General features: G+C 69.8%; 57 protein-coding genes and 1 pseudogene (2 of these 58 cut by a window edge). 26 read left to right on the top strand and 32 right to left on the bottom strand.

The window, feature by feature from the left end; genetic code table 11:
* Nucleotides 1–5622: the 5' portion of an isopeptide-forming domain-containing fimbrial protein gene (locus ACH4SP_RS02105; RefSeq protein WP_398408255.1), read on the bottom strand. It extends 5001 nt beyond the left edge of the window; 5622 of the gene's 10623 nt are visible here — the first part of the coding sequence; it begins with the start codon at nt 5620–5622; the stop codon falls past the left edge of the window.
* 203 nt (nt 5623–5825) lie between these two features.
* On the opposite strand from ACH4SP_RS02105, the gene ACH4SP_RS02100 reads away from it, so the two are divergent.
* Entirely contained in the window at nt 5826–6056 is a 231-nt protein-coding gene (locus tag ACH4SP_RS02100; RefSeq protein WP_398408254.1) for a LapA family protein, read from the top strand.
* An 18-nt stretch (nt 6057–6074) separates the two neighbouring features.
* Here the strand turns inward: ACH4SP_RS02100 and ACH4SP_RS02095 are convergent, their stop codons facing one another.
* The 5 genes from ACH4SP_RS02095 to ACH4SP_RS02075 all read right to left on the bottom strand — a co-directional run bounded on the left by ACH4SP_RS02095 (nt 6075) and on the right by ACH4SP_RS02075 (nt 9616).
* Complete coding sequence (locus ACH4SP_RS02095) at nt 6075–7193, bottom strand: PP2C family protein-serine/threonine phosphatase (protein WP_398408253.1); 1119 nt, start codon at nt 7191–7193, stop codon at nt 6075–6077.
* A 114-nt stretch (nt 7194–7307) separates the two neighbouring features.
* Complete coding sequence (locus tag ACH4SP_RS02090) at nt 7308–7880, bottom strand: transcriptional regulator (protein WP_398408252.1); 573 nt, start codon at nt 7878–7880, stop codon at nt 7308–7310.
* Between the two features lie 127 nt (nt 7881–8007).
* Nucleotides 8008–8340 (bottom strand): thioredoxin, encoded by a 333-nt coding sequence (gene trxA, locus ACH4SP_RS02085; RefSeq protein WP_398409502.1) that lies wholly within the window; start codon nt 8338–8340, stop codon nt 8008–8010.
* 71 nt (nt 8341–8411) lie between these two features.
* The gene (locus ACH4SP_RS02080) at nt 8412–8807 is read right to left on the bottom strand and encodes a MerR family transcriptional regulator (RefSeq protein WP_398408251.1); all 396 of its coding nucleotides are present in this window, start codon (nt 8805–8807) and stop codon (nt 8412–8414) included.
* 86 nt (nt 8808–8893) lie between these two features.
* Nucleotides 8894–9616 carry a GrpB family protein gene (locus ACH4SP_RS02075; RefSeq protein WP_398408250.1) on the bottom strand — a complete coding sequence of 241 codons (723 nt, stop codon included), beginning with the start codon at nt 9614–9616 and terminating at the stop codon, nt 8894–8896.
* A gap of 64 nt (nt 9617–9680) precedes the next feature.
* On the opposite strand from ACH4SP_RS02075, the gene ACH4SP_RS02070 reads away from it, so the two are divergent.
* A complete protein-coding gene (locus ACH4SP_RS02070) occupies nt 9681–10208 on the top strand; it encodes a GNAT family N-acetyltransferase (RefSeq protein WP_398408249.1) in 528 nt (175 codons plus the stop codon).
* 27 nt (nt 10209–10235) lie between these two features.
* On the top strand, nt 10236–10973 hold the full coding sequence (gene leuE / locus ACH4SP_RS02065) for a leucine efflux protein LeuE (protein ID WP_398408248.1): 738 nt from the start codon (nt 10236–10238) through the stop codon (nt 10971–10973).
* 9 nt (nt 10974–10982) lie between these two features.
* On the opposite strand, the gene ACH4SP_RS02060 is transcribed toward leuE, so the two are convergent.
* The gene (locus ACH4SP_RS02060; protein WP_398408247.1) at nt 10983–11945 is read right to left on the bottom strand and encodes a class I SAM-dependent methyltransferase; all 963 of its coding nucleotides are present in this window, start codon (nt 11943–11945) and stop codon (nt 10983–10985) included.
* Nucleotides 11946–11992: 47 nt separating this feature from the next.
* Here ACH4SP_RS02060 and ACH4SP_RS02055 point away from each other — a divergent pair, with 47 nt between their 5' ends.
* Nucleotides 11993–12571, top strand: a complete 579-nt coding sequence (locus ACH4SP_RS02055) for a helix-turn-helix domain-containing protein (RefSeq protein ID WP_398408246.1) — start codon at nt 11993–11995, stop codon at nt 12569–12571.
* A gap of 62 nt (nt 12572–12633) precedes the next feature.
* Nucleotides 12634–13068 carry a hypothetical protein gene (locus ACH4SP_RS02050; protein WP_398408245.1) on the top strand — a complete coding sequence of 145 codons (435 nt, stop codon included), beginning with the start codon at nt 12634–12636 and terminating at the stop codon, nt 13066–13068.
* On the opposite strand, the gene ACH4SP_RS02045 is transcribed toward ACH4SP_RS02050, so the two are convergent.
* Nucleotides 13002–13853, bottom strand: coding sequence for an N-acetyltransferase (locus ACH4SP_RS02045; RefSeq protein WP_398408244.1), 852 nt, complete (start codon nt 13851–13853; stop codon nt 13002–13004). The genes ACH4SP_RS02050 and ACH4SP_RS02045 overlap by 67 nt on opposite strands.
* Before the next feature lie 156 nt (nt 13854–14009).
* On the opposite strand from ACH4SP_RS02045, the gene ACH4SP_RS02040 reads away from it, so the two are divergent.
* Both ACH4SP_RS02040 and ACH4SP_RS02035 read left to right on the top strand, forming a co-directional pair.
* Nucleotides 14010–15251, top strand: a complete 1242-nt coding sequence (locus tag ACH4SP_RS02040; RefSeq protein ID WP_398409500.1) for a DUF1266 domain-containing protein — start codon at nt 14010–14012, stop codon at nt 15249–15251.
* Nucleotides 15248–16426 (top strand): DUF1266 domain-containing protein, encoded by a 1179-nt coding sequence (locus ACH4SP_RS02035; protein WP_398408243.1) that lies wholly within the window; start codon nt 15248–15250, stop codon nt 16424–16426. Before ACH4SP_RS02040 ends, ACH4SP_RS02035 begins: the two co-directional genes overlap by 4 nt.
* A 102-nt stretch (nt 16427–16528) precedes the next feature.
* Here the strand turns inward: ACH4SP_RS02035 and ACH4SP_RS02030 are convergent, their stop codons facing one another.
* Together ACH4SP_RS02030 and ACH4SP_RS02025 are read right to left on the bottom strand one after the other, a co-directional pair.
* A complete protein-coding gene (locus ACH4SP_RS02030; protein ID WP_398408242.1) occupies nt 16529–16933 on the bottom strand; it encodes a DUF4440 domain-containing protein in 405 nt (134 codons plus the stop codon).
* Nucleotides 16934–16977: 44 nt separating this feature from the next.
* Nucleotides 16978–18135 carry an FAD-dependent monooxygenase gene (locus tag ACH4SP_RS02025; RefSeq protein WP_398408241.1) on the bottom strand — a complete coding sequence of 386 codons (1158 nt, stop codon included), beginning with the start codon at nt 18133–18135 and terminating at the stop codon, nt 16978–16980.
* A 71-nt stretch (nt 18136–18206) separates the two neighbouring features.
* Here ACH4SP_RS02025 and ACH4SP_RS02020 point away from each other — a divergent pair, with 71 nt between their 5' ends.
* Nucleotides 18207–18770, top strand: a complete 564-nt coding sequence (locus ACH4SP_RS02020) for a TetR/AcrR family transcriptional regulator (RefSeq protein ID WP_398408240.1) — start codon at nt 18207–18209, stop codon at nt 18768–18770.
* 147 nt (nt 18771–18917) lie between these two features.
* Here ACH4SP_RS02020 and ACH4SP_RS02015 read toward each other — a convergent pair whose 3' ends face one another.
* Nucleotides 18918–19457 carry a MarR family winged helix-turn-helix transcriptional regulator gene (locus tag ACH4SP_RS02015; RefSeq protein ID WP_398408238.1) on the bottom strand — a complete coding sequence of 180 codons (540 nt, stop codon included), beginning with the start codon at nt 19455–19457 and terminating at the stop codon, nt 18918–18920.
* Between the two features lie 164 nt (nt 19458–19621).
* On the opposite strand from ACH4SP_RS02015, the gene ACH4SP_RS02010 reads away from it, so the two are divergent.
* Nucleotides 19622–20869 (top strand): MFS transporter, encoded by a 1248-nt coding sequence (locus tag ACH4SP_RS02010; RefSeq protein ID WP_398408237.1) that lies wholly within the window; start codon nt 19622–19624, stop codon nt 20867–20869.
* Nucleotides 20870–20883: 14 nt separating this feature from the next.
* Here the strand turns inward: ACH4SP_RS02010 and ACH4SP_RS02005 are convergent, their stop codons facing one another.
* Entirely contained in the window at nt 20884–21684 is an 801-nt protein-coding gene (locus tag ACH4SP_RS02005; RefSeq protein WP_398408236.1) for an alpha/beta fold hydrolase, read from the bottom strand.
* Nucleotides 21685–21760: 76 nt separating this feature from the next.
* Here ACH4SP_RS02005 and ACH4SP_RS02000 point away from each other — a divergent pair, with 76 nt between their 5' ends.
* On the top strand, nt 21761–22408 hold the full coding sequence (locus ACH4SP_RS02000; protein ID WP_398408235.1) for a TetR/AcrR family transcriptional regulator: 648 nt from the start codon (nt 21761–21763) through the stop codon (nt 22406–22408).
* A 16-nt stretch (nt 22409–22424) separates the two neighbouring features.
* Here the strand turns inward: ACH4SP_RS02000 and ACH4SP_RS01995 are convergent, their stop codons facing one another.
* From ACH4SP_RS01995 to ACH4SP_RS01970, 6 genes are all read right to left on the bottom strand, one after another.
* On the bottom strand, nt 22425–22709 hold the full coding sequence (locus tag ACH4SP_RS01995; protein WP_398408234.1) for a hypothetical protein: 285 nt from the start codon (nt 22707–22709) through the stop codon (nt 22425–22427).
* 101 nt (nt 22710–22810) lie between these two features.
* Nucleotides 22811–23194 carry a DUF6009 family protein gene (locus ACH4SP_RS01990; RefSeq protein WP_189823634.1) on the bottom strand — a complete coding sequence of 128 codons (384 nt, stop codon included), beginning with the start codon at nt 23192–23194 and terminating at the stop codon, nt 22811–22813.
* A 157-nt stretch (nt 23195–23351) separates the two neighbouring features.
* Nucleotides 23352–24989 (bottom strand): phage/plasmid primase, P4 family, encoded by a 1638-nt coding sequence (locus ACH4SP_RS01985; protein ID WP_398408233.1) that lies wholly within the window; start codon nt 24987–24989, stop codon nt 23352–23354.
* Nucleotides 24986–26125, bottom strand: coding sequence for a bifunctional DNA primase/polymerase (locus ACH4SP_RS01980; protein WP_398408232.1), 1140 nt, complete (start codon nt 26123–26125; stop codon nt 24986–24988). Before ACH4SP_RS01980 ends, ACH4SP_RS01985 begins: the two co-directional genes overlap by 4 nt.
* Before the next feature lie 793 nt (nt 26126–26918).
* A complete protein-coding gene (locus ACH4SP_RS01975; protein WP_398408231.1) occupies nt 26919–27740 on the bottom strand; it encodes an ATP-grasp domain-containing protein in 822 nt (273 codons plus the stop codon).
* A gap of 188 nt (nt 27741–27928) precedes the next feature.
* On the bottom strand, nt 27929–28276 hold the full coding sequence (locus tag ACH4SP_RS01970) for a MerR family transcriptional regulator (protein WP_398409498.1): 348 nt from the start codon (nt 28274–28276) through the stop codon (nt 27929–27931).
* Between the two features lie 567 nt (nt 28277–28843).
* Between ACH4SP_RS01970 and ACH4SP_RS01965 the strand changes: the two genes are divergently transcribed.
* Nucleotides 28844–29494 (top strand): ATP-binding protein, encoded by a 651-nt coding sequence (locus ACH4SP_RS01965; protein ID WP_398408230.1) that lies wholly within the window; start codon nt 28844–28846, stop codon nt 29492–29494.
* Nucleotides 29495–29626: 132 nt separating this feature from the next.
* Nucleotides 29627–30058 carry a protein phosphatase gene (locus ACH4SP_RS01960; RefSeq protein ID WP_398408229.1) on the top strand — a complete coding sequence of 144 codons (432 nt, stop codon included), beginning with the start codon at nt 29627–29629 and terminating at the stop codon, nt 30056–30058.
* Nucleotides 30059–30144: 86 nt separating this feature from the next.
* On the opposite strand, the gene ACH4SP_RS01955 is transcribed toward ACH4SP_RS01960, so the two are convergent.
* Complete coding sequence (locus ACH4SP_RS01955; RefSeq protein WP_398408228.1) at nt 30145–31068, bottom strand: LysR family transcriptional regulator ArgP; 924 nt, start codon at nt 31066–31068, stop codon at nt 30145–30147.
* Nucleotides 31069–31137: 69 nt separating this feature from the next.
* On the opposite strand from ACH4SP_RS01955, the gene ACH4SP_RS01950 reads away from it, so the two are divergent.
* The 5 genes from ACH4SP_RS01950 to ACH4SP_RS01930 all read left to right on the top strand — a co-directional run bounded on the left by ACH4SP_RS01950 (nt 31138) and on the right by ACH4SP_RS01930 (nt 36085).
* Nucleotides 31138–31770 carry a LysE/ArgO family amino acid transporter gene (locus ACH4SP_RS01950; protein WP_398408227.1) on the top strand — a complete coding sequence of 211 codons (633 nt, stop codon included), beginning with the start codon at nt 31138–31140 and terminating at the stop codon, nt 31768–31770.
* A gap of 159 nt (nt 31771–31929) precedes the next feature.
* Nucleotides 31930–33084 carry a ParA family protein gene (locus tag ACH4SP_RS01945; protein WP_398408226.1) on the top strand — a complete coding sequence of 385 codons (1155 nt, stop codon included), beginning with the start codon at nt 31930–31932 and terminating at the stop codon, nt 33082–33084.
* Nucleotides 33081–34397 carry a ParB/RepB/Spo0J family partition protein gene (locus ACH4SP_RS01940; protein ID WP_398408224.1) on the top strand — a complete coding sequence of 439 codons (1317 nt, stop codon included), beginning with the start codon at nt 33081–33083 and terminating at the stop codon, nt 34395–34397. Before ACH4SP_RS01945 ends, ACH4SP_RS01940 begins: the two co-directional genes overlap by 4 nt.
* Nucleotides 34398–34562: 165 nt before the next feature.
* Entirely contained in the window at nt 34563–35339 is a 777-nt protein-coding gene (locus ACH4SP_RS01935; RefSeq protein WP_398408222.1) for an ATP-grasp domain-containing protein, read from the top strand.
* The gene (locus tag ACH4SP_RS01930; RefSeq protein ID WP_398408221.1) at nt 35330–36085 is read left to right on the top strand and encodes a phosphotransferase; all 756 of its coding nucleotides are present in this window, start codon (nt 35330–35332) and stop codon (nt 36083–36085) included. The genes ACH4SP_RS01935 and ACH4SP_RS01930 overlap by 10 nt, the downstream gene beginning before the upstream one ends.
* Before the next feature lie 183 nt (nt 36086–36268).
* Here ACH4SP_RS01930 and ACH4SP_RS01925 read toward each other — a convergent pair whose 3' ends face one another.
* Complete coding sequence (locus tag ACH4SP_RS01925; RefSeq protein ID WP_398408220.1) at nt 36269–37231, bottom strand: SDR family NAD(P)-dependent oxidoreductase; 963 nt, start codon at nt 37229–37231, stop codon at nt 36269–36271.
* 53 nt (nt 37232–37284) lie between these two features.
* On the opposite strand from ACH4SP_RS01925, the gene ACH4SP_RS01920 reads away from it, so the two are divergent.
* Nucleotides 37285–37752 carry a MerR family transcriptional regulator gene (locus tag ACH4SP_RS01920; protein ID WP_398408219.1) on the top strand — a complete coding sequence of 156 codons (468 nt, stop codon included), beginning with the start codon at nt 37285–37287 and terminating at the stop codon, nt 37750–37752.
* 334 nt (nt 37753–38086) lie between these two features.
* Here the strand turns inward: ACH4SP_RS01920 and ACH4SP_RS01915 are convergent, their stop codons facing one another.
* Complete coding sequence (locus tag ACH4SP_RS01915) at nt 38087–38656, bottom strand: MarR family winged helix-turn-helix transcriptional regulator (protein WP_398409496.1); 570 nt, start codon at nt 38654–38656, stop codon at nt 38087–38089.
* 82 nt (nt 38657–38738) lie between these two features.
* Between ACH4SP_RS01915 and ACH4SP_RS01910 the strand changes: the two genes are divergently transcribed.
* Complete coding sequence (locus tag ACH4SP_RS01910) at nt 38739–39461, top strand: SDR family NAD(P)-dependent oxidoreductase (RefSeq protein WP_398409494.1); 723 nt, start codon at nt 38739–38741, stop codon at nt 39459–39461.
* Nucleotides 39462–39642: 181 nt separating this feature from the next.
* On the opposite strand, the gene ACH4SP_RS01905 is transcribed toward ACH4SP_RS01910, so the two are convergent.
* The 3 genes and pseudogenes from ACH4SP_RS01905 to ACH4SP_RS01895 form a co-directional block, all read right to left on the bottom strand.
* Complete coding sequence (locus ACH4SP_RS01905) at nt 39643–41046, bottom strand: phenylacetate--CoA ligase family protein (RefSeq protein WP_398408218.1); 1404 nt, start codon at nt 41044–41046, stop codon at nt 39643–39645.
* Complete coding sequence (locus ACH4SP_RS01900) at nt 41043–41480, bottom strand: TetR-like C-terminal domain-containing protein (protein ID WP_398409492.1); 438 nt, start codon at nt 41478–41480, stop codon at nt 41043–41045. The genes ACH4SP_RS01905 and ACH4SP_RS01900 overlap by 4 nt, the downstream gene beginning before the upstream one ends.
* Nucleotides 41481–41489: 9 nt before the next feature.
* A pseudogene (locus ACH4SP_RS01895) lies at nt 41490–41684 on the bottom strand (helix-turn-helix domain-containing protein); the annotation flags it as partial.
* A 366-nt stretch (nt 41685–42050) separates the two neighbouring features.
* Here ACH4SP_RS01895 and ACH4SP_RS01890 point away from each other — a divergent pair.
* Together ACH4SP_RS01890 and ACH4SP_RS01885 are read left to right on the top strand one after the other, a co-directional pair.
* A complete protein-coding gene (locus tag ACH4SP_RS01890) occupies nt 42051–43043 on the top strand; it encodes a hypothetical protein (protein WP_398408217.1) in 993 nt (330 codons plus the stop codon).
* A gap of 53 nt (nt 43044–43096) precedes the next feature.
* Nucleotides 43097–43708, top strand: coding sequence for a DinB family protein (locus ACH4SP_RS01885; protein WP_398408216.1), 612 nt, complete (start codon nt 43097–43099; stop codon nt 43706–43708).
* Nucleotides 43709–43747: 39 nt separating this feature from the next.
* On the opposite strand, the gene ACH4SP_RS01880 is transcribed toward ACH4SP_RS01885, so the two are convergent.
* Entirely contained in the window at nt 43748–44512 is a 765-nt protein-coding gene (locus ACH4SP_RS01880; RefSeq protein ID WP_398408215.1) for a 2-phosphosulfolactate phosphatase, read from the bottom strand.
* Between the two features lie 60 nt (nt 44513–44572).
* On the opposite strand from ACH4SP_RS01880, the gene ACH4SP_RS01875 reads away from it, so the two are divergent.
* Nucleotides 44573–45127, top strand: coding sequence for a GNAT family N-acetyltransferase (locus ACH4SP_RS01875; RefSeq protein WP_398408214.1), 555 nt, complete (start codon nt 44573–44575; stop codon nt 45125–45127).
* 47 nt (nt 45128–45174) lie between these two features.
* On the opposite strand, the gene ACH4SP_RS01870 is transcribed toward ACH4SP_RS01875, so the two are convergent.
* A complete protein-coding gene (locus ACH4SP_RS01870; RefSeq protein WP_398408213.1) occupies nt 45175–46161 on the bottom strand; it encodes an aldo/keto reductase in 987 nt (328 codons plus the stop codon).
* A 295-nt stretch (nt 46162–46456) separates the two neighbouring features.
* Between ACH4SP_RS01870 and ACH4SP_RS01865 the strand changes: the two genes are divergently transcribed.
* Nucleotides 46457–47494, top strand: a complete 1038-nt coding sequence (locus ACH4SP_RS01865) for an alpha/beta fold hydrolase (protein ID WP_398408212.1) — start codon at nt 46457–46459, stop codon at nt 47492–47494.
* Nucleotides 47495–47597: 103 nt separating this feature from the next.
* Here the strand turns inward: ACH4SP_RS01865 and ACH4SP_RS01860 are convergent, their stop codons facing one another.
* The 3 genes from ACH4SP_RS01860 to ACH4SP_RS01850 all read right to left on the bottom strand — a co-directional run bounded on the left by ACH4SP_RS01860 (nt 47598) and on the right by ACH4SP_RS01850 (nt 50263).
* A complete protein-coding gene (locus ACH4SP_RS01860; protein ID WP_398408211.1) occupies nt 47598–47825 on the bottom strand; it encodes a ferredoxin in 228 nt (75 codons plus the stop codon).
* Nucleotides 47826–47829: 4 nt separating this feature from the next.
* Nucleotides 47830–49134, bottom strand: a complete 1305-nt coding sequence (locus ACH4SP_RS01855) for a cytochrome P450 (RefSeq protein ID WP_398408210.1) — start codon at nt 49132–49134, stop codon at nt 47830–47832.
* Between the two features lie 214 nt (nt 49135–49348).
* Nucleotides 49349–50263, bottom strand: coding sequence for an alpha/beta fold hydrolase (locus ACH4SP_RS01850; protein WP_398408209.1), 915 nt, complete (start codon nt 50261–50263; stop codon nt 49349–49351).
* A 101-nt stretch (nt 50264–50364) separates the two neighbouring features.
* On the opposite strand from ACH4SP_RS01850, the gene ACH4SP_RS01845 reads away from it, so the two are divergent.
* A complete protein-coding gene (locus ACH4SP_RS01845; protein ID WP_398408208.1) occupies nt 50365–50925 on the top strand; it encodes a helix-turn-helix domain-containing protein in 561 nt (186 codons plus the stop codon).
* Nucleotides 50926–50934: 9 nt separating this feature from the next.
* Here the strand turns inward: ACH4SP_RS01845 and ACH4SP_RS01840 are convergent, their stop codons facing one another.
* Nucleotides 50935–51531: a TetR/AcrR family transcriptional regulator gene (locus tag ACH4SP_RS01840; protein ID WP_398408207.1), complete on the bottom strand. Its 597-nt coding sequence runs from the start codon at nt 51529–51531 to the stop codon at nt 50935–50937.
* A gap of 142 nt (nt 51532–51673) precedes the next feature.
* On the opposite strand from ACH4SP_RS01840, the gene ACH4SP_RS01835 reads away from it, so the two are divergent.
* On the top strand, nt 51674–52618 hold the full coding sequence (locus tag ACH4SP_RS01835; protein ID WP_398408206.1) for a TIGR03620 family F420-dependent LLM class oxidoreductase: 945 nt from the start codon (nt 51674–51676) through the stop codon (nt 52616–52618).
* A 23-nt stretch (nt 52619–52641) separates the two neighbouring features.
* On the opposite strand, the gene ACH4SP_RS01830 is transcribed toward ACH4SP_RS01835, so the two are convergent.
* Entirely contained in the window at nt 52642–53655 is a 1014-nt protein-coding gene (locus ACH4SP_RS01830) for a zinc-binding dehydrogenase (RefSeq protein ID WP_398408205.1), read from the bottom strand.
* Nucleotides 53656–53776: 121 nt separating this feature from the next.
* A complete protein-coding gene (locus ACH4SP_RS01825) occupies nt 53777–54112 on the bottom strand; it encodes an ArsR/SmtB family transcription factor (RefSeq protein WP_398408204.1) in 336 nt (111 codons plus the stop codon).
* Between the two features lie 140 nt (nt 54113–54252).
* Here ACH4SP_RS01825 and ACH4SP_RS01820 point away from each other — a divergent pair, with 140 nt between their 5' ends.
* A protein-coding gene (locus tag ACH4SP_RS01820) for an MFS transporter (protein WP_398408203.1) crosses the window boundary here: on the top strand, nt 54253–54284 show its start. 1168 nt of this gene lie beyond the right edge of the window; 32 of the gene's 1200 nt are visible here — the first part of the coding sequence; its start codon is at nt 54253–54255; its stop codon lies off the right edge, out of view.

Here is a 54284-nt window from a genome sequence, read left to right as displayed (position 1 = left end):
GTTGCCGAGCGTCCCGTTGCCGGTCAACGGCTTGTTGATCGTCACCGAGTACGTGATCGTCACCGTCTCACCGGCCTTGACGTCACCGGTCCAGGACAGCTTCGGCTGTACGTACCTGACGTTGCCGCTCGTGGCAGCTGCGTCCTCGTTGTACTTCGCGTCGTCCAGCACGTCCGACAGGTCGTCCTCGAACGAAGCGCCCGGGTAGTCGGCCTTGCCGGTGTTCGACACCGTCACGGTGAACGTCGCCTTCTCACCCGGCTTCAGCGCACCGGCCTTGTCCAACGACTTCTTGAGCTTCAGCTCCGCGACCTCCCCGCCGGGGCTCGTGCAGTCCTCGTCGGTCGAGCCGGGCTCACAGTTCGAACCCTCCGGGCCCGCGACCGCGTTCTTGAGCTGCTTGTCCCCCGTCAACGGCTTGTCGACCGTCACCGAGTACGTGACCGTCACCGTGCCACCGGCCGGAACATCACCGGTCCACGACAGCTTCGGCTGTACGTACCTGACGTTGCCGCTCGTGGCCGCAGCGTCCTCGTTGTACTTGGCGTCGTCGAGGACGCCGCTCAGGTCGTCCTCGAACGACGCACCCTCGTACGCGGCCTTGCCCGCGTTCGTGACCGTCACCGTGTAGGTGACCTTGTCGCCCGGCTTCACCGGCGACTTCGCGTCCGAGGTCTTCTTGAAGGCGAGCTGGGCGGTGTTGCCCTCACCCGAGTTGCACTCGGGGTCCGTCGAACCCGGCTCGCAGTTGGAACCCTCAGGACCCGTGATCGCGTTCTTCAACTGACCGTCGCCCGACAGCGGCTTGTTCACCGTGACCGAGTACGTCACGGTCACGGTCTGGCCAGCCGGGACATCGCCCGTCCAGGTCAGCCTCGGCGCCGTGTACTCAACGTTGCCCGAGGTCGCCGCTGCGTCCTCGTTGTACTTCGCGTCGTCCAGCACACCCGTCAGGTCGTCCTCGAAGCGGGCACCCGGGTAGTCGGTGTCACTGGTGTTGGTGATGGTGACGGTGTAGGTGACCTTCTGGCCGGGCTTGATCGCGCCGGTCGCGTCCGATGCCTTCTTGAGCTTCAGCTCGGCGATCTCACCGCCGGGGCTGGTGCACTTCGGGTCGGTCGAACCCTCAGGACAGTTCGAGTCCTCCGGGCCGACGACCGCGTTGGACAGCTTGCCGTCTCCGGTGGTCGGCTTGTTGACCGTCACCGAGTACGTGAGGGTGACTGTGGTCTTGGCGGGGATGTCGCCCGTCCAGGTCAGCTTCGGCGCCGTGTACGACGGCGTGCCGACCGTGGCCGTCGCGTCGTCGTTGTACTTCGCGTCGTCCAGCACCCCGGTCAGATCGTCCTCGAACCGGGCACCGGGGTAGGTGGCCGGGTTGGGGTTGGTGACCGTGACGGTGTAGGTGACCTTCTCGCCGGGCTTCACCGGGGACTTCGCGTCCGACACCTTCTTGAGGGCCAGGGGACGGCTGAGCGGGTCGATGTCGACGCGCTCGGTGCAGCCGACGTCCGTACTCCCGGCCGGGCAGTTGCCCTTGTTGGTGACGACCCGGTTGTTCATGACGTGGTCGCCGCCGACGGAGTCCTTGACGGTGACCGAGTAGGTGAGGGTGACCGTGGTCTTGGCTGGCAGGGTGCCGTTCCAGGTCAGTTTGCCGTTCGCGAAGACCGGTGCGGTGCCGTGGCTGGAGGCCAGGTCCGCGGGCCCGTCGGCGTCGTCGAGGACGTCGGCCAGGTCGTCGCTGAGGGTGAAGCCGTTGATGGGGACGTCGGCCGGGTTCTCCAGGGTGATGGTGTAGGCGACCTTGTCGCCCGGGGCCGCCTCGACGGTGTCGGCGAGCTTCTGCACCATGGGGGCGAGGACGGTGGTCGTGGTGGAGCAGACCTGGCGGCGGGCGATGGAGTCGGGGGCGCAGTTGCCGCCGCCGGTAATGGTGTTGATGATCTCCCGGTCGCCGCTGGGCGGGTCGTTGACGGTGACCGTATAGGTGATGACGGCTTCCTGGCCGGGGTCGAGGTCACCGGTCCAAGTGAGTCTGTCGCCGGTGACGGTGGCCGATCCCGGACCGCTGACCGTAGGACCCGCGGTGAGCTTCGCGTCGTCGAGGACGTCGTCGAGGTTGTCGGTGAAGGTGCCCTTCTCGATGCGGAAGGTGCCGGGGTTCTTCACTCGGACCGTGTAGGTGACGGTCTCTCCGGGCTCGACGGTGGTCTTGTCCGCGGACTTGTCGATGTCCAGTACGCCGATACGGACGCGGGTGGCGCAGCGTGCGTCGGGCGAGCCGAGGCGGCAGTTGCCCTCGCTGGCGAGGATGCGGTTGTCGAGGATGCCGTCGGCGCCCTCCGGCTGAGGGTTCTTGACCTTCACCCGGTAGGTGACGGTGATCTTCTCGTGCGGACCGACCCTCGGGTTGGTCCAGGTGATCTTGTCGCCGGTGCGGGTGGCGGTGCCGCTGGAGGCGGTGAGGCTGCCCTCGACGAAGTCCGCGTCGTCCAGGATCTTGCTCAGGTCGTCCTCGATGCGGACGTCGGTCTTCGGGTCGGCGGCCAGGTTCTCGATGGTCCACGTGTAGGTGAGGGTGTCGCCCGGGGTCGCGGTCGCCTGGCTCACCGTCTTCGTCGACAGCAACGGCGGCGGCACACAGCCGGCCGCGTCGGAACCGGGGCCGCTGTAGTTGCCGATCTGGCCGATCTTCTCGGCCGTGGTCGCGCCCACGACCGCGAGACCTGTCGCGGGGTCGGTCTTCGTCAGGTCGATGCGGACGACGCTGCCGCCGCTGCTGCCGTAGACGTACAGCCAGCCGTCCTCGTCGAACCAGGCGCCTTCGATGAAACTGCCGGAGGTACCGAGGCTCACGGTGGGCAGGGTGCTCTGCTCACCGGTCTCGGGATTGACCCGGTAGATCTTGCCCTTGTTGTCCACCTGGTAGATGTGGTTGTCCTCCGGGTGGAAGGCGATGTCGTGGCTGTGCGCGATGACCTTGGGGATGTTCTTGACGAACTTCGGGCGGGTCGGATCGGAGATGTCGATGACGTTGACCGTGTTCGCCTGGAACCCACCCCCCGGGCTGTGCGTGAGCACGTACATGCTCTGCCCGTCCGGGGACACGACGCCGGCTTCGTAGGCGGTGGCGAAGAGCGCCTTACCCTCGGCGTTCGGGGCGACCGGGAAGCGCTCGGAGGCACCGGTGGCCGGGTCGATGCGTACGATCTGACCCTTATTGGCTGAATAGGACATGCCGTAGAGGTGGCCGTCCATCACGTTGTAGCCGATGGCGTCGGTCGTGTCGGAGCCGGAACCCTTCAGGTGCAGGTTGACACCGCCCTCGGGCGTCCAGGTGTAGAGGTCCTTCTTCTTGTTGTTCACGATCCAGACGTCGTTCGGGCAGCTGCCCGGCTTCGACATCCATGTCTGGTGGTCTTCCACTTCGCCGCCGTCGGCGTCTCCCGTGGGGGCGGGGTCGGTGACCTCGCCGTCGTACAGGCGCAGGCGCAGGGTGAGGTATCCGGAACGGAACGAAGGCACGGTCCAGTTCAGCCGGACGGTGCCGGAGGCGGTGGCCTTGGCAGTGGTGCGCTCGGCGGCCTCGAAGGTGCCGTTGGCATTGAAGTCGACCCAGCCGGCCAGCGTCGCGGTGCGGCCGGTGGTGTTGGTGACGGCGACTTCCCCGGTGTAGGTGTCACCGGTGACGGTCGTGGGCCATGTTCCCGCGAGGCCGTCCTCGTCCGCCGTGCCGGTGGTGTCGTCCAGCTTCGTGTCGAGCTTCGCGGTGTCGACGCCCCGCTCCGCGTCCCACTCCGTACCCAGGGTCAGGCCGGGAGTGCGCAGGTGGCGCGGCCCGTCGGAGGCGTCGGTGGTCTTGTACGAGTCGGGAGCGTCGCCCCGGTCACGGGCGATCAGGCAGCCCGCGCCGTCGGCATTCGAACCCGCTGTCGTCTTCCCGGACTGGTGCGAGGCACCGCGCACGGCCGAACCGCCCGTGACCTCGGTCAGTTCGGTCTGGGTGACCGTCCCGTCCCTGGCGATGGAGTAGAGGTTCCCGAGCTCGTCGAAGGCGACGCTCTCCAGGTAGGTTCCGGTCTTCGGCACCGAGCCGAGGCCGGTGTTGGTGCCGGTCGCCGGGTCGATGACGTACAGCGTGCCCGACGAGTTGTAGCCGTAGAGCTTGCCGTCGACCGGGTGGACGGCGAAGTCACCGAGATCGGTGGACACCCGCACGCTGGTGACGGTGTTGCCCGCGGTGAGCGCGACGGAGTAAAGGAGGCCACTGCCCGCGCGCAGGTAGTAGACGGACCCGTCGGGGCTGATCGCACCCTGCGTGTAGTTCGCGGACGGCAGCCCCGTCACCGGGACCTCGGTGGCCGCGCCGGTGGCGGGGTCGATCTTCAGGATGGTGTCGGCCTTGGACTTGGGAGCCGCGTAGAGCCCGCCGCTCCGGCTGTCGTACGCCAGGGCGTTGTACGCGACGTCCGCGGTGCCGCGTTCCTGCACGGCGCCGGTGACCAGGTCGACGGCCTGAAGCGCCGTCTTCGCGGACGTGTTGACCGACCGGTAGAACACGTCGTCGCAGTTCGGCCCGGCCCGACCGGCCTTCCGGCGGGCCCGCTGAGCGGGCACCGACGACTCGCTCTTCGCGGTGCGGTGGGCGCCGTCGGACGGGACGCTCCGGGTCGGAGTCCTCGGAGACTTCTCCCCGCTGTTCCCTGCCGCACCTTCCCCGTCGGCCGCCACCGGGGCCCTGTCCTCGTCGGCCAGGCAGCCCGCGCCGTCCAGGAGCCGGGAGGGGGCAGTGGCGACCGTGACGGCGCGCCGGGCCCGGTCCGTCAGGCCGCTCGTACCGGCCCCGTCGAGACCGTTGAGGTCGACCTGTACGGTCCTGTCGCCCGCCGCGTAGAAGCGGCCGCCGTGGTCCAGGAACGTCGCACCCACGCCGGTCACGCCCAGTCGCCCGTGCCGGCTCACCGCACCCGACTCGGCGTCCACGCGCACCAGTCGGCCCGCTTCGTCCACTCCGTACAGCGCCCCGTCGCCCGGGTGGTAGGAGAAGTCCGCGAGCCCGGCGACCGGGCCGGAGAGCGGCACGGTCGCGGTACGGCGGAGGTAGTGGGGGCTGTCGGGGTTGATGTCGACGACGACCAGGTTGCCGTCGGCGCGCACGATCAGCCGTCCGTCGTCCGTGGCGTCGCCCGCGGTGTAACCGGTGCCGGTCAGCGACAGGCGCACCGCCTTCGGTGTTCCGGTGGCCGGGTCGAGGGCGACGACCTCGGAGTTGAGGCCGTCCGGCGCGGGGCGCACTCCGTACAGAAGTCCGTCGCGGCGGTTGAAGCCCATCGCGTCGAGACCCTCGGTGCGGGCGAGTGCCGTGTGCCCGCCTTCGTCGAGGGCGAGCGTGCCCAGGTTCCGGCGCTTGCCGTCCTTGGAGTCCCGCAGCACGTAGGCGGTGTCGTCACAGCGGTCGCGGCCGGCGGCAGCCGCGGCGAGCGAAGCGGCCCCCGCCGACTGGACCCCGGCGACCATCGCCATCGCCACCACCACGCGGACGGCCCGTTGCAGCCGTTCCGCCGCGGAGTACCGACCGCGTCCGTGCCTGCGTCCACAGGGGACCTTCGCTCGCAACATCTGTACCTCCGGGCGGGGTATCGGCCGAGGTGAGAATGTCGTAAAGGCTCCCCATATCAGGCGTTTACGTATTTCGCATCCGAAGATCAACTCGAATGGCGTACGTAACCCTCCGCCCCGCCCGAAGCGACGGAGGTGCGGAAGCCCTCGCCGTACGTGAGGCTTGATCAAGGTTTGATGTCTTTGGCCGGAAAGGTCACGAAATGTCGCAGAACAAGACCACTCGCCCCAAGTCAGGCTTCAGCCTGTCCCCGCGCATCGTCATCGGGGTCGTCCTGGCCGCGCTCGCCCTGTGGTTCGTCCTCATCAACACCCGTACCGCGCGCATCCACTTCTGGATCCCGTGGGCCGAAGCCCCCATGTGGTTCGTCCTGGCCGCCACGTTCGCCGCGGGGGCCGCCACCACACTGCTCCTCGGCCGCCGGAAGAAGTAGCCGCGTGGATCCGTGGTGTCACTCCTGCACGGGGTCTTGTACGGGGTCTTGTGCGGGGGCTTTCACGGGAGGCCCGGCGGTTCTCTCGATCAGGAGCACCGCCACGTCGTCGGCCCCCTTGTTCCGGTACTCCCCCAGGTCCGCAGCGAGGCGATCCAGGGCGTCGCCCGCCGCCAGCGAGGCCCACTTCGGCGCACGCGCGGCCAGCGGATAGAACACACCGGCCGCGTCGCGGGCCTCGCTGACGCCGTCCGTGTAGAGCACGAGCCTGTCCCCGACGGCGAACGGATACTCCTTCCACCGGTACGGGCCGTCCAGGAGGCTCGCGAGCGCCACCGGCGGCAGCCTTTCGTCGGGTTCGAGGAACCGGGTGATCTCGCCGCGCTGCCACAGCGGCTCCGGGTGCCCGCAGTTCACGATCCGCACCACCGGGCTCTCCTCGGGGAACTCGGCCAGTACGACGGTGGCGAACCGTTCGGCCGTCTCCGATTCCGGGTGGCGTTCGCTGTGGCGCAGCATGCTGGTCTCCAGCCGGGCCGCGAGCGCCGCGAGGTCGGGTGCGTCGTAGGCGGCCTCCCGGAAGGAGGCGAGCAGCACGGCGGCGTTCTCCACCGCGGGAAGTCCCTTGCCCTGGACGTCGCCGAGGATGACGCGTACGCCGTGGGCGGTGTTGAGGGCTTCGTAGAAGTCCCCTCCGACTCGGGCCTCGCTGGCCACGGCCTCGTAGTGGACGAAGAGGGTCATCGGGCCGATGGCGGGTGGCAGCGGTCGCAGCACGATGCCCTGGATGGTGTGGGCGACCGACCGGGTGTTCTCCAGGCTCTCCTCCCGCAGGAGCCGGACGCGGCTGGCGTAGGCGGCGGCAAGAGTGACGGCCAGAATCGCGACGAGTGGGAGGACGAGGTAGCTGCCGAGCCGGTCGTTGACCAAGGCCAGCACGACTTCCACCGCGATGGCGGCAGCCCCGAAACCGAGGGTGGCACCCACGGTGCAGGACGCCGCGGCAAGGGCGGGAACCGCCGCCAGGAGCCAGTCGAAGCGCTGGTCGAGCGGGGTGGCGGCGTCGAGCGCCACGCACGCCACCAGCAGGAGCAGCGGGGGCCAGGGCACCGGAAAGGCCGTCAGCTTTCGTACCACCTGAGCTCCGTCCTCGCGCCCTGACCTGCCGGCCGGCAGTCCCGCTCCCGGCCGGTAGATCTTCTCCGGCGGAGGCCGAACGGTGTGAAGGGCTCGCCGAACGCGTGCTCGGACCTACGCCGCGAAACCCACGTTCGTGACGTACTCGTACTGGCCCCACTGGCTGCCGAGGTCGACGATCGTGTCCGTCCAGGCGTCGTCCAGGCCCTGCTGGTCTCCCGTCGACCACGATTCGACGATGCGCTCCCAGCGGCGGACGTTCATCGTGCGGTGCTCGATGACGCGGCTGAGGCGCTGCTCGACGCGGGACTGGTTGAGGGGGTGGATCTCGACGCGGGTGCCACGGCCTTCGCGGTTCAGGCGCTTGAGGAGGTGCTGGGCGACGTTCTGCCGACGGACCACGCGGTAGACGGCATCGATGCGTTCGAGGTTGGCACGGGTGGGGGTGCGCTTGCCGTCGAGCCAGGCCTTGAGGGTGCGGTCGGTGACGGTGAGGCCGGCCTCCCGGGCGGAGCGGCGGGCGTGCGGGGTCCTGGTGAGGTAGTGCAGACGGGCCATCAGACCGCGCTTGGCGGTGACGGGGGTGACGATTCCGCCCGCGAGCACGTCGAGTTGGCGCGCCACGGCGTCGGTGCCCTTGATGCCGCTGGCACCGAACTTCCCGAACTCGATATTCCGTTCAGGCATGCGCCACCTCTTCCTCCCTGGCCGTGTCGGCCCACCTTACTCGCGGCACGACGTGAGACGACGCCCGCGACATCGACGGAGCGCGCGGCCGTGCGGGAGCCGCATGGCCGCGCGCCCCGTCGGGACGTCACCGCACGTCGGCGAGCTCCTGCAGCAGCCGCCGCTTGGGCCTGGTGCCCACCATCGACTTCACCGGCTCGCCGCCCCGGAAGACCATGAGCGTCGGCGCCGACAGCACTCCGTACGCCGCTGCCGTCGCCGGGCTGGTGTCCACGTCCAGCTGTACGACCTTGAGCCGGTCGCGCTCCTCCTCGGCGACCGCGCTGAGCACCGGGGCCAACTGCCGGCACGGGCCGCACCAGTCGGCGGTGAACTCCACCAACACCGGCAGGTCCGCCCGCAGCACCTCGTCCGCGAAGTTCGCGTCCGTGACCTCGTCCACCCCTGCTGCCTTGATCATCTTCATCCATCCCCTCGGTCGGTTCAGTCGTGGGCCGGTTCAGCCGTGGGCCCGATCAGCCGTGGGCCCGATCAGTCGTGGGTCAGTTCGCAGCGCGGTTCGGGACCGTCCGGAAGCTCGGCCTCCGCACGTACCAGCTGGGCCCCCACCTGCTCGCGCACCGTCCGCAGCTCTTCGATCAGCACGTCGAGCTCGGCGAGCTTGCGCCGGTAGACGTCGAGCGAGGCGGGGCAGGAGTCCCCGGCCGGGTGCCCGGCCTGCAGGCACTCCACGAACGGCCGGGTCTCCTCCAGGCCGAATCCGACGTCCTGGAGCGTGCGGATCTGTGCCACGAGCCGCAGGTCGTCGTCGCCGTACACGCGGTATCCATTGACCGCGCGCCGGGCGGGCAGCAGCCCACGGGACTCGTAGTACCGCAGGGTCCGGGTGCTGACCCCCGCCTGTTCCGCCAGTTCGCCGATGCGCATGGGAACGACGCTAGACGTTGACGCCGACGTCAAGGCAACGGGTCGATCCAACGGGTCAGGGCAGGGAGGAAGTCAGAAGGAGGGACTCAGGCCGAGGAAGGGCCGTCGGACGGGTCCGGGGCCGTCCCGCGCTCGGCCCTCGCCATGATCTCGGCGACGACCTCGGTCTTCGCGTCGGAGTAGTTCTGCATGAACCGCCATTCCTGCGCGGCGAGCCGGAGCTTCGTACTGCCGTAGAGATCGCGGTCGGCGGCGTGGCCGCGCAGGTGGTCGCGGAAGCGGAGCATGCGGGCGGTCTCGGCGCAGTCGGGCGGAAAGACGTGCAGGTTGGCCTTCGGAAGGGCGGCGCTGAGCCCGGACTTCTTCAGGACCCGGTGCTCGTACCAGTCGGGCTCCCGGATGGCGAGGACGTAACCCAGCCGCTGGAGGCGCGGTACGTAGGAGTCCTCGTCGGCGGGGTCGGGGACGACGAGCACCAGGTCGAGGACGGGCTTGGCGGGCAGCCCCGGCACGGAGGTCGACCCGGCGTGGAAGAGGCCGACGGCGTCGGGCAGTTCGCTGCGGATCCGGCCGGCCTCCGCCTCGTACACGAGGGGCCAGGCGGGATCGTACGGATCGATCCGGATCCGGGTGTCGAGGATCTCGGGGGCGCCGACGTTGGCGGCACGGATGGCCTCCTCGGACATGGGCATGGCAGCCGGGTCGCCGGACTGGCCGGGCTGCTGCTGGCCGGGCTGCTGCTGGTTGGGCTGCTTCTGCTGGTTGGGCATGAGCGTCTCCCACTGGACGGTGTGCTGGACGACACCCACGCTACGAGGCCGCCGACACCCGGATTCACCTCCCCGAAACACCCGCCGGGCAGAATCCCGCCGCATGAAGAACGGCCTGAGGATCGAAGAAGTCGCCTGGCAGGACCCTGACGCGGCCGCGCTCCGCGCACAGCAGCGGGCCGAGATCGCCGTACGGTACGGGACCCCGGACAGCGAGCCGGGACCGGCGCCGTCCGCGGCGGACATCGCGGTGTTCGTCGTGGCACGCACCGACGACGGAACCGCCGTCGGCTGCGGAGGACTCCGCGAACTGGGCTCCGGCATCGGCGAACTCAAGCGGATGTACGTGGCCCCGGCCCACCGGGGAGCGGGTGCCGCGCCACGGATCCTGACCGCACTGGAGGAGTGGGCACGGGAGCGGGGCTGGACCCGGCTGCGGCTGGAAACGGGCCTCGCCCAGCCCGACGCCGTCCGCTTCTACACGCGCTCCGGGTACCGCCGCATCCCCAACTTCGGTTCGTACGAGGGCCTGCCCACCTCCCTCTGTTTCGAGCGCGAGCTGTCGCCCGTACCGGGTGGACGGTGGGACTCCGACCGTGGTGTCCCGGTATTCGAAATGCGGAAGCAATAAATCGTTCACACGTGTGAGACTCCGCGCATGTTGGGTGTAACCGATCTTCCGACCTACCTCATAGGTCTCATCCTGATAGTGCTGCTGCCGGGACCGAATTCGTTGTACGTACTGTCCGTCGCGGCCCGCCGGGGCGTCCGCTCCGGGTATACGGCGGCGGCCGGTGTCTGGTGCGGGGACACCGTGCTGATGGTGCTCTCCGCCGCGGGGGTCGCCTCCCTGCTCCAGGCGAACGCGCTGCTGTTCGGCATCGTGAAGTACGCGGGCGCGGGCTATCTGACCTGGCTCGCGATCGGCATGATGCGGGCCGCGTGGTCGATGTGGCGCACGCGGCGCGAGACGGAGCAGGACCTGGCAGCCGGGTCTGCCGGAACCGCCGGAGCTGCTGGCGCTGCCGGAGCTGCCGGCGCTGCCAGCGCTGCCCGGGCCGCCGGGAGCGCGGAACCCACTGCGGCGGCCAAGCAGGAACGCCCGTACCGCCGTGCCCTGGTGATCAGCCTTCTCAATCCCAAGGCGATCCTCTTCTTCATCTCCTTCTTCGTGCAGTTCGTCGATCCGGCCTACGCCTACCCCGCCCTCTCCTTCGTCCTGCTCGGCGCCCTCGCCCAGCTGGCGAGCTTCCTCTACCTCACCGCGCTGATCTTCAGCGGCACCCGGCTCGCCACGGCCTTCCGCCGCCGCAAGAGGCTTTCGGCGGGGGCGACTTCGGCGGCCGGGGTGCTGTTCCTGGGGTTCGCGGCGAAGCTGACGCTGGCGAGCGCGTAACGCCGCCGGTCAAGGACGCCTGGCCACCCACAGCAGCCGCGTCGTACGGACCGTGAGGTCGTCGCGCCGCAGGATGCTCTCGGGTCCTTCGCCGTCGAGGAGGACGGTGAGCGCGGCGAGGTCGTCGGCGCCCAGCCGGTCTTCGAGGTGGTCGCGCAGGCGGCCCAGGGTCGCCCGCGCGTAGCGGCCGGTGGCGGCGGGCAGCGGGGCGGTCAGCCGGATGTCGAAGCGGCGTTCGGCCTCGACCGTGAATCCGGCGGCGGCCAGCCGGGTGCCCCAGTCGTCGCCCAGGTGCGGTACGGCCTCGGCGTGCTGGTCGGCGAGCGCGGCGTGGCAGCGCTCTTCGAGCCCTGGTCGGCCGAGTTCCGCTTCGAGCTCCGCGGACAGGAAGCGCGGGAACGGCGACGCCTCCATCTCCGCGACGGCCAGCAGCCCGCCGGGCCGCAGCGTCGCGAAGACGTCGGCGAGGGCCCGGTCCGGGTCCGCCATGTGATGGAGCGAGGCCGAGGCCCACATGAGGTCGACGGGGCCGAGGCCGTCCGGCCAGTCCGCGTCCAGGTCCGCCTCGACGGTACGGATCCGGCTCGCGTCCATGCCCGCGTCACGCACCTTGGCGGTGACGCGGTGCAGCATCTCCTCGGAAACGTCCACGGCGACGGCGTCGGCCCCGTCGAAGCGGCGGAGCAGGGCGAGGGTTCCGGTGCCGGTGCCGCTCCCCAGGTCGAGGATCCGGCGCGGGGGCGCGTCGGCGGTCAGCTCGCCGAGCAGGTCGGTCACCTCGGTGAGGTACGAGTGGAGGACCTCGGCATCGAGGTCCAGCATCTCTGCCAGGCCTGACTGGTCGGCCTGGCCGGGCTCGGCGGCATGGTCGGAGTGAGCGGTGTGGGAGTGAGCGGTGTGGGAGTGACCCCCGTGGCTGTGACCCCCGCCGTGGCTGTGGTTCTGGCTCTGCTTCTCGTGGTGATTTCCCATGAATCGACCATACGTCGCACTTGCGCGCCTGGCATACAATCTTGCGTATGACGCAAGACGGCGATCTCGACAACCTCGTACGCAAGCGGATCCGTGGCCTCCGTGTGGCCAAGGGCTGGTCGCTCGACGACCTCGCCGCCCGCTGCTACCTGAGCCCCTCCACCCTCAGCCGCATCGAGACGGGCCACCGCCGGATCGCCCTCGACCAGCTGACCCCGATCGCCCGCGCCCTCGGCACCTCCCTCGACCAGCTGGTGGAGACGGTCGCCGACGAGGACGTGGTGATCCGGCCGCAGCGCGACGAGGTGCACGGCGTGACCAGCTGGCTGCTGAGCAGGGAAGCGGGGCCGCAGGGCGCGACCGTGGCCAAGATCCGCGTCACCCAGCCGGCGGCCAGGCGCCCGCCGGAGACCATGGGCGTGCACCCCGGCAAGGACTGGTTCACGGTCCTGTCCGGCACGGTCGAACTGATCCTGGGAGACCGGACGATCCTGGTCGAGGCGGGCGAGGCGGCGGAGTTCTCCACGATGATTCCGCACGCCTTCGGAGCCCACGGCGGCCCGGCCGAGCTCCTCTGCATCCTCGACCACGACGGACAGCGCACCCACCTGCGGCCGAAGCCGTGACGACCCCGCCCCGCCCTGCTCCGACCCACCCCTCTCCCCCACCGTTCCAAGGAGAAGCCGCCTTGACCTCGCGCCCGGCGCACCCCCGGAAGAAGCAGCTCCTCGTCACGCTGCTCCTTCTCGGGTTCGCCCTCTGGATCACGGGAATCTGCGTGTCCATCGCCCACGAACCGCCGGAGGGCTCCCCTTCGACGAGCACCCTGCGCGACGACGTCGCCGCTTCCGTGCGGGAGCAGGACGCGGACCGGCTGCAGAACCTCTTCCTCAAGGACAGGGCCGCGGACGAGTACGCCCAGGGCCTGCTCGACCGGATGGAGGAATCCCGCCTCGACGGCGCACCCGTCACGCTGGAGTCGGCCCACGGCCGGCAGTTCCTCCGCATCAAGGGCTCCGCTCCCGATGGCCCCGTGTGCGTGGCGTGGCAGGTCACTCAGCAGGACGACCGCTGGTACGTGGACGGCATCCCGCCGGTGACCGGAACCGGCGCCCTCTGCTGAGGCGCCGGCATCGGCGCCCGGTGACGTACCCACACATTCGGTTCGACGTACACGGCGCGGTCGTGGACGAGAGAGCACTGCACCGGGGCGAGCGCGCCGGGCACCTCGACCTCCCCGTCCCGGTCGAAGGGCAGACCGGTCCACCGCCGCCACTCGGCGAGGGAGCCGCTGACCGTCATCGACGCGGGCGCGACCTTCTCGACGGTGCCGCCCGCCTTGACGTGGACACGCACCCACGGGTCGGCCGGCAGCCCGTCCTCCCGTAGGTCTTCGAGGTACGCGGCCAGGGGAACGCGGGGCCGGAGGTGCTTGGCGTTGGGACGCACCGGGGCGAGGAGCGTGTCGTGGCCCTGGTTTCCGACGGCCTCGCGCATCGCGGCGAGCATGCGGTACGACAGGCCGCGGCCGAGGTGGCCGGCGTCCACAGTGATCTCCAACGCGCTGGCGACCGTGGGCGGATTCCCGCGCCGCCGGTCCTCGAACGCCCACAGCAGCACCTGGTCCCAGCCCCGGTCCGGCGTCTCCTCGCGGCCTTCGAGCACCGCGTTGAAGGGCACGCTGAACCCGCGCGCAACGACGCGGTCGCCGTCGGTGGCCACCACGCAGTACTCAGGGAACTCCTCGACCACCCGGCCCAGCAGCGCCCCGACGACCGGCTCGTGGGAGGTGAACTCCGGCCAGGTGTCGGCGATTTCGTAGGCCCGGTCGATGAGTGCCGGACGCTCGGAGAACGGGGTGATGCGGATGCTGCTGGTGCTGTTGCCGCTGCTGTCGTTGCTGGTCACAGCGGGGAGCCTGCCACAGCGCGACCGCTGTGACCACGAGGTTTCCGGCCCGCCGTGCCCTGCGCACGTACCGCTCCGTCGCCGCCTCGGCATCGCTCCGCAGGCTCGTGCACCGGCTCCGCACCGGTTCCGTAGGATCGGCGGGTGATCACGGGGATGGGGACAGGACCGGAAGCAGGGCCGGGGCCGGGGACGGGACCGGAAACGGGACCGACGGCGGACGTCGGCGGGGCGATACCGCCCACAGAGATCGAGCGCGGGCTGCACGTGGCGTACGAGCCGGGCCACGGGACCGGAACCGGAAGCCCCCGCACGGACGAAGTCCTGGACATCCTCTCCTGCACCCGGCTCTACCTCCTCCTCCCCCGCCTCCACGCCGACACCCCCGGCTACGCCCCGCCCCTCCCCACCCACCGCGACCCCGCCACCGGCCGTACCGTCATCCCCGTCCTGACCCCCGGCATGCTGCCGCCCTGGCATCCGGAATGGGTGTTCCGGCAGATCACGCTCGCCGAACTCGCCCGCGTCTGGCCGGACAACAGGCGGCTGCTCGCGGTCAACCACGGCACCCCGTTCGCGCTGACGCTCGACGCACGCCCCAAGCACCGCAGGGCCTGGGAGCAGGCCTGCGCACGCACCGGCGGCCAGCCGAACGGCCGGCTCCTCACCCACAGCGGCGGCCCCCTCCACGGCCCCCTCGCACACGGTCTCGCCCTCGGCGCCCAACTGGCCGTCCACAACGGTCTCGTCTGGAATCAGCTCGGCGCCGCCTACGAGGACTACGCCACCGACATCGACCGCCTCCGCAACCCCTGGCGCGTCCGCAACCGCGCCGACTTCCGGGAGAAGCTCGACGACCTGCTGGCCACCCGGTTCATGGGCCGCGTCCAGGAGTCCGTACTGCACACCAGGCGGACGCTCGTACGGCGGCTGGAGCGTACGCCGTCGTACGAGGAGTGGTCGGCCGCCGTCACCGGCACGCTGCGCACGCACGACGCGTCCACGGCCGACCTGGCCGAGGCGGCCATCACCGTGCGAGCCGTCGTCCGGTACGAGGAGAAGTTCCGGGCGGACGGCGCCCTCGCGCCCGACGGACGGATCGACTCCTTCGCCGCCTTCGACTTCGGGCGTGCGGTCAATGTCGTACGACTGGCGCTGGGCGCCCGCTACATCTCACCGCCGGAAGCCGAACAGGCCGTGCTCACCATCGACGAGGCGGCCCGCCGCGCGTACCCCTCCTGGGCCGACTTCTCCCTGGGCTACGCGCTTCGCCGACTGCTGTCCTTCGACGAGGACGGGGTCGAAATCGCCGACCGGAAGTACCAGGAGTCCCTCATCCAGCACCGCATCCTCACCCAGGACCCCACCAGCCCCTACCGGAACATCCCGTGGTCATGATTCCCCACTCACCCCAACCGCCCCATCAGCCCATCGCCTGGACGCCTCCCTCCGAGACCGAGCGCCTGCTCCACGACGCGGGACTGCGCGGCGACGTCGAGGCCCAGATACGCGTCCTCGCGGGTGCGGAGCTCTACATTCCGGCCGCCAGGGCCGAGGTCGACGCGGACCCCGACTGGGTGTACTGGCGCTCGCACCCGGATCCGGCGGGCCGCAACTGCAGACCCGTACTCACGCGCGGAATGCTGCCGCCGTGGCACCCTGACGTGGTGTTCCACGGGGTGTCCCTCAAGTGGATCGCCGAGTTCGACTGGACCGACCCGCACCAGCTCTTCGCCGTCAACATCGGCACCCCGGCCCAGCTCCTGCTCCCCTCGACACCCCCGCACCGTGCGTACTGGCTGCGCTGTTTCGCCGAGAACGACACCCCCTCCCGCAACCGCCTCCTCGCCATCCGGCACGGCGCGCTGCACGGCCCGCTCGCCTACGGCCTGGCCTGCGGCGTGCACCTGGCGGTGGGCAACGGCGTGCCGTGGAACGAGGTGGGCTCCGTCTGCCGCGACTACCTCAAGGAGCGCGACCAGCTCCGCGAATCCTGGGGCGTCACCGACCATCCCACCTGGCGGCGGCAGTTGGACGCCCTCCTGGAGGCCCGCAACAGCCCGTTCGAGCCCGACTTCGCCCTGCGCGTCCGCGAAAGCCTGCGCCTTTCGCTCGGCGGCGAGCTCCCCTCCCCCGACCTGTGGCGCGAAACCGCCGCCGGACACCTGCACGACAACGGCGACGGCCACGACGCGATCAAGTCCATGGAGGAACTGGTCCGCCGCATCCTGCGCTACGAGGCCCGCTTCCGCGCCGACGGACTGCTGCCCCCTGACGGCCGGGTCTCGACGACGGTCGCCTACGACTACGGCCGCGCGGTGAACCTGGCCCGCTGGGGGCTGTCGGCCCGCTACTGCGCCCCGCCCGAGGCGGAACAGGCCATCGTGCACGCGGGTGCCCTGAGCAAGTCCTCGTACCGCTCCTGGGAATCCTTCTCGGCGGGGTACGCGCTGGGCAGGGTGCTGCGCTTCGACGGGGAGGAGTACGGCACGTTCTACGAGCAGAACGTCACCGCCCACCGCCTCCTGACGGAGCACGAGGGGAGTCCTTGGCGGAACATCTCCTGGCGCTGAGCGGGGCGTGCACCACGGATGCGCCCGTCACCGGACCCCGGCGTCAGGAACGACCTGGCAGGAACGACCTGGCAGGAACGACTCGGCAGGAGCCGACTCCGCCTACAGGTCGTCCCACGCCATGGAACTCATCCGCCAGCCCTCCGGCGTCCGCACGAACTGAGTCGTCTTCCGCCCCGCTCCCTCGAACCACTCACCGTCGAGGAACCCCGACTTGCCGTACTCGCTGAACCGGTGCGCGATCGACCCGAAGATCTCGGTCCGCTCGGCGACCTCCCACTCGGAGAACTCCGTCAGCGTCCCGTCGGCAAGAAGCTTCTCCCGCGGCCCGATGAACCCCTCAAGGTCGTACACGACGGGCTCGCCACCGACGTTCTTGATGATCATCCCCTGTGGAATGAACACCTCCCGAACGACGCCGACATCGGCCCTGGAGCCGCCCGTATTGGCGAACGCCCCGAGAAAGACCCTCATCAACCGGTCGAGCTCACCCTTGACCTCCGACACAACTACCCCCTCCGCACCCGGAATCGACCAACCGCCCGATCCTCTCAGCCCAGCCGGGGCGGCGCCCAGTCGTGGTGCCGAAGGATCATGCGCATCGCCGCGCGGGAGGGCGTCAGCCGCATCGCCGTGTTGCGCAGGGCGACGGCCAGTGGGGCGGAGAGCTGCTGGCCCATCCGGCCGGCCTGCCGGGCGGCCCGCGCGACGGCCTGACTGCGCGGGCGGCGTTCGGCGTCGTACCGGGCGAGCGCGGCCTCGACCGTGGGCTCGATGGCGAGGGCGGCGGCCAGAGTGACCGCGTCCTCCAGCGCCTGGCAGGCACCCTGTCCGAGGTGGGGGGTCATCGCGTGTGCCGCGTCACCGAGCAGCGCGATGCGGCCGACCGCGTACGAGGGGAGCGGCGTGCGGAGTTCGTTGACGTCGTGGTGCAGCACCGCGCCGGGCCGGGTCGCCCGGAGCAGGGCGGGGATCGGGTCGTGCCAGCCGTCGAACCGTCGGCGCAGCTCGGCCAGTGGATCGTCGAACCGTGTCCCGGCGGGCAGATTGAGCACGGCGTGCCACTCGACCCGCCCGTCCTGGAAGGCGATGTGCCCGAACTCGGCGCCCTGCCCCCAGGTCAGCTCGAAGTCGGTGCGCAGCGCGACCGCCTGGTCGGTGATCGCGCGCAGCACCGTCGAGCCGCTGTAGTCCGGACCGGGGTAGGCCGGGAAGAGAAGGCTGCGCGCCCTGCTGCCGATGCCGTCGGCCGCCACCACCAGGTCGGCGTCAAGGACCGTGTCGCCGCAGTCGACCCGGACCGTCCCTGGGCCGGTCTGCTGGACCGGGCCTGCCTCCACGCCGGTCAGCAGTGTCCCTGCGGGCAGGAAGTCGCGCAGCAGCTGGTGCAGCGTGGAGCGGGGGATGCCCATGATCGGCGTGCCCACCGCCCGCTCCAGCACCGCGCCGTCCAGTCGGGCCAACCAGCCACCCTCCGGTGTGCGGGTGCCACCGTTGTACTGGCCCCGCGCGGCCCCCCGTACAAGGTCGCCCACTCCGAGCTCGTCCAGTGCCCGCAGACCGTTCGCGGCCAACGAGATGCCCGCCCCCGCATCGTCGAGGACGGACGCGCGCTCGACGACCGTCACCTCCCAGCCGATGCGGCGCAGGCCGATCGCGGCGGCCAGCCCGCCGATGCCCCCTCCGACGACCACTGCCGTGCTGCCCATGCGAACCCCCTGAGTTTCTACACCTGTAGAAGAGGACTGTACTTGAGGCTCTACAGGTGTAGAAAGGACCCATGGCTACGGACCGGCGCACCCTCCTCGCGGACGCGGCTCTCGGCGTACTCGCCGACGAAGGGATCCGCGGCCTGACCCACCGCGCGGTCGACCGCAAGGCGGCCTTGCCGACCGGCACCACCTCTGCGTACTTCCGCACCCGGGCCGCACTGCTCACCGCGCTCGTCACACGTCTGGTCCAGCTCGACCAGGCGGAACTGCACACAACGGCCGAGCGGTTGCCGCACCCGCGCACCTCCGGGGAACTGGTGGACGGGATGGTGCTGCTCACCCGACAACGGCTCACGGGCGAGGGCAGGCGCCGCTCGCTCGCCCGCTACGCCTGCGCCGTCGAGAGCGTGCGCGACCCGGAGCTGCGCGAGATCCTCCTGCCCCGCGAGAACGCGGGCCGCGAGAAGGTCCGGCTGTTCCTCGCCGAGCACGGCGTACCTCAGACGGAGCTGGAGAGCCGCAGTCACACCCTGCTGGCCTGCATCGACGGGCTGGTCTTCGACCGACTGGTGAGCGGCGGCGAAGTACCGCGCGAGGCCCTCGATCTCCTGGTCGCCGCCGCCCTGCGATAGGCCCGCCGCTCTGCGATAGGCCCGCGTCTCTGCGATAGGCCCGCCGCTCTGCGACAGGCCCCGGCGGCTTGCGGTTGGGCCTCGGCGGCTTGCGTTTAGGCCTCGGCGCCTTGCGGTTGGGCCCCGCCACCCCGTCCGAGGACGGCGCTACTTGATCGTGGTGTCGCCGAGCGAAATCAGCAGGCCGCGCAGCTTTCGCGCCAGGTCCTCGCACTCCTCCCGGTCGAAGGAGTCGAGCATGCGGGCCTCGGCGGCCAGGTGGTCGGCCATGTAAGCACGAGTGATCTCGTGCCCGCGCTCGGTGAGACGAATCTTCACGGAGCGCCGGTCCTCGGTGCCCCGGACCCGCTCGACCAGCCCCTTGGCCTCCATCCGGTCGATGCGGTTCGTGATCGCTCCGGACGTGACCATGGCCGCCTTGCGGAAGGCTCCGGCGGTCAGTTCGTACGGGGGTCCCGAGCGCTGCAGGGTGCTCAGGACGTCGAACTCGCCGAGCTCCAGATCCCGTTCGGCCGCGAAGGCCCGGAACTCCTTCTCCAGCGCGACACCGAGGCGCTGGAGCCTGCCGAGCACCTGCACGGGCCACAGCGCGTCGGCCAGGTCGGGGCGCTCCTTCGTCCACTGCCCGACGATGTCGTCCACGGCATCGGTGTCCGCCGCGCCTGCCCCGCCGTTCGCTTCGTCCATGGCCTGTCTCCTCCGTGCGTCGAATCCCCACAGGGTATCTCAACGTTGAATCACTTGACGTTGAACTAATCGCGATGCTTTTATCTCAACGTTGAAATTCTCAGCGTTGAACGGATGGAGTTTCGCCGTCCGCCGCTGCCGGCACGGCCGAACCGGGGGTCTTCGTGTCCACCGCAGTCTCCGCACCACGTCTCGCCGCTCCGGCGCCGCCCCGCCGGCCGTCGGCCCTGTGGCTGGCGCTCCTGGCCGCACCTGTCGCCACCGGAGCCAACGCACCCGTCCTCATCCTTCCCGACATGGCCCGTTCCCTGGGCGTCTCTACCGCCCAGGCGACCTGGCTGGTCACCGCCTTCGCCTGGGCCATGACAGTCGGAACACCCCTGTTCGCGGCGCTCGTTCGACACCGTGGCCTACGGACGACCCTGCTCACGGGCGCGGTCACCGCGCTGGCCGGTACCGTGCTCGTCGCGGTCGCGCCGTGGTTTCCCCTGACCCTCCTCGGCAGAGCCGCACAGGCGGCGGGCGGTGCGGGACTGGTCGCCGTGGCGATGAACCTCGCAGGCTCGACCCGTCGCATGGGGGCGATCACCGCCGGGTTCGGGGTACTGGGCGCCGTCGGGCCGCTCCTCGGCTCCGTTCTCGCGGGCCTGCTCCACTGGCGTGTCCCGCTCGCCCTTTCCGCCCTCGCGCTCCTCGCGGTGCCTGCCGTCTGGCGCCACCTCACCAGCGCAGCTCCGGAACGAGCCACGCACGCCGCGCCGGAACGAGCCACGCACGCCGCACCGTTCGACACCGTCGGGGCCGGGCTCGTCGCGGCACTGGCGTCCGCCCTGGTGCTGATCCCCATGGCTCCCTCGACGGGCGCGCTGGTCGCCGCGGCCGTGGCCCTCCCGCTGGCCCTCCACGTGCGGCGCCGTCCGGACGGTTTCGTACCGGCCGCGGTGGTGCGTTCACGCGCGTTCGTCAGTTCCGCCCTGCTCGCCTTCGTGTTCTCCACCTCGTACTTCATCCTGCTGTTCGCCCTCCCCGAGCTCGCCCGGCGGCGGACGGAGTGGAGCACCGGGACCATCGGCACGGGCCAGCTGATCGCGCTCCTCACCGGCTCCGTGCTCTCCTGGCTCCTCGCCGCCGCGGCAGCTCGACTGGGCCACCGCAAGGTCGTCACCGTCCTCGTCGCCCTGGGCACGGCCGCACCCCTCGCGGCCGCCTTCGTCCCTTGGGGTCCCGCGCTGCTCATCGCCGCGGCGGCAGCCGTGCTCGTCGCCACCGGCAGCAACGCCGTCCTGTCCGTGCACGTGGGCCGGTCCGCCCCGGCAGCTCAACGACCGGCGGCGATCGGCCTTTTCGTCCTCTGCTACCAACTCGGCGGAGCACTCGGCCCGGCCCTCGCCACACTTCTCGTCCTGGCCTGACGGAGCCGTCCGGCTCAGGTGCCGATCGCCTGCCCGGCCGTCGCGTCCACGTCTTCCGCGACCGTCGCCGCATCGAGCACCGTACGGGCGAGCGCCTGCGGGTCGGCCAGGGGTGTGAGGTGGCCGAGGCCCGGCCAGACGGAGAGGCGGCCGTCGCGGCAGGCGGCGAGGAAGGCGCGTTCGTCGCTGCGGAAGGGATCGCGAGCGCCGTTGGCCAGCCAGACCGGACCGGGGTAGGCGCCGAGCGCGACGATCGGGTCCATGCCGGTAACGGCGTCCGCGACGTCGGCCATGACCTCGCAGGACAGGCCGCCCGCACTCATGGCCTCCGCCGCGGGCGCGGGGAGCATCCGGCGGAAGCCGCGGACGCTGAGGCGCTCGGCAGTCCCGGCGTACCTGGCCGCCAGCCGGAACTGCCGCCGCAGGAGAGTCGCGTACGGTCCGCGGGGCGCGGCCGTGCAGCCGATGGCGAGCAGGCCCGCCACCCGGTCGGGGTGCCGGGCGGCGGTGGCGATGGAGACGTATCCGCCGAGGGAGAGACCCACGAGCAGGGCCTTCCCGCCGAGTTCGTCGACCGCGTCGGCCACCGCCTCGACGGCGGCGTCCATGGTGAAGGGCTCACCGCGCCGCCGACCGTGCCCCGGCAGATCGGGAGCAGCCGTCCGACGACGGGCTTCCGTACGGGATGCGTTGCGGGAATCGGCATGCGCTTCGGCGCGGGCATCGACGGCCGCCATGACGGGGTGCCACATCGTGCCGCTGACACGGGTGCCGTGCACGAAGACAAGGGGCAGCGCTGAGTCTCGGAGGTCCATGACCGGCACGCTAACACCAAATGCAACGCAACGTTGCGTTGTTTTCTATTTCTCTCCCTTGCTATTCTCGGCGACCATGGACGACGAACAGCGAGACTCCTCACCCGAGTCGGCCGAGCCCGGGGCCCAGCAAGGAGCACGGCCCCCACGCAAGCGGATCAACGCCCCCCGCAAGTCCCAGGAGATCTTCGACGCCACGCTCGACCTCCTCCGCGAGAAGGGGTACGAAGGCCTGACCGTCGAGGGCGTGGCCGACCGCGCCGGAGTCAACAAGACCACCCTCTACCGCTGGTGGCCCTCCAAGGGCGCGCTGCTCGGAGCCGCACTCGTCAACGGCACCCAGCTCGGCTTCCCGCTCCCCGACACGGGCTCCCTCCAGGGCGATCTGGAGGCTCTCCTGGGCTCCGTCGTCACTCTGCTCACCGTCCCGCCCTCCTCCGACATCGCGATCGCCGCACTCGGGGCAGCCACCCACAGCCCCGAACTGGCCTCCCACGCGCGGACCTTCTTCGCCGGCCGCCTCGCCCAGGAGCAACTGGTGTTCACCCGTGCCGTCGCCCGTGGTGAACTCGCCCCCGACACCGACCCGGCCCACCTGATGGACCTGCTCGCGGGGGCCGCCTGGCTGCGGATCGTCTTCCGTCAGCTCCCCCTGGAAGCCGACTTCGTCACCCGTACGGTCCGCACGGTCCTGCACGGCGCCGCCGCGCGGCAGACCCCCTGACAGCCGGCTCTGCACCTCACCCCAACGCCGCCCGCAGCATCGCCACCGTCGCGCCGGCCGCCGCGCGCTCGGTCTCGTCGTCGCTGATCCGGGCCCGTTCGTCCAGGAGTACGATCGCGGCCTCCAGCACCCCTGCGTGCACGGGAACCGTCCGTACCCCTGCCAGTGCCGCCCGCGCCCGGTCCGCAGCGGAATCCGGGGCCGGGCCACCGGGCCCGGACGGAATGAGGGTGGAAACACCGCGCCCGAGAGCTGGACGGTCGCGGTCACGGTACGGCGGCTGGGCCGGAGCGGTGGTCACCGCCCCAGTTTCCCCCGCCCGGCCGGCCGCACACAGCCCACCGCCACCGGCAGCCCGCCGTGCGTGGCAGAAGTGAACCCGACAGGGTTGCTCTCAGAACCTCACGGCATCGCTATGGCCGCCGCCGAAGCCCCCTGCTGCGAGCGCGGGGTCTTCTCGCCGACCTTCTGCGGGTCGATCGTCCGGGGGTCCACGGCCTCGCCGGGGGCGCCCTCGGCGTAGTACCCGCCGGGGGCGGTGTCCCGGTCGTGCGGGAGCAGGAAGAAGACGCGGCGCTTGTGCAGGCCGCTGTCCGGGTCCGCCTCGGCGTGCTCGTCGAGCTCCGTGTAGCCGACAAGACGGCCGTCGCGGGCATAGCGCGGCTTGCCGCGGCGACGGGGAGTCTTGTCGAGCGCCTGGCGGACGTAGTCGAGGTCGTCGGGGCTTTCCAGCCACACCACCGCATTCTCGTGGGCGAGATCGCTCTCGTTCAGTAGCGAGCTCATGGCTGAAGCCCCTCCTCGTTGTGTCCGGCCACGCACCGGCCTCGGTTTTCTCGCTCCGGGCCGGGTCCGCTCTTCGGGCCCCGTCTGTGCGTCTGCCCGGAGGCTCGGTACCCATCGTAAGGCTGCCCGGTGCCGCGGCACAGTGCACGAATGGGCGTCATGTGGTTGCCGCGCCGTTCGAAGAACCGGAAACGAGTCCGGAAACGGCGGGGTCGTCCTCGTCGGAGAGCAGGCCCAGACCCGGGTAGTACTTCTTTCCGCTGGACTTCATCATGTCGTTCGGCGACGCGAGACCGAGCTCCTGACGGATACGGCTGGCGAAGGAACGCGAGGTCGCGGGCCTGATTCCCTCGCTGGCATTGCACCAGGTGCCGTACGCGGCGTACAGCACGCCCTGCTCGACGCGGAGGTCCGAGGAGCGGTCGTGCCCGTTGGCGGTGGGCGGGCTCTTGATGCAGCACTCCTTCAGGAAGCGGCCGATGTGATCCTCGGTCGACTCGTACGCCTCGGTGGCCATGCGTACGGAATCAGGACCGGTGAGCGGATCCCGGGTCTCCAGATAATTCATCGCGCCCTCGATGAGCCAGTGGAGGATGCCGGGGCCCTCGTCCCGTACGAGCTCGAACGCCAGGTTGTCGATCTTGTGCTTGTTGGGGACCACGCGTTCGAACGGGATGAGGCGGATGCGCCGCCAGAAGGCGTGGCCTCCGGTGCCGACCTCGGGACGGTGGTTGCCCAGCAGCCACAGCTTGTGGGTAGGGGCGAAGGAGAAGTAGTCCTGGCGCATCCGGCGGGCCTTGATGCGGTCGCCGCCGGTGAGGAGCTTGACCCTGGACTCGTCGAACTTGTCGTTGGGCTTGAGCTCGGAACAGACCATGATGCGGCGGCCGTGCAGTTCGGTGAGCTCGGTGGAGTGCTCGGAGAACTTGCCCTTCTCCATGAGGAAGCCGGGCGGCGCGGCGTCCGCGTAGTCGCCGAGGATCTGGATCATCACGTCGAGCAGGACGGACTTGCCGTTGGCGCCCGCGCCGAAGAGGAACGGCAGGACCTGCGCGCCGACGTCCCCGGTGATCGAGTAACCCAGCAGCAGGTGCAGGAACCGGATGGTCTCCAGACCCTTGTCGTCGTGGCCGAAGGTGTCGTGGAGGAACGTGTGCCAGCGGGGCGTCGGCATGTTCTCCGGGGCGACGCTGGTGGCCCGCGAGTGCCGGTCGGTGACCGGGTTGGGCTTGCGCATGTCGCCCGTCTGGAGGTCGACGACGCCCTCGGGGGTGCAGAGCGCGTACGCGTCGCCGTCCAGGACGTCCGGGTCGAGGGTGAGCGCCGGGGACGCCTTGGCCTGCGTGAGCAGCGCCTTCATGCCGGGTGTCGACATGGTGCGCTTGCGGTGGGCATACAGCTCGCGGTCGCTGAAGAAGCCGCGCGGGTCCTGGGCGGGCATCTGCTCGGCCATGTCCCCTGCGGCCCACAGGGCGGCCTTCTCACCGCCGGTGCGCTTCCAGCGGTACTGGTCCCAGGAGTACCAGCCCAGGCCCTCCACGTGGCGGAACTGGTCTCCGTACAGCTGGGCGAACAGCTTGGCGTTGCCCCGGTCGGTGAGCATGCCCGGCAGCAGTCCGAGTGGGTCGAACGGTTCGTGCACGGCGAGTGGCCCCGGCGCTGCGGGGTGTCCTGCGGCCTGCGCGGGGAGCGCCGTGGCCGCCGCGGGGTCCTGGTCCGGTTCGGGGACCGGGAATTCGAGCATCTGCTGAGCGGCGGCAGTGGCGTCGAAGCTCGTGCTCTCGGCGCTGCTCATGGGCGTCCTTGGGGGTGAAGCGGTCGGGTGGCACCTGCGGCAAGGGCGGAATCGATGATCGTGGTGTTGCGCTGCGGCTGGTGCGGACGGGCTGTCCTGGCTGCTTCCGCCAGGAGGTCGCGTACCTGCGGTTCGGAGAGGTGGCCGCCGGCCACCAGACCTCCCGCGGTGTACGCGGCCCGGTTGAGCTTCTCGGTGAAGCTGGCCCCCTGCGGGGTCGTCGCACAGGCCGCGACCTCGGCCAGGAGGGGGTCCAGAAGGCGCTGTGCCGTCCTGGGAGTTCGTCGGGTGCGTGGGCGCGGGTGCGGGACCGCCCGGGGCTCCAGAGGCGTTCTGAGCGCCTCGGGTGTGGCTGTGGGGTCTGTCGGGGCCGCTCCCTCGGAGCCCTGCACGGTGGCATGCCCGGTCCGCGTGAGCTCGTCGGCGAGCCAGTCGGGGAGCGGGGCCGGCAGTCTCGTGTCGCCGACCGGGACGTAGCTGCCCTGGGGAGTGCGGTTCGTGGGCGCGACGATGTATCCGTTGTCGGCCCGGATGTCGACCTGCCAGGCGAGGGCGACCTTGGGGCTGGATCCGGTGGAGGAGCGGAAGCGGGTGTCGGGGCGGGTGTTCCGGTACCAGATGTGGAGACCTCCCGAGGGAGTGCGTACGCGGAGGGTCGTTTCGTCCTTGGCCGGGTCCGGCTGCTTCCGGTACGCGGCGAGCAGCGCAAGCGTGTCGAACCCGGAGCCGAGGCCCGTCAGGTCCACGCGGTCGTGGATGGGGATGCCCGGCAGGAGGCGGCTGCGGTCGGGCACTTCGGCACTGTGCGCGTCCACGTCGAGGACGACGAGCCCGGCAGGCCCGCACGCGACACCCACGCCCATCGCCGGGTTCGCGCCCCACCAGTCGTCGATCCGGGCCGTGTTGGTGGTCGCGGCCCGGAAGCCGTGGCACCAGCGTCCCTCGGGGAGGCAGGGGCAGTCCTGCGTGTTGTGGTGCCCGTTTTCCCTGCATGTGGGGCAGTTGGCGGCGGGAGTCTTCCGGCCGGGGGCCAATGGGTGAACCGGCCAGCCGTTGCCCGCACACCAGCGGGCAACGTCGTGTGCCCGCACAGTCCCTGAAGGGACTGGGGTACTGGTTTCACCGTGGCGCGGCACGCGGTCGTCCTTGTCGGGGTCAGCGGTGGTGCGTTCGGTCCCTCTTCGTACCTGACATTAAAGGCGCTGGTCAGAGCCTTGTTGCTGCCTGCATGAGGGACTGAAGGGACTGAACTTTCCTATGAGGTCCTGAGCCTAGCGCAAGGGTGGGCAATCTCCGCGGGGAACTGCCGTTGTATCAGTTCTTCAGTCCCTTGAGTCCCTTTGGGCCGTCGGCGGGCGAGCGGTCTTTCCACCGGGCTGCTCGGAGTGGCGGGAGTCCCTACCGCGTCCTGCAGGGGAGGAGGTCCGGACTGCGGCTTGTCGTACCCGTGACCGAGGGTCGGTCGCTTCTCCGTTTTCCAGGGCCCGGGGACTGGAGCGACGGGGACCGTCCCGTTCAGTCCCCGCCCTTCAGTCCCTCAGTAAACCTGCAGGTCAGCGGCTTCCGGCTGGCTTCTGAAGGGACCGAGAGGGACTGAAGGGACTGAAATTCCTAGTTATGAACGCTTCAGGCTTATACCTGTCTACTACACGCGTCCGCATACACACGCGCACACAATTGGGATGGATACTGCAAAGTTGAGTCCCTTCAGTCCCTCAGTCCCTTGATCAGAACCAGCTCCATGTCTCTGACCTGGCCTTTTAGCGAGGGACTCAACGGAGGGACTGAAGCGCAGGGACTGAACGGGACGGTCCCCCATGACCCCTTCCGGGGTCGATGAAGGGCACGTATCACCGGATCTCGCACACCCGTTCCAGATGTCTACCTTCAGCCGCCTGCCGGGGGTGCCGAACCTGTGCGGGTCACCCGTTATCCGGCAAATGGGTCGGCCAGATGGACGGCGGCCTTGTGCAGGTACGGTCTGTCCCGCCCCTGCAGGTCCTCGCAGGGTCCGGCAGAGCGCAAGACGGTATCCAGCGCCCGGTCGGGATCAGCGGCGTAGCAACTGCTGAACCACGCCATGTTCGCCTCCACCACGGCCCAGTCCCCCGTTGGATCCAGCAGCCCGATGTCCAGGACCACAGCACTCGGGAGGCCGGCAGCGCAGGAGTCGAGAAGGCTGCGTGCGAAGGCCAGAGCAGTGTCGTGATGCCGGTGGGTGGTGTCCAGAGGGAGCGGATCGAGCAGCCCGTACGTGGCGTACTGAGATGCGGTACGGACCTCCCCGTCCAGCACGTACAACCTGAACTCCGCGGCCCAGACCACTACCTCGCTGACCTGTACCGGCAGGTCGGGAGGCAGCTCCGTCCCGGCCGGAAGACTGCACCCGTCCGCGTACACAGCGGCCGGGAAGCTCTTGTCGCTCGGTGGCTTCACGAACAGAGGCCCGGAGAGTTCTCGCACCTCTGACAGCGTTGAAAGCGCGATCGTCCGGCGGGTGAACTCCTCAGGCAGAGTGCACAACCACCCGTCCCCCGGCACGAGCAGAGCGACCCCGAGGTCGTCCGCCACCCGGTCCGCGTACTTCGGGCCGCCGTAGTAGTGCCCACCTGGCCGCCCCCGCAGGGAGGCCGCCCCTCCCCCAGTGGAGAGCACTTCCACGGCCATCCCACGGCGCCGGGCTGCTGCTGCGAGGAGAGCGCGGGTGGGGCTGTACTGCGGCGTCAGTGCGAGGAATCCTTGCTCGGTCATGGGCGTCGACGATGCCAGTGGCGCGGGAGCGCGGTCCACGGTTTATGGGCACGACGCGGACAGCTCAGAAACAGCCCAGAGGGACCGGGAGAGGGACCGAGGGACTGAAGGACCGGGAAACTGAACAAGCGACGAAACGCGTGGGACGGCCCGGCTGCCGGTGGGCAGGCAGACCGTCCCGGCAATACTCAGCTGCTGGAAGCCGTGTCGACTTCAGGTGTGGTGCGGCGCAGTTCCTCGTTCAGGCGCAGGGCTTCTCCGAGCTGGTCCTCAAGGATGACGATCCGGCAGGCGGCACCGACCGGAGTGCCCTGGTCGACCAGTTCGCGGGCGCGTGCGGCGATGCGCAACTGATAGCGCGAGTAACGCCGGTGGCCGCCCTCCGAACGCAGCGGGGTGATCAACCGCGCTTCTCCTATGGCCCGCAGAAAGGCGGGCGTCGCACCGATCATCTCGGCCGCCCGGCCCATGGTGTAAGCCGGGTAATCGTCGTCGTCGAAGCGGTCCTGGGGACGGGACGGGGATGTGGACGGGATCTGCTGGTTGTCTACTGCCACCGGCACCTCACTGCCTTCGCTGTCGTCACTCTGATCGCTGTCGCAACTGCCGTCGCTGTTGAGTTCAAAACGTAGAGGGGCCCCAGTGCCGTACGGCACCAGGGCCCCAAGGGAATCAACACCATCTACCGGCTTCGAACAGCGCCGGCCTTGAGTTTTCCGCCGTCCGGCCTATGAAGACCGGGGTGCGGGGATCGCGGATGCGTGACCGTGGGACCACCTTTCCGTTCCGGGGCCTGCGGTACCCGGGCGGACACTCCCGCGCCCGGGCGATCCTGATGGCGTCATCCTCCATTTCTCTCGTGTGCAACCTCTGGTACTGCGAGTACTGCGTACTGCTCGTCATGCCGGTCGCTCTGCGAACTGCTAGCGGCCCCTGAGACCGCCCGGCCCGGCAACCAACCACGGGACCCTTTCACTGCCCGGCCCCGCCGTTCCACTGCCGTGCCACAACCTGCTTCGAACCGGCATGCGCGGCAATCCGTATCTGCCGCGCCTCACTCGACTTCGTGGTTACGAGAAGAAATCTAGACCTCGTGCACCCTGATGTCTACCTTCACCGCTATAGATTTTCTGTGCCCCCAACAACGGGGGCACAGGGGCCCTTGCCGTCACTCGTACGAGCTGTATTTCGCATCCGCAACGCTCTGTGGGCGTCTGAGTGCCGATGGATCGGGCATACGCCTGCCTCAAGGCGGTACAACCGATCACGGATTGGGGCGTACGCGCATGAACACCAGGCAGTTGATCCAGCAGACAGGCCGTCGGACAGACCGGCAGCCGGGAGAGCAGTCGTGCGTCCCTGTCCGGGGTGAAGGACCTGCAGGAGTCCTGTACGCACGAGAGGCGGCCCGGGCCTTCGCAGAAGGCCTCTCCCCCGTGCCGGACGCGGACGCGGCGGAGTCCCTGGTCCTCGTCGTGTCCGAACTCGTCACCAACGCGGTACGTCATGGAGGCGGCCGCTACACCCTCGCGCTCTCGGCATCCCGGGACGCCCTCACCGTCGCCGTCGGTGATTCCAGCCCGGAGGCGCCGCTTGAGCGCCCCCCGGACTTCGACGACGGTGGAGGGGGCTTCGGCTGGCACATGGTGCGGCTGCTGGCCCGTGAGGTGACGGTGGTTCCCGGACCGCGTTCGGGCCGTGGGCGCAGAGCGCGCAGCCGGGGCAAGACGATCTGGGCGGTGCTTCCCCGATAGCGCGGGCAGGGAGAGGGAGTTGTGCCGCGCACGTGATGCCTTCCGAGGGCTTACACCCTCAACGGATTGTTCCTTCCCAGGATTTGATCCTTTCCGCCGCCGTCCCCGTACGACGGCGATTACCGTCGGGGTATGACCGAGCCCTGGGAGCCCTCCACCACCGGTGTCCTGCGTCTGCCCTCCGGACGCCTGGTCCGCGGCCGTGGGCTGCGCCGGCCGCTCCCGGCCGGGCCTGCGCCCACGTACGCCGTCCACCTGCTCGGCAAGCAGCCGCCGGAGGTTCCCTGGGCGGCCCAGTGGCTGCGCTGGCCCGACTTCCGGCTGCCGGCCGACCGTGAACAGGCCCGTAGGATCCTGGCGGATGCCTGGGACCGTACCGACACCGAGCGTGTCGAGTTCGCCTGTGGCGGCGGGCGTGGCAGGACCGGCACAGCCCTTGCCTGTCTCGCCGTGCTCGACGGCGTACCGCCCGCGAAAGCCGTGGAGTTCGTGCGCGAGAACTACGACCGGCACGCCGTCGAAACCCCCTGGCAGAAGCGGTACGTCCTGCGCTTCGCCGACTGACGGGGCCCGACCGCGGCCGGCCGCGGCCCGACCGTGGCCCGGACGAAGGACGACCGGCAGACCGGCCCCGCCCTCACCGGGCCGCTTCAGCGAGGCGGGAGCAGTTCCTCGGCCGCTGTTTCAGCCACCGCGCTCGCGACGGCGACCAGCGCGGGCGAGTCCAGCTTCCACTGCTGCCAGAACAGCGGTACGTCCACGGTGCGGTCGGTCGCGAGGAGGGTGAGCGCCCCCGAGCGCAGCAGTGGCAGCGCCTGCGGTTCGGGCACGAGGCCCCAGCCCAGCCCTGCGGCGATCGCGTCGCAGAACCCCTCGGAGGTGGGGACGTAGTGCCGCAGGGCGCTCGCGCCCTGAGCGTCCTTGCCGCCGCCCGCCAGTGACCGTACGAGACCGTCCTGAAGATCGTCCCGACGGTCGAAGACCATCACCGGTGCCTCGCGCAGCCGATCCACCAGCCGTCCCGACCCCAGATGCCGTTCCTCGAACTCCGGGTTCGCCACCGGCAGATATCGCGCCAGCCCGAGCGCCCGTACCGTGCACCCCACCACGGGGTCGGGCGACGAGGTCACGGCGGCCATCACCTGCCCCTCGCGCAGCAGTGCCGTGGTGTGTGCCTCGTCCTCGCGGCGCAGCTCGAAACAGACGGGCGGGTCCTGCGGAACCCGCCGCAGAGCGGGCAGGAACCACGTCGCGAGTGAGTCGGCGTTCACCGCGATGGCCAGCCGTGTGGTGGGCTGCCGCTGGTCCTTCCCGGCGAGGCCCAGCTCGGCCCGTGCATCGCGCTCCAGCAGCGCGAGCTGGCGTGCGAACCGCACCACGACCTCCCCGGAATCCGTCGGCCGTACCGGCTTGGACCGCATCAGCAGCACCCGCCCGGTCCGCTGCTCCAGGGCTTTGATGCGCTGGCTGACGGCGGACGGGGTGACGTGCAGGGAAGCGGCGGCGGCGTCGAAAGTGCCCTCGTCCACGACGGCGAGCAGGGTGTACACCTGGTCCAGAGGAAGTTCGTCCATCACAAGCGCTAATGGTACGTAAGAATCTTTAGCTGGACTGAAGAGTGGCTGGTTCATACCGTCGACGGCATGACACACAGCACCTCAGGAATCGTCGCGGCCGTGCTCGCCGGCTTCGGCACCGGACTCGCCCTCATCGTCGCGATCGGCGCGCAGAACGCCTTCGTCCTGCGCCAGGGTGCGCACCGCCACGCGGTCCTTGCGGTGGTTGCGATCTGTGCGGTGTCCGACGCTGTCCTGATCATGCTCGGAGTGACGGGCGTCGGAGCGTTCGTCACCGCCTGGCCCGCGGCCCTCACGGCGGTCGGCATCGCCGGCGGCGCCTTCCTGATCTGCTACGGCATCCTGGCCGCCCGCCGCGTACTGCGCCCCGCCCCCGATGCCGCCCTCAGCACGGCCGGCAAGGCGACCGGTTCGACCCGTGCCGCTGTGCTGACCTGCCTGGCCATGACCTGGCTCAACCCCCACGTCTACCTCGACACCGTCCTTCTCCTCGGCTCGGTCGCCACCGACCACGGCTCCCTGCGCTGGGCCTTCGGGGGCGGTGCGGTCCTGGCGAGCCTGACCTGGTTCACGACGCTGGGGTACGGGGCGCGGCTGCTGAGTGGTCTGCTGGCGAAGCCGGGAGCCTGGCGGGTGCTGGACGGGGTCGTGGCGGCAACGATGGTGACCATGGGAGGGATGTTGCTGGCGGGGGCGTAAACCGTTGCCCGGCCAGGGGGAACCCCGCCGGATTCAGCCCCCCGGGCGGGCTCCCTTTTCACCGACACCCCGTCAGCAGCCCCTGCTGCCAACCGACACGCAGTGCTTTCCTGCCCCCAATGTCACCAAAACCCCCAGCGAGGTGAGTAAGGTAACCGCATGACCGTCCCATACTCCCCGGACGACCGGGAAAAGGTAGTAGCGAAGCTTCCGGCCTCCCTGCGCCAAGAACTCAAAGTCAGAGCAGCCGAGTTGGGTGTCGACATCAAGGATGCCGTCACCGAGGGCGTCCAGGGGTGGCGTTCGGACAAGTCCGAGCACCCCATCGTGGACACCACCGGCGGCAGTTCCTTCTCGACGTACCTCCCCACCGGTCTGTACGGGGACTTCAAGGACGACTGCAAGGAACGCGGCCTCCCCTTCAACCAGGGCATCGCACAGGCGATCCGCCTCTGGCTCGGCGCCCACCCCTCCCCCCGCCGACCCGCCCGCCCCAACGGCGCACGCCGCATCATCTTCGGCAACCAGAAGGGTGGCGTCGGAAAGACCGCCACCTCCTCCGGCGTTGCCCAGGCCCTCGCCGAGGCCGGGAACCGGGTCCTGCTCATCGACTTCGACCCGCAGGGCCACCTCACCAAGCAGCTCGGCTACCAGCTCTTCGGCATCGAGGAGCCCAGCCTGGCCAAGCACATGCTCGGCGAGGCCAAGGGCGAACTGCGCGAGCTGCTCGTCCCGATAGAGGAGAACGGCTTCGCGGGCAGGCTCTTCCTGCTGCCCGCGTGCAAGGACGCGTTCCTGCTCGACGCGAAGCTGGCCACCAGCCGCTTCGTACGGGTCAAGGAGACGGCCCTGGAGAAGGCCATGGAGCCGCTGGAGCGGGACTTCGACTACATCGTCGTCGACTGCCCGCCGAGCCTCGGCTACTCCATGGACACCGCGCTCTACTACTGCCGGACCCGTGAGGACGAGGAGCCGGAGACCTGCGGCGTCTTCGTGCCCGTCCTCGCCGAGGACTCCTCCGCGGACGCGTACGACATGCTCTTCGACCAGATCCAGGATCTGACCGCGGACATGGAGGTCGAGATCACCATGCTCGGCTTCATCGTCAACATGTACGACAGCCGCAAGGGCTACATCGCCACGTCCTCGCTCGACAGCTGGAAGGCGATCGGCGACCCGCCGGTCATCGGCATCATGCCCGAGCGCAAGGAACAGCGTGAGGCGGTCCGCCTCAAGCAGCCGCTGCTCACCTACGCCCCGGAATGCGAGCAGTCCGAGATCATGCGCACCATCGCACGGAGGATCACCTCATGAGCGTCGCCGACCGGCTCGGCACCGGCTCCTCCTTCGGTGGCGTTCCCCGCGGCCGCAGCGCCCGCGGCCGGGCCAAGGCCCTGGTCCAGGGGGACGTACCGTCGTACGAGCTCTCCCGCATCCGCCTCGAAGAGGTGGCCCCGACCCCCCTCAACCCGCGCCGGAACTTCGGTTCGGACGAGGAGATGACCCGCTTCGGCGAAGAGCTTCGCAACACGCAGCTCGCCGCATGCGTAGCCATCTCGCGCACCGCCTACCTCAAGGTGTGGCCGCAGCACGAGGCGGCGATCGGGGACGCCCAGTACGTTCTGATCAACGGCGAGCGGCGCTATCGCAGTGCGTCGCACGTGGGCCTGGAAGCACTGGACTTCGTCGTACGCGACGACCTGGCCTCCTCCCGCGAGGCCTTCATAGACCATCTGCTGAAGGAGAACCTGGAGCGCGAGGACTTCGACGTCGTCGAGCGTGCCCGGGGTGTCCAGCAGCTGGTGCTGGTGTGCAGCGAGGAGTCGGCGACGGGCGCGCGTGCACGCGCGGCGAAGCGGCTCGGGCGCGACCGCTCCTGGGTCACAAACCAGCTGGCCCTTCTCGAACTCCCCGAGGAACTGCAGGGGATGCTCAGCACGGGCTCGCTGCCCGAGCGTGACGGCCGACTGCTGGCACGGCGGCTGAAGGACGAGCCGGGGCTGGACGTACCGGGCCTGCTTCGCTACCTCAGGGAGCAGCGGGAGCAGGAGACCCGGGCACGAGAAGAAGCGAAGGCGCTCGCCGACCAGATCAAGCGGCAGGGACGGACCCCGGCCGAAGAGGCGATGGGGCAGAAGACCGCGGCGGCGGCAGCCAAACGGGCCGAAGAGGAACGGGCCGAAGAGGAACGGGCGTTGTCCGCGGACAACGACAACACTGCGCAGCCCGCCCCCGTACAGGAGACGTCCCCCGAGCCCCGTGCGGCTGCCCCGGCTCCCGAAGCTGTAGCTCCCCCTGCCCCTGCACCCGCGGCTCCCCCTGCCCCTGCGCCTGTCCCTGCCCCAGTGCCTGCCCCTGTTGTGGCCCCCGCGCCGGTGGCGCTCCCCGCGCAGGCCGCTGAGGAACAGCCGCAGGAAGAGCCGGAGTTGTTGTCCGCGGACAACAACTCCGTCGGCTCTGCAACTGAGGGCAGCCAGGACGCCGCCGGAACACCCCGGTCCGAGGCCGCCCGCAGTCTCGTACGACAGCTCGGCGCGACCCCTGCGGAACAGGCCCGAACCCTGGCGGCCGGTCTGAACAGCGAAGAACTCGCCGCACTCGTCGAGGAATTGCACGAACACATGTGATCCGCGACCCGCCCGTTCGAAGGGGCGCGCTTCCGGCTGATGGCAGCCGGGGCGCGCCCCTTCGGTGTTTCTGTTGCTGGGTGCCCCGTCCCGCTTCCTCCTCCTCCCCCCCCCGCGAAGCCAGGGCGATACTGGCCCGATGGACAACATCACGGGGGCGGGGGCATGACGCTCGTACTGCCTCCCCGGCTCACTGCCTCCGCACAGGCGATGCGCGACGCTGCGCACGCGCGAGGCATCCCCACGGTGCAGCTGCCCACCTTCGACGTACCTGCCGAGTTGCGCGCGGAGCACCTTCATGCTGGGCCCAGCTTCGCGGATGTCGTGGCGCCCGTACTGGGCATCGGCCTGTTGCAGGCACCCGAGGACTGGCTTGCCCTGCTGCCCCGTACGTACACCGGGCGCGAGATCCACCTCATGACGATCCGTCAGGCCTACGACCTGCGGCGGCCGGTGTTCGTCAAGTCGCCCAACGACAAGCAGATCCGGGCCCTGGTCTACACCGATGGATCGCGGCTGCCCGGCCCGGACGAGGTGGCCCCGGAGACCCCGGTACTGGTGAGCGACGTGGTGGAGTTCGCCGCCGAGTACCGGCTCTATCTGCTCGATGGGGCTGTCCATGGGGGCAGTCGGTACGCGGAGAACGGGCGGCTGAGTCTGGGGCCGCTGAGCGAGGACGCGGCAGCGTTCGGGGCAGAGCTGTTGTCCGCATGCTCCGCGACGCTGCCCTCCGCCATCGTCGTCGACGTGGGGCGGAGCGGCGGGCGCTGGGCGGTGATCGAGGCGAACGCCGCCTGGGCGAGCGGCATGTACACCACGGAGCCGCAGCGGGCCCTGGACGTCGTTCTCCGGGCCGCGGGACCGGCTGACGCAGTCACATCCCGGGACCGACCGTTTCTCCGCAACCCCGCTCCCCCGGCTATGTTCGCCTCATGCGAATAGGCCAGTTGCTGGGATCGGGGCGCAGCGCAGAGGTGTTCGCGCTCGACGAGGAGTGGGTGCTTCGCCGGTATCGGCACGGAGCGGACGCCAGGGACGAGGTGGCCGTGATGGCGCATCTCGCGGCGAGCGCATTCCCGGTGCCGACCGTCCGGATCACTGACGTTCCGTCGGAGATGGTGATGGAGCGGCTGCATGGGAAGACGATGCTTGAGGCATGGCTGGCGGGCGAGATCACCGAGCGGGAAGCAGCGGCGACACTTGCTCAGCTCCTGCACCGCCTGCATGCGGTACCGGCCCGGGTCGCCGCGCTTCCTGGGGACCGGATTCTCCATCTCGATCTGCATCCCCACAACGTGATGCTGACCGCCCGGGGCCCCGTGGTGATCGACTGGTACACCACGGCGGAGGGACCGGAGGGACTGGACTGGGCAATGACTGCACTGATCCTCGCCGAGGTCGCGGTCGCCCCGCCGGTAGCGGGGACCGAGGCGACGGCGCTCGCCGCCGGAGCCCGGTCGATGCTGACGTACCTCCTGGGGCTTCGCGACAGACGCATCGATCTTGGGGACGCACAGTCCGGCTGCCTCGCACGGGCACGTACGCGAAGGGCCGCCGACCCCCATCTGAGCCCGCAGGAAATCGACCGCCTGGACGAGGCACTGGCGCTGGTGCACACGCTGGTGAACTCGGTCTCGACGTACCCGAACCCCGCCACGCGTACTGAGGCGCAGTCCGAAGCACGGTAGAACCGTGGTGTCCGCAGGTTGGTGTTGTCCGCGGACAACACTTTCAGCCCCCCTCCCCCACTCCCCCAGTGCAGCCCCCGGTGCAGACTTCTCCGGTCCCGTACCCCCGGACTCTCTCGGCGCGGAGGGTTTGTTGTCCGCGGACAACACGGGAGGCTCGCGGCGTTGGGGACGCAGGGGCGGTCAGAAGAAGTTCAGGCCGGTCAGTTCGCTGGACAGTTCCCAGAGCCGGGCTGCTGCAGTTGGGTCGGTTGCCCAGGGCTTGACGCCACCAATGAGCATGTCGTCACCCGTGGCGGGCTCGGCAATATCGCAGTCCTGGCAGTAGGCACCTCCCCGCCGGCCGTTGTCCAACAGGGGCGAGGTCGCTGCCCAAACGGTCGTGGCAGCGCCCTGCTGAGGGGTTTTGAAGCCGACGGCGGGACTGCCGTCCTCGGTGGTCCACCCCTGGGCGTGCCAGTCCTCGCGAGGGATGTGGCGTTGCAACGGGGTGAGGATGCTGCCCGGGTGGACGGCGAAGGACCGTATGCCGTTGTCCGCGCCGAGGCTGTCGAGGTGCAGGGCGAACAGTGCGTTGGCGGTCTTGGACTGGGCGTAGGCCAGCCACCTGTCGTAGCCGGTGCGGAAGTGGAGGTCGTCCCAGCGGATGCCGGAGAGGAAGTGTCCGGAGGAGGCCACCGTCACCACGCGGGATCCGTGGGGACTGAGGGCAGGGCGGAGCCGGTGGGTGAGTGCGAAGTGGCCGAGATGGTTGAGGGCGAAGTGCGCTTCCCAGCCGTCGGGTCCCACACGGGTCTCCGGGCAGGCCATCACGCCCGCGTTGTTGATGAGGAGGTCGAGAGTGCGGCCGGTCTCAAGGAAGCGTTCGGAGAAGGAACGGACGCTGTCCAGATCTGCCAGGTCGAGGGCATGGGTCTCCACGCCGGGGATGTCGCGCAGATTTGTTGCGGCGAGCGAGGGGCGGCGGGCGGGAACGACCACTCGGGCTCCCGCACCTGCGAGTGCGCGTGTGGTCTCCAGCCCGATGCCTGAATAGCCGCCTGTGATGAGAGCCGTGGTGCCGGTCAGGTCGATGCCTGCGAGTACGTCGCCAGCCGTGCTGTGGGCACCGAAGCCCGTTCCGATCTTCTGCTGTTTCGTGATCATGCGAGTGAGGCTAGAACCTAGAGTGCAAGCGAGGTCAAGATAGGTTCGGCGCCATGACCCAGGATCAGAACGAGTCGAACGAGCTGAAGCCGGCGAAGCCGGGCGGTGGGCTACCCATCGGCAAGGTTTCCGAGATGACCGGACTGGGAGTGCATGCGCTTCGGTTCTTCGAGCGGGAGGGACTTCTCCTGCGTGACATCCCGCGTACGAGTGGCGGGCAACGGATCTATGAACAGGCGGATGTGGATTGGCTCGTCCTGTGCTGCCGCCTCCGTGACTCGGACATGCCGATCGCCACGCTCAGGCGCTTCGCCGAACTCGTCCGCTCAGGTCCGGGCAACGAACCGGAACGCCTTGCGTTGCTCCAGGAGCACGAGCGGAATGTACGTACAAAGATCGCCGACCTGACCGCGAACCTCGATGTGATCCACGGGAAGGTCACTGTCTACGAACAGCATGTACGGGACGGGACAGCGGCCGGAGTCTGGGCACCGACACCGGGTCAGAACCCGTCTCGATGACTTCAGCTGTTGTCCGCGGACAACAGCTGGGACAACACCCGAGCCAGCACCCAGGGCACCCGCTTGTTGTCCGCGGACAACAAGCGGGTGCGGCGGGGGAGACGGAAGCAGGCCGGAAGTACTCCGGAAGCAGGATCGCCTGCTGTCGGCGGAGGCCGGATGTGTTGTCCGCGGACAACACATCGTCGCTCTTGCAGCACTCGCACATCACGAGTGGAGGGTGATCTGGGATCGAGCTGTGGGCGAGGAGCTGGGGGAGTGGCTCCGCAGTTTGTTGTCCGCGGACAACACCGGCTGCCCTCAGGCCTGGGTCGGCGTTCTCCGTCCGGCTGCGTCAGTCCTCTCCGACGTGAGTGATCCGGTCGTCGCCGAGTCGGTACTGGACGTCCTGGAGGAGGGCCTGGAGCAGTTCCGTGAGGTGGGTCTGTTGGGTAGTGGTCAGGCCGTCGATCAGCTGAGCCTCACGGTTCAGCACTTGATCCACCGTCGTCTCGACCAGATCGTGGCCGAGCTGGGTCAGGGTGATCTGGACGCTGCGGGGGCGACCTTCACCGGGGCGGCGGGTGACGAGGCCTTCTCGTTCCGCACGGGCAACGCGTTGGGAGATGGCGCCGGCGGTGACCAGGGAACGACGGCTGAGTTCGCGGGTGCTGAGGGTGTACGGGGTGCCGCTTCGACGTAGCACGCTGAGCAGGTCCAGCGTGGCTGCGTCCACTCCGGCCTGTGCGAGTACGCGTCGGCGGTCGTCACCCAGGAGCTTGGCCAGCCGCCAGATCGGGGTGACGATGCCGATCGAGGAGACGGGGGTGCCCGGGCGCTCGCGCTCCCAGGCGGCGGCGATGTCCTGGACGGGATAGGTGGACGCACCGTCTGTCGGGTACGGCCCGTCCTTGCCCGAGATCACGGGTTCGCTTGCCAAGATGCCTCTCCCCTGCTTACGTTTAGATCTAAATTTAGGCCTGAACGAGAATGCCTGGAGGCATCGTATGTCACGCAACATCCTCGTCACCGGCGGCGGCACGGGCATCGGCCGAGCCATTGCCGAGCATTTCGCGGCCCAGGGAGATGCCGTCCTCGTGACCGGCCGACGAGCCGAGCCGCTTGCAGAGATGGCAGCGCCGCACGACAACGTACGAGCCGTGGTCTGCGACCACACGGACCCTGCCGCGCTCACCCGGCTTCTGGCAGAACTGCCCGGGAGCATCGACGTGCTGGTCAACAATGCGGGCGGTAACACCGACTTCGATGCCGACACCGCGACCGACCTGGCTTCGTACGCCCGTGACTTCCGGGCCAATCTCGATGCGAATCTCGTCAGTGCCGCTCTGACGACCAAGGCGTTGAAGGACCGACTGTCCCCCGACGGCACCGTGGTGCAGATCGGCTCGATCGCTGCCGATCAGGGCTCGGGTTCGTACGGCGCAGCGAAGGCGGGGCTCGCCTCCTGGAACCTCAGCCTCGCCGCGGAGCTCGGAGCCCGTGGCATCACTGCCAATGTCGTCTCCGCGGGGTACATCGCAGACACGGAGTTCTTCCGGGACCATCTGTCCGCAGAACGCCGCAGCACGTTGATCGCTGCCACAGCGACCGGCCGGGTGGGCACGCCCGCGGACATCGTGGGCACCGTCGCCTTCCTCGCTTCCCCTGCGGCCCGTCACCTCACCGGCCAGGTTCTGAACGTGAACGGTGGCGCGCACATGACCCGGTGAGGCCAGTCCCATGAGGGCTGGCCTCACCCGGAGAACACCGGATGTGTTGTCCGCGGACAACACCGGGGGCGGCTGGGCAACAGCAGTGATGGCCGGACAGCTTCAGCGGGGTGGTTGTTGAGCCCGGGTTCTGTTGTCCGCGGACAACACATCGCGCTGCGGCGACCCCCTATCGCAGGGATCAGACAAGCGGGACGACAGTCCTGAACTTGCCGCCGGGCGACTGCTGCGGAGGCTCACTCGCCCGCTCAATGGTCAGCCGGCCGAGTTTGTTGTCCGCGGACAACAACATCAGCTCCCGGTGTACGGCCTGCCATACGGAGTCCGGGTCCGCGCCCTCAGCCACCCGGAGCCGGACCCGCAGTACGGTCGGCGCTGACTGCTCGATCTGGAACAGCTCCACCCCGGGAGTGCGGTCGAACAGCGTGCTGAATGCCAGTGGGCTGAGCCGGACGGGGGCGCCGGAGCCATCGGCCGGAAAGGTCAGGATGTCGCCCGCGCGTCCCTGTACCCGGAATGCCGGCAGCAGGCTTCCGCAGGGACAGCGGTCGGGACGCTGGAGGACGCTGTCGCCGAGGTCGTACCGGAGGAACGGCTGTACCCGGTTGGCGAGATTGGTGATGAGCACGGTGTGCGAGTACTCGCCGGGCGGCGTCGGTCGGTACTCCGCGTCGACCGGCTCCACGACCACCCAGTCGTTGTTGACGTGGTACCAACCCTCCGCACAGCTGTAGCTGAGATAGGTGCATTCGGTCGCCGCGTACACGGAGCGGGTTGTGGTGCCGAAGGCGGCGGCGATGCGGTCGGTGTCGGCTGCGGTCATTGTTTCGCCCGCGGGCTCCATCAGTACCGGGTCGATGTGCAGACGGCCCGCCTCCTGCTCTGCGGTGAGCAGCATGATCGTGCTGGCGTATCCGATGACGATGGCGGGTCGGTAGGCATTGAGCTGTGCGACCAGTTCGGGCATCGGTGTGTGGACGGAGAAAGAGCGGAGGATTCTGCTCCGCCAGCCGCCTTCGTGCATCGCACGGCGGTACCCGGCGAAGCCTGCATAGTGCCCGCCGGAGGCGACCAGTTGAGCGAACCGTCCACCACGGGTCGCGGCCCGGAGGGTGCCGCCGGGGCCCAGCCAGGTGGCGAGCGCCTGAGAGGTGAGCGCTGCGCCCACGTTCATGTAGCGGTCGTCGAGCACGAACAGGCCGCGCCGTCCGCTGGTCCCGGAGGTGGTGGCCACCAGGTACTGCCCGAGGAACCGCTGCCCGATGAGTTCGGGGTCGTCGGTGAACGCCTGCACCCTCTCGTAGGTGACCGCGCGGTCGGTCGCCCAGTCGTCGAAGCGGGCCATCAACTGCTGTTTGTCGGTGACCGGAAGGAGCGTCGGGTCGTCCACCCGTGGAGGGAGACCGCGATAGAGATCGCGGTAGTACGGCGAGAAGCTGCGGGCGCGGGCCACGGAGTCTGCTAACCGGGCCTGCTGACGGCGGGTCAGGGCAGCGGGGCCCTGCTTGCGGGCGCGGCGGATGTCTGTTCCCAGCCACGACATGCTGCTGGGGGAGACGGGGACGTCGTGCTTCGTCGTGGTCATCGATCTGTGCTCCTTCGTCGAGTGTCGGCCGTTGCCGTGAGGCCGGTCTGCTGGAGGACGGCGAGGAAGTAGGCCTTGACTTCTTCGGCGCCGGTGCTGTCGGGGTGGGCGGCCAGGTGCTGCAACGCCGCACCGCTGAGGACTTGTTGGAGGACAGCGGGGTCGCTGTTCGGTGGGAACTGACCGGCGCTGCGGGCCCGTTCGAGGGTGGTGCGGACGGCTCGGCTCTGACGGCTGCCGTGGGCGGTGTCGTAGGCGCGGAGCAGCTCGGGGAGGTCGTCCAGCGTGCTGTACAGGCGCCGGATCAGGCGCCTGGCCCGAGGGTTGCTGAGCTGGTCGGCCCAGTCGGTGACCATGGCTTCGATGTCCGGCCAGCCCGGCAGGTCGTCGGAGCCGGCGCTGGCATCGCGGTACTCCCATTCGACTGCTCGCACCAGTAGCTCGGTCAGGTTTGGGAACCGGCGGTAAACCGTCGCGCGCGTGACTCCGGCCCGGCGTGCGATCTGCTCGATGCTGGTCCAGCCGATGCCCCGTTCGATCAGTAGGTCGAGGGCCGCAGCGAGGATGGCTTCGTCAGCCTCTTGGCTGCGCGGCCGGCCCGGAGGTCGGGGAGAGGAAGATCCGTGATTGATCGTCATGGATAGAAACGATACGGTACTGCACCGTATTTAATCCAGAAGAAAGTGAGGCAAAGAGAAAGGTGCGAATCAAGCAAAAGCAGCAAATTGCGCAAATCGGGGCGAAAATCGACCCACAGAATGGGCCCTCAGGCGCCCGATCTCACACCTCCTGGTGTGATGGGGTCCAGCGGGGCGCGAGAGGCCCTCAGTGGGGCTCCTGTGGGATTTCGGCTCCGCTGGAGGGGCGGGGTGAGGGGTTTGGGAGGCCGATGTCCTGTCTCGCCCGCGCGGGGGAGACAGATAGCGCTGGAGGGGGAGGTGGGAGCACGGAGAGCTGCAGGATGCTGAAGCTCTGAGGAAGTTCGGACGAGCGAAGGGGGCCCGGTGGAACGGTGGGACCGGATCGGACGGGGAGCTTCTTACGGGGCGGCGCTGGCATTGCTGCCGTACCTGCTCATCAAAGTGACGTGGGTGATCGGCGCGCTCGTCGGAGTGCTGCCGACCGGGATGGGTCTCGGTGTGGCGGAGTGGGCGGTGCTCAACACCGTGACGATCGGCATGGCCGCGATCGGGATCGGGACGGCGCTCGCTCTTGTGCGGCCGTGGGGGATGCGCATACCCGGGCCGCTGGTGGGGTTCTGCGCGTGGGTGGCGTCCGGGTTCCTGGTTTCGATACTGCCGTTCGCTCTGTTCAGTCCCTTCCTTGGAGGAGGAGACGAGCGGGAGAAGGTGGACGGGCCGGTGGAGGAGGGAGTGACGATGCCGGCCTGGGAGGCCGTGCTCATCCAGTGCGGCTTCGTCGGGATGGGCCTCTGCCTGGCGGTCGCCATTCCTGCCTACCTGCGCCGCCGTTGGCCGGATGCGCTCCCTGACGGTCGGCTGGGCGACGGACCGCGCACCGCAAGGCCGTGGGCGGCTGTCGTCGCCGCGTTGGTCGGCCTCGTCTGGCTGTACTGGGCGTTCGGTGGCACCGTAGGGCTTTCCGACCCATCGGTGGGTGGAGCCGAGGGACGCCTCCTGGCAGGCGTCTCCGGATTCTGGGCACTCGCCGCGGCGGCAGCGCTCTGGGGGCTTGCCCGGGCACGCCCCGCCCGGCTCGGACGCAGGGCCGTGCTGCTGGTGGGCTGGGTCGGATCGGGCTCGTTGTTCGCGTGGAGCAGTTGGAAACTTCCCCTCGTGTTGTACGAGACCCTGGCTGCCGGAAGCGATGTCGCGCCGCCGGGGGACCCCCTTGCCGCAGTGGTGTTGCACCTGTGCGCGGTGGTCGCGGGAGCGGCGATGCTCCTTACTCTCGTGCGCGGGGCTCCGGTGCGTGGAGTTACAACGGAAGCCGGGCGCGACGAGGCCGTCAACTTACCTCCCCAGGTCAGCAATTGAGGCACGGCCCGGACGACGGACGATTGTCAGTGCTGGATGCGATGGTGTGGTACATGACTCCTTCAGATCCGAAGCAGGACCTGCACCAGTACCTCAAGTCCGCCCGTGAAGCGCTGCTGTGGAAGGTCGAAGGGCTCTCGGAGTACGACGCCCGCCGTCCGATGACCCCGACCGGTACCAACCTGCTGGGGCTGCTCAAGCACCTGGCCGGCTGCGAGGTGGGCTACTTCGGAGACACCTTCGGGCGGCCGTTCACCGAGGAACCGATGCCCTGGGTGCAGGAGTTCGACGACAACCCGATGGCGGACATGTGGGCCGCCGCCGACGAGTCCCGCGAGTTCATCGTCGGCCTGTACCGGAAGGCGTGCGCACACTCGGACGTCACGATCGAAGCACTGTCCTGGGACTCCACAGGCCGTGTCCCGCACTGGCCGGAGGACCGGAGCGAGGTGTCGCTGCAGCGGATCCTGGTCCATATGCTCGCCGAGACCAACCGGCACGGCGGCCATGCCGACATCGTCCGCGAACTCATCGACGGGGCCGCCGGACTGCAGGACGGCAACGAGAACATGCCGCCGGCGGAGGGCTTCTCGTGGGAGAAGTACCGGGAGCGGCTGGAGGGGGTGGCACGGGAGGCAGGAGGAGCGGCAGGGGAGGCGGACTAGCGCGGACAGCAGGAGTTCAGCGGTGGGGCGGCAGGGGTTTCAGGCGGCTGCGGTGAAGGCTTTGTCGGTGCGGCCGGTGAGGATCGGGACGGTTGTGGAGACGTCCAACTCCCTTGCCAGGGCGACGTCTTCGGCGAAGCCGCCCTCGGTGAGTTCGCGTCCTGAGGAGCATTCCGTGACGGTGGCGTGGACGTCGGCAACCGTTGTGAAGGAGGCCGCGGCCGCAGTGGCTTCAGGGGAGAGGCCGGGGGCGGCGGACTCCCGCAGGGCGGCGATGACGGCTCCGGCGCCGAGCAGGTCCTCCAGCGCGGGGCGGAGGCTGCCGTCGGGCCAGCGCTCACCCGCGGCGATCACTCCGACGGGGCGGTCCTCGCGGCCGTAGCCCCGGGCGGCGAGCCATCGACCCACGGCGGTCGCGTTCCGCAAAGAGGCCGCGACCACTGTGGAGCCGTTCGCGGAGGCGGCGATGGCGGACCCGTTGGGGGAGGGGAGGACGAGCCGGGGCGTGAAGGGGGCACGTCGCAGGGCGGCAGGGGAGAGGGTCCAGGGCGTTGTGCCGGAGACCATGCGGCGGCCCACGGCCAGCTCGGCGTCGTGCTCGGCCGCGTAGGCGAAGGCGCTCTCGTCGCGCCAGCGGTAGGGGAAGACGCGGGTTCCGGCTTCCACCGCGATGTTCACGGACGTGGTGAAGGAGAGCACATCGACGACGACCAGGCACGCGACGCCCGCGGCGAGGCGTTCCGCTCCCGCCGGTCCCCACTCGAAGCGGACACCGTGCCCTGACTGCAGAGACCATTCACCCATGGGTGAGGATCATGCCACCCCGAGAGCGGCCGCGTACCCGCCCCGTGCCAGGATCTGTGGATGGCTGACGTACCCCAAGAGCCCGCCCTGTTGCAGGAGTTCACCTCACCCGACCAGGTCGGCCCGGAGCTGGAGCAGCTGCTTGCCGAGTGCTGGGTCGAGGTCACCAACTCCGGCGGGGCAGCCGGGTTTCCCTTCCCTCCGATCGGCTTGCCCGAGGCGGCCCGAGCGGTTGACGCGCTCGTGGCCGCCCTCGCGCCGGACAGCTGCCGCCTTCTCACCGCGACGACTGCCGACGGCGAGCTGGCAGGCTGGCTGTGCCTGCGCCGGGATCCGTTCGACCTGATCGCTCATTGGGGTACGCTCCACCACCTCCAGACCCGACCGGGGGTACGGGGCGACGGTCACGGCACCGCCCTCCTGCAGGAGGTACGCCGCATCGCCCGGGACGAGATGGGGCTGGAACAGCTCCACCTCGCTGTACGCGGAGGCGCCGGTCTCGAAGGCTTCTACGCACGCCACGGCTGGCAGGAAGTCGGCCGCTGGACAGGGGCGTTGCGCTTCGCGCCGGAGGACGACCGGGACGAGGTTCTGATGCTGCTCGATCCGCTCTGACCCGATGGGCCGGACAGGAATGATGGACCTGCGACGGGCCCAGGGGATCAGCCGTCGACGAAGGTGAGGCTGGTGGCGTCGTAGCGGGTGCCTGCGATCTGCTCGGGCGGGGCGGCGGCCTCGATGGCGGCGAGGTCGTCGGGGGACAGCTCGACGGAGAGGGACGCCAGGTTCGTCTCCAGATACTGCCGACGACGGGTGCCGGGGATCGGCACCACGTCGTCGCCCTGGTGCTGCAGCCATGCCAGGGCGAGTTCGCCGGCGGTGACCTTCTTCGCCGCGGCCAGTTCGTTCAGCCTGGCGACGATCGTCAGGTTCCGTTCGAGGTTGCCGTCGGCGAAGCGGGGCTGGCTGCGGCGTACGTCGGTCTCGGCGAGCCCCTCGACGGAGTGGTAGCGGCCGGTCAGGAAGCCGCGCCCGAGCGGGGAGAACGGGACCAGTCCGATGCCGAGTTCGCGGCAGACCGGGGCGATCTCTGCCTCCAAGTCGCGCGTCCACAGCGACCACTCGCTCTGCAGCGCGGCGATCGGGTGCACCGCGTGCGCCCGCCGCACGGTCTGTGCGCCGGCCTCGGACAGCCCCAGGTGGCGGACCTTTCCGGCCTGCACCAGCTCGGCCATCGCACCGACGGTCTCCTCGATCGGCACCTGCGGGTCGACCCGGTGCTGGTAGTAGAGGTCGATGTGGTCGACGCCGAGCCGACGCAGCGAGGCCTCGCACGCCTGCCGTACGTAGGCGGCGTCGCCGCGGATCAGGGTGGGCTCGCCCAGGCGGTTGGCGAAGCCGAACTTCGTGGCCAGCACCACCTCGTCGCGGCGCCCGGCGACGGCCCGGCCGATCAGTTCCTCGTTGTGCCCGCCGCCGTAGAAGTCGGAGGTGTCGAGGAGGGTCACTCCGAGGTCGAGGGCGCGGTGCAGCGTGTCGATCGACTGCGCGTCGTCCGTGGCACCGTAGCCGTGGCTCATTCCCATGCAGCCGAGGCCCTGTGCGGAGACCGCGAGTTCGCCCAGGTATCGGGTGGGGACGGTGGTCATGGTGTTGCCTCCTGAGGCTGGTGGTGCTGGCAGTGCTGATGGTGCTGGCAGTGCTGGCAGTGCTGGCAGTGCTGAACTTCTGACCAGGACGCTAAGTGTTGAAGCGCGCTCCAAGTCAACCGGCCGTGAACGCCGCCGGGTTAGGGCCCGACGACGTTCACGGTCGACACTTCGGCCACGGGCGTGTAGCACCGCACCTCAACTTGCCGGAACGGCAACAGGACTCGCGGTCCCGTTCCGCCCGCCGGATGATCGTTGACAGAGCCGTACGCCGTATCGGACCCGGAGGTACCCCATGCCGCAGCCCGCCCGGACCAACGGCCCCGCCCCCGGCCCCACCCACCGGCTGGTTCCCTCGCCCGCGGGCCGGATCCACCTGGTGGAGCAGGGGAGCGGGCCGCTGGTGCTGCTGGTGCACGGATTCCCGGAGTCCTGGTACTCCTGGCGCCACCAGTTGTCGGTGCTGGCGGCGGCCGGATACCGGGCGGTGGCCGTCGATGTGCGCGGCTACGGCCGTTCCTCCCGCCCCGCCGACCCGGCGGCGTACGGGATGCTCGACCTCGTCGAGGACAACGTCGCGGTGGTGCACGCGCTCGGGGAGCAGAGCGCGGTTGTCGTCGGGCACGACTGGGGCGCGACCATCGCCGCCAACTCCGCCCTGGTCAGGCCGGACGTCTTCCGCGCCGTCGGGCTGCTGAGCGTCCCGTACGCCCCGCGCGGCGGCCCCCGGCCCAGCGAGATCTTCGCGCAGATGAGTGCCGGTGAGAGCGACGGCGAGAGCGCCGGGGGGCGTGTGGGGGAGTTCTACGTCTCCTACTTCCAGCAGCCCGGACGGGCGGAGGCGGAGATCGAGCCCGATGTACGGGGGTGGCTCGCGGGCTTCTACGCCGCGATGTCCGCCGACACGATGCCCGGACCCAACGAGCCGGACCCCCATTTCACCGCAGCCGACGGCACCTTGCGGGACAGGTTCCCCACGGGACGGCTGCCCGGCTGGCTCGGCGAGGACGAACTCGACGTCTACGCAGGGGAATTCGAGCGGACCGGCCTGACCGGGGCGCTCAACCGCTACCGGAACATGGACCGGGACTGGGAGGATCTCGCCGCCTTCGACGGTGCTCCGATCACCCAGCCCTCCCTGTTCGCCGGGGGCGACAAGGACGCCTCCACCGTCTGGCTGGCCGACGCGATCGAGGCGTATCCCACCACGCTGCCCGGTCTCTTCGGGACGTACCTCCTCAAGGGCTGCGGGCACTGGATCCAGCAGGAGCGCCCCGAGGAGGTCAATCGGATCCTGACCGAGTGGCTTGCGTCCCTGCCTGCGGCTCCGTAGACCGCGGGCGGCATCCAGGCGGGCTCCAGGCCCACCGTAGACACAACCCAGGCCCACCCCAGGCGGTCGGTGCGGTCGGGGACCGGGGACCGGGCCAGCTCCGTCACACCAGCGTGATGGCTTCCGCGGGGCACAGGCCGGCCGCCTCCCGGGCGTCCTCCAGGTCCCTGTCCGTGTGCGGCAGCCGGGTACGGAGCAGGAGGACGAGGCCGTCCTCGGTGTCCTGGTCGAACACCTCCGGGGCCGTCAGTACGCACATCCCGGCGCCGAGGCAGCGTTCCCGGTCGGCCCTGACTTCCGTGTCGCGTTCGTCGTGCAAGGGTTCCGTCATCGCCCTACACCTCGCCCCAGGTCACCGGGAGGTTGTGCACCCCGAAGATGTTCTTGCCCGTACGGAGCGGTATGTCCTCCGACGGTACGGCCAGCCGCAGGTCCGGGAAGCGGGCGACGAGTGCGGGGAGCGCCACCTGCATCTCCACGCGGGCCAGTTGCTGGCCCAGGCACTGGTGAATGCCGTGTCCGAAGCCCAGGTGGCCGGTGGCCTTGCGGTGCAGGTCGAGCGTGTCGGGGTCCGGGAAGCGCAGCGGGTCGCGGTTGGCGGCCTCGATGGACATCGTGACGGTTTCCCCGGCCTTGATCAGCCTGCCGTCCAGTTCGACGTCCTCCGTCGCGGTCTTGACCGTGGTGTGGGCGATGGTCAGATAGCGCATCAGTTCTTCGACGGCCTGCGGGGCGAGGGCCGGGTCGTCGCGCAGGGCGGCCAACTGGTCCGGGTTGCTGAGCAGCGCGAACGTGCCGTGGGCGATCATGTTCGCCGTGGTGTCGAGGCCGGCGCCGAGCAGGAAGCTGCCGACACCGGCGAGTTCCTCGTCGGTGAGGTCGGTGGTGGTCAGGTCGCTGAGCAGGTCGTCGGTGGGCTCGACGCGCTTGTTGAGGACCAGCTTGTGCACGTACTCACCGAGGGCGTTCATCGCTTCGTACTGCGCCTGCTGGTCGCTGACCAGGGTGGTCAGTTGCAGTGTCCATTCCTGGAACATCTCCCGGTCGCGGGAGGGCACTCCCAGCAGCTCGCAGATCATCAGCGCAGGGATGGGCTGCGCGAAGTCCTTGACCAGGTCCAACGGGCCGCCCTTGCGCTCCATCGCGTCCAGGTACTCGGCGGTGATCTCCTCGACGCGCTCGGTGAGTGCGCGCATCCGGCGGACCGTGAACTTGCCCACCAGGAGCTTGCGGTACCGGGTGTGCTCGGGGGCGTCCATTCCGGTCATGTCGCCGACCGGGGCGGGCGGCAGCTCACCGATGTCCGCGAAGGGGTAGTGCATGAGCTCGTACCGCGCGCTGAAGCGGGAGTCGGCGAACAGCGACCGGACCGTGTCGTACCCCGTGGCCAGCCAGCCGATGTGTCCGTCGGGGTACCGCATCCGCACCAGGGGTGCCTGATCGTCTCGCAACTCGCCCAGCCCGGCAGGCGGGTTGAAGGGGCAGCCGCTGGCGCGGGCGGTGGGGAGGGTGACGGGCTCGCGCTCACGGAGATCCGCTACTTCGGTCCCTTCAGTCCCTTCGATCCCTTCAGTTCCCTCGGCGCCTTCGATCTTTCGGGTGCCGTGCCCGGCCGGGCAGGCCGACGTTTCGTGCTGCATGTGTCCTCCAGGGCAGGTAAGGGTCGCAGCTGGGCGCGACCTCGTCCGTGGTGTCATTGTGGCACCACGGTGACGCCATGACAACTCCTCCTCGCGTTAACTGGCATCAGAATGGCTCTAGTTGGCTCTTCCTGGTGCCATCTGGTGTGGGTTGATGCCGCTCGATGGTGGTGGCGTACCTGCCTGCAAGGGCGGTGGCGTGGCCGCAGAGGGTTCACGCCTTGGCGTGCAGCTCCCGCAGTGCGTCGAGGACCGCGTCCCGATGCTCGATGTGGAGGTACTGGTGCGAAGCGCCCGCGACCTCGTGGTGCTCGCCCCGGGGGACGGCCGCGGCCATGGCCGCATGCAGGGACCGCAGACCGTCGTGTGCCTCTCGCAGCAACTTCTCCGGCATGAACTGCGCCCAGTACGGGTTGGTTCCGCCCGCCGTGAGCACCGTCAGCGGTACGTCGGGCAGGGCGCCGCCGCCGCGCAGTTCCTCGTACACCTCGGTCTCGAAGTTCAGCACCTCCACGAAGGCGGTGCGCCAGGATGCCAGATTGTGCTTGATGAGCTGCTCGCGCACCTCGGTCGGCCACCGCGCGTACAGCTGCGCCCACTGCTCGCGCGCCAATCGGATCTGTTCGTCCGTCAGTCGGTCCGGCAGGGTGTCCGGGTCGCGCTTCAGCTGGTCGCTCATCCCGGCGACCTCCTCCGGCATGTACGTGTGTATGTCCTCGTGGCCGGGGTCCAGCAGGAGCAGCCCCGCCACCTCGTCGGGAAACCGCTGTGCGTAGCGGCGCGCGTAGAACGCGCCCAGGGAGTGGCCCACCAGGAGGTACGGGCCGGGTGTCCCGGCGGCGCGCAGCAGTTCGCGCAGCTCGTCGGTCACCTCGTTGGGGGTGCGGGGCAGGGTGGCCGGGTCGCTCCAGCCCGTGCCCGCCCGGTCGTACAGCACGCTCGTCGTGAATTGCGCCGCTCCGGCCTGGATGTTGAGGAAGTCCAGGCCGACCAGGCCCGCCCCCGGCAGCAGCACCACGGCCGGGCCGCCGGAACCGGACCGGTGCAGCATCAGCTGCCGCCCCTCGGACCTGCTGTCGCCCGCTCCGACCTCGTACATCCGCCCCAGTGGCGGAAGTTGACCCTGCATCGCTGCTCCCTGGTGTGTTCGTGAGCCGCCGGTGTTCGTGACGGCATCGCCAGCATCATTCCCAACTTTGGGAAAGGTAGCAGGCATGGGAACATTCAGTCATGGATACGACCGATCTGCTTCTGCACCCCGTGCGGCTCCGTGTCGTGCACGCGCTCTCCGGCGGTCACCTGATGACGACCGCTCAGCTCTGCGCACGTATGCCGGACGTCTCCAAGACCAGCGCCTACCGGCACATCGCCCTCCTCGCCGACGCGGGCGTCCTGGAGGTGGAGAGCGAACAGCGGGTACGGGGCGCGGTGGAGCGCACCTTCCGGCTGCGCAAGGAGCGGGCGGTGATCGCCGACGACCCGGCGGCCGACCCTGCCGCGCGGCTCTCGACGGAGGACTACCGCCGGGGATTCGCGGCGGCGACGGCCGTCCTGCTCGCCGAGTTCGGTGCCTACCTCGACAGGGACGACGCGGATCCGGCCGCTGACCTGGTGGGATTCCGGCAGCACGCGCTCTGGCTCAGCCAAGAGGAACTCATTGCCCTGATCGGTGATCTGCGGGCCGCGATCGCGCCGCGCATGCAGAACGGGCCGGGTCCGGAGCGCACGCAGCACTTGCTCAGCCCGATCATGTTCCCGATGGGGGAGGCGGGAGCCGGGCAGGGCTCGTAGCCGCAGGGATCATCCCTGCCGGCTTCCTCCGTGGACGGCGTCCAGGACGAGCCCCAGCAGGCGTCGTGGCTGCTCCTCGTCCTGCCGGACACCACCGTGGGCCGTGGACAGGGCGATGCCGACGACGAGCGGGACGAGGTCGTCGGAGGCGAGGTCCGTGCGCGCCGTGCCCCGCTGTTGGGCGCGTGCGAGGAGTGCGTGGGCCGCGTCCTGGATCATGCGGTGGCAGTCGATGCCCGGCGGCTCGGAAGCCCCTCGGGCCGCATCCTCCGTAAGGAGAAGGGCGCTGCCCATGCCCTGGTTGAGGCGGGCGTGTTCCATGAAGGCGTACAGCCACTCCGCCAGCGCCTCGTCGGCTGATTCCGCGCCGAGCAGGTTCTCCGCGAGCGCGCACAGTCTCTCGATCCGCTCCTGCAGGACCGCCGCCAACAGGGCCTCACGGTGGGGGAAGTTGCGGTAGAGGGTTCCGGGGCCCACCCCTGCCCGCCGGGCGATCTCGTTGAGCGACGCCTCGGGCCCCGCCTCGGCGAAGACCTCCTGTGCGGCCGTCACCAGCCGCTCGCGGTTGAGGCGTGCGTCCGTGCGGCGTGGTTTGTGGGTGGTCATCGCTGCGGTCCTGTCCGGCTGGGAGGAGAGGGCTGGTCAAGCGGAGAGCTTCTCCGTATTGTAGCGACGGCTAACCGGAGAACCTCTCCGGAAAGCCTTGCCGCGCCGTTCCGCTCTGCGGCGCCCGTTCAGGGAGACATGGATGACAGAAGCCGGAGCACGCACCGAGCTGGGCCGGGTCGGGATCTGGACCTTCGCCTTCGACGGCCGGTCCGCAGGCCGGGTACGTGAAGCAGCCGCCGAGATCGAGGAGTTGGGGTACGGGGCGATCTGGTACGGGGAGGCGTTCGGCCGGGACACCGTCGGCCAGGCGTGGCTGCTGCTGTCCGCGACCCGGCGCCTCGTCGTCGCCTCCGGCATCGCCAGCGTCGAACGCCGGGACCCCGTCGCGACGGCGAGCGCGACCCGTACCCTCGGCGAGGCCTTTCCCGGACGGTACGTCCTCGGGCTGGGCGGCCACCGGGTCGACAGCACTGTGCAGTCGGTGTGGGGAGAGAGCGGGGCCGACGGAACGGGCGCTCGGCGCGGCGGGCCGATGGCTGCGATGCGCGCCTACCTCGACGCCATGGACGCGGCACCCGTCGGCAGCCCGGCGGCCGACCCGGCCCCGCGCCGGTTGCTGGCCGCGCTCGGCCCCCGGATGCTGGAACTCGCCGCGACCCGCGCCTGGGGAGCACACCCCTATTTCGTACCCGTCGAGCACACCGTGCGGGCCCGCACGATCATGGGCCCGGACGCTTTCCTCGGCGTCGAACAGGCCGTTGTCCTGGACACCGACCTCGCGCGCGCCCGTGAGGTGGCCACCGCGCACGTCGGCCTCTACGTCGCTGCGGCCCCGCACCAGCAGGCCAGCCTGCGCCGCCTGGGGTTCGGCGACGCGGACCTCTCCGGCGGTCCGAACGGCGGGCCGAGCCGCCGCCTGGTGGACGCGATCGTGGCGTACGGCGACGAGGAGGCGATCCGCCGGCGCGTACGGGAGCACCTCGACGCGGGCGCCGACCACGTCTGCGTCCAGGTCCTCACGGCGGACCCGGACGCCTTCCCGGACCGTGAGTGGCGCGAGCTGGCGCCCGCCCTGGTGTCGTAGTCGTCGCGACTGAGGGTTGTCGGTCATCCCCGCGGCAGCAGAACCACCTTGCCCATGGCCCCGCGTGACTCCAGGGCGGCGTGTGCGTCGGCGGCCTTGGCCAGGGGGAAACGGGAGAGGAGCGGGGTGAGGCCCGCGGTGGCCGCGCGGTGCAGGGCGCGGGACTGGAGTTCGCGGTGGCCGCCGGGCGGGAGCATGGCCGGGCCGAGGGCCCAGATGGCGGTGAGTCCGCGTGCGACGAGGTCCTCGGTGGTGAGGGCGGTGGGCGTGCCGGAGGCCCAGCCGTGCAGGAGGAAGCGCCCGCCGGGGCCCAGGAGTTCGAGGGCGGCGCGGCCGGCGGTGCCGCCGACGCCGTCGAGGACCACGGTCACGATGTCGCCGTGCGTGCCTCCGTGCGGTGCGGCGGCCAGGGCTCGCAGAGCTCGGTGGACCTGATCCGGCCAGTCGGTGTCCCGGTAGTCCACCGCCACGTCGGCGCCGAGTTCGCGGACGTGGCGCACCTTGGCCGGGCCGCCTGCCACTCCGACGACCGTGGCCCCCGCGCGCCGTGCCTCCTGCACCAGGAGGCTGCCCACGCCACCGGCTGCCGACATCACCAGCACCACGTCCGAGGCGGTGAGCCGAGCGGCGTGGAGCAGGCCCTGGGTCGTGGCTCCTGTCGTGATCATCGCCACGGCGGTGGCCGCGTCCAGGTGGTCGGGGACGGGGTGGAGGTCGTCGGCCGCGGCGATAGCCTGCTCGGCGTAGCCGCCGTCCGCAGCCAGTTCTGCCACCACGCGCCGTCCGAGCCACTCGGCGTCGACGCCCGGACCGACTTCCGCCACGATTCCGGCGGCCTCCGCGCCGGGGGAGTGGGGGAGCGGCGGGGGGTCGTGCGGGCCGATGCCGTTGCCCCGGCGGAGGGTGGTTTCGATGAAGTGGACGCCGCTCGCCTCCACTTCGATACGTACCTGTCCCGGGCCCGGGGTCGGGTCGGGGACCTCTTCGTAGGTCAGGTTGGCGGCGGGGCCGAAGGCGTGCAGTCGTATCGCGTGCATGGTGAGTACCTCAGTCCGTCAGTCCGTGAGTCCCTGATGTGGTGCTCACGATGCGACATCAAGCGGACTTGAGGTCAAGGGGAGAGCGCTTGAGGTCAAGGGGAGAACAGAGGCGTGAGGGTCAGCGGTGCGCGTCCGCCGACGTGTAGCCGCACCTCACGGCGAAGGCCAGGAGCTGGTCCAGCAGGCCAGGGAAGCGGTCCTCCAGCTCCGCCAGGCGCAGCGAGTTGTAGCAGCGGGTGCCTTCCGAGCGGACGTGCAGGGTGCCGGCCTCGCGGAGGATCTTGAGGTGGTGGGTCATCGTCGACTTGGCGATGCTGCCGCCGAGTTCGCCCGCCGTGCGCTCCTGGCCGTCCGCGAGCGCGACCGCGATGCCCAGACGGGTGGCGTCGCTCAGCGCGAACAGGACGTCGGGCAGGCAGACGTCTTCGATCTCCGGGTGGAAGTAGTGGCGCACCCCTCAAGAATCGCACAGCTGCCCACGAGTGCCGGGTGGCCGGAATTCACCGTTCCTGCTTGCCGGATGTGGTGCGGGGGTGTTCCTGTTCGGATGTTCCTATGTACTGCAACCTTCGAACAATGAGAATCGGTGCGCCAGTGAAACTCGTCTACCTGCTGGGCCTCGGCGC

Origin of the sequence: Streptomyces sp. NPDC021093 (assembly GCF_044333135.1) — a bacterium.
GTDB lineage: Bacteria > Actinomycetota > Actinomycetes > Streptomycetales > Streptomycetaceae > Streptomyces.
The sequence above is the reverse complement of the archived record's forward strand: the minus strand, read 5'-3'. Positions and strand labels throughout refer to the sequence as shown.

Coding starts and splice junctions, on each gene's coding strand:
- ACH4SP_RS01930 (WP_398408221.1), top strand. CDS start 35,330: ATGCGAATAGGCCAGTTGCTGGGATCGGGGCGCAGCGCAGAGGTGTTC.
- ACH4SP_RS02080 (WP_398408251.1), bottom strand. CDS start 8,807: ATGCGCATCGGCGAACTGGCGGAACAGGCGGGGGTCAGCACCCGGACC.
- ACH4SP_RS01860 (WP_398408211.1), bottom strand. CDS start 47,825: ATGACGGAACCCTTGCACGACGAACGCGACACGGAAGTCAGGGCCGAC.
- ACH4SP_RS02070 (WP_398408249.1), top strand. CDS start 9,681: ATGAAGAACGGCCTGAGGATCGAAGAAGTCGCCTGGCAGGACCCTGAC.
- ACH4SP_RS02035 (WP_398408243.1), top strand. CDS start 15,248: ATGATTCCCCACTCACCCCAACCGCCCCATCAGCCCATCGCCTGGACG.
- ACH4SP_RS01885 (WP_398408216.1), top strand. CDS start 43,097: ATGACTCCTTCAGATCCGAAGCAGGACCTGCACCAGTACCTCAAGTCC.
- ACH4SP_RS01910 (WP_398409494.1), top strand. CDS start 38,739: ATGTCACGCAACATCCTCGTCACCGGCGGCGGCACGGGCATCGGCCGA.
- ACH4SP_RS01960 (WP_398408229.1), top strand. CDS start 29,627: ATGACCGAGCCCTGGGAGCCCTCCACCACCGGTGTCCTGCGTCTGCCC.
- leuE (WP_398408248.1), top strand. CDS start 10,236: ATGTTGGGTGTAACCGATCTTCCGACCTACCTCATAGGTCTCATCCTG.
- ACH4SP_RS01940 (WP_398408224.1), top strand. CDS start 33,081: ATGAGCGTCGCCGACCGGCTCGGCACCGGCTCCTCCTTCGGTGGCGTT.
- ACH4SP_RS01945 (WP_398408226.1), top strand. CDS start 31,930: ATGACCGTCCCATACTCCCCGGACGACCGGGAAAAGGTAGTAGCGAAG.
- ACH4SP_RS01925 (WP_398408220.1), bottom strand. CDS start 37,231: ATGATCACGAAACAGCAGAAGATCGGAACGGGCTTCGGTGCCCACAGC.
- ACH4SP_RS02015 (WP_398408238.1), bottom strand. CDS start 19,457: ATGGACGAAGCGAACGGCGGGGCAGGCGCGGCGGACACCGATGCCGTG.
- ACH4SP_RS02025 (WP_398408241.1), bottom strand. CDS start 18,135: ATGGGCAGCACGGCAGTGGTCGTCGGAGGGGGCATCGGCGGGCTGGCC.
- ACH4SP_RS01845 (WP_398408208.1), top strand. CDS start 50,365: ATGGATACGACCGATCTGCTTCTGCACCCCGTGCGGCTCCGTGTCGTG.
- ACH4SP_RS01920 (WP_398408219.1), top strand. CDS start 37,285: ATGACCCAGGATCAGAACGAGTCGAACGAGCTGAAGCCGGCGAAGCCG.
- ACH4SP_RS01950 (WP_398408227.1), top strand. CDS start 31,138: ATGACACACAGCACCTCAGGAATCGTCGCGGCCGTGCTCGCCGGCTTC.
- ACH4SP_RS02100 (WP_398408254.1), top strand. CDS start 5,826: ATGTCGCAGAACAAGACCACTCGCCCCAAGTCAGGCTTCAGCCTGTCC.
- ACH4SP_RS02000 (WP_398408235.1), top strand. CDS start 21,761: ATGGACGACGAACAGCGAGACTCCTCACCCGAGTCGGCCGAGCCCGGG.
- ACH4SP_RS01975 (WP_398408231.1), bottom strand. CDS start 27,740: ATGACCGAGCAAGGATTCCTCGCACTGACGCCGCAGTACAGCCCCACC.
- ACH4SP_RS01850 (WP_398408209.1), bottom strand. CDS start 50,263: ATGCAGGGTCAACTTCCGCCACTGGGGCGGATGTACGAGGTCGGAGCG.
- ACH4SP_RS01870 (WP_398408213.1), bottom strand. CDS start 46,161: ATGACCACCGTCCCCACCCGATACCTGGGCGAACTCGCGGTCTCCGCA.
- ACH4SP_RS01965 (WP_398408230.1), top strand. CDS start 28,844: ATGTCTACCTTCACCGCTATAGATTTTCTGTGCCCCCAACAACGGGGG.
- ACH4SP_RS02005 (WP_398408236.1), bottom strand. CDS start 21,684: ATGGACCTCCGAGACTCAGCGCTGCCCCTTGTCTTCGTGCACGGCACC.
- ACH4SP_RS02040 (WP_398409500.1), top strand. CDS start 14,010: ATGGGGACAGGACCGGAAGCAGGGCCGGGGCCGGGGACGGGACCGGAA.
- ACH4SP_RS02020 (WP_398408240.1), top strand. CDS start 18,207: ATGGCTACGGACCGGCGCACCCTCCTCGCGGACGCGGCTCTCGGCGTA.
- ACH4SP_RS01875 (WP_398408214.1), top strand. CDS start 44,573: ATGGCTGACGTACCCCAAGAGCCCGCCCTGTTGCAGGAGTTCACCTCA.
- ACH4SP_RS01935 (WP_398408222.1), top strand. CDS start 34,563: ATGACGCTCGTACTGCCTCCCCGGCTCACTGCCTCCGCACAGGCGATG.
- ACH4SP_RS01905 (WP_398408218.1), bottom strand. CDS start 41,046: ATGACCACGACGAAGCACGACGTCCCCGTCTCCCCCAGCAGCATGTCG.
- ACH4SP_RS01990 (WP_189823634.1), bottom strand. CDS start 23,194: ATGAGCTCGCTACTGAACGAGAGCGATCTCGCCCACGAGAATGCGGTG.
- ACH4SP_RS01955 (WP_398408228.1), bottom strand. CDS start 31,068: ATGGACGAACTTCCTCTGGACCAGGTGTACACCCTGCTCGCCGTCGTG.
- ACH4SP_RS01985 (WP_398408233.1), bottom strand. CDS start 24,989: ATGAGCAGCGCCGAGAGCACGAGCTTCGACGCCACTGCCGCCGCTCAG.
- ACH4SP_RS01840 (WP_398408207.1), bottom strand. CDS start 51,531: ATGACCACCCACAAACCACGCCGCACGGACGCACGCCTCAACCGCGAG.
- ACH4SP_RS02090 (WP_398408252.1), bottom strand. CDS start 7,880: ATGCCTGAACGGAATATCGAGTTCGGGAAGTTCGGTGCCAGCGGCATC.
- ACH4SP_RS01855 (WP_398408210.1), bottom strand. CDS start 49,134: ATGCAGCACGAAACGTCGGCCTGCCCGGCCGGGCACGGCACCCGAAAG.
- ACH4SP_RS01830 (WP_398408205.1), bottom strand. CDS start 53,655: ATGCACGCGATACGACTGCACGCCTTCGGCCCCGCCGCCAACCTGACC.
- ACH4SP_RS01835 (WP_398408206.1), top strand. CDS start 51,674: ATGACAGAAGCCGGAGCACGCACCGAGCTGGGCCGGGTCGGGATCTGG.
- ACH4SP_RS01865 (WP_398408212.1), top strand. CDS start 46,457: ATGCCGCAGCCCGCCCGGACCAACGGCCCCGCCCCCGGCCCCACCCAC.
- ACH4SP_RS01880 (WP_398408215.1), bottom strand. CDS start 44,512: ATGGGTGAATGGTCTCTGCAGTCAGGGCACGGTGTCCGCTTCGAGTGG.
- ACH4SP_RS02055 (WP_398408246.1), top strand. CDS start 11,993: ATGACGCAAGACGGCGATCTCGACAACCTCGTACGCAAGCGGATCCGT.
- ACH4SP_RS02060 (WP_398408247.1), bottom strand. CDS start 11,945: ATGGGAAATCACCACGAGAAGCAGAGCCAGAACCACAGCCACGGCGGG.
- trxA (WP_398409502.1), bottom strand. CDS start 8,340: ATGATCAAGGCAGCAGGGGTGGACGAGGTCACGGACGCGAACTTCGCG.